The sequence below is a fragment of the Enterobacter sp. 03-F-07-AD-ECC genome, from assembly GCF_047530935.1.
GTDB lineage: Bacteria > Pseudomonadota > Gammaproteobacteria > Enterobacterales > Enterobacteriaceae > Enterobacter > Enterobacter cloacae.
The window spans coordinates 1-55,625 of the sequence record NZ_JBLKBZ010000005.1; the positions used below are offsets into that span (position 1 = coordinate 1).

At 54.2% G+C, this 55,625-nt stretch carries 60 protein-coding genes, 3 tRNA genes and 1 pseudogene; 34 read left to right on the top strand and 30 right to left on the bottom strand.

Annotated elements, in window-relative coordinates; translation table 11 throughout:
• Positions 1–279: 279 nt before the first annotated feature.
• The 4 genes from drpB (at position 280) to ACMWKA_RS09350 (ending at position 3,263) form a co-directional block, all read left to right on the top strand.
• A complete protein-coding gene (drpB, locus tag ACMWKA_RS09335; RefSeq protein ID WP_013097751.1) occupies positions 280–549 on the top strand; it encodes a cell division protein DrpB in 270 nt (89 codons plus the stop codon).
• A 51-nt stretch (positions 550–600) separates the two neighbouring features.
• Complete coding sequence (locus ACMWKA_RS09340; protein ID WP_013097750.1) at positions 601–1,302, top strand: phosphohydrolase; 702 nt, start codon at positions 601–603, stop codon at positions 1,300–1,302.
• A 61-nt stretch (positions 1,303–1,363) separates the two neighbouring features.
• Positions 1,364–2,779: a DNA cytosine methyltransferase gene (locus ACMWKA_RS09345; protein WP_038419988.1), complete on the top strand. Its 1,416-nt coding sequence runs from the start codon at positions 1,364–1,366 to the stop codon at positions 2,777–2,779.
• On the top strand, positions 2,760–3,263 hold the full coding sequence (locus ACMWKA_RS09350) for a very short patch repair endonuclease (RefSeq protein WP_023619809.1): 504 nt from the start codon (positions 2,760–2,762) through the stop codon (positions 3,261–3,263). Before ACMWKA_RS09345 ends, ACMWKA_RS09350 begins: the two co-directional genes overlap by 20 nt.
• Here the strand turns inward: ACMWKA_RS09350 and yedA are convergent.
• Positions 3,223–4,137, bottom strand: coding sequence for a drug/metabolite exporter YedA (gene yedA / locus ACMWKA_RS09355; protein ID WP_013097747.1), 915 nt, complete (start codon positions 4,135–4,137; stop codon positions 3,223–3,225). The two genes, ACMWKA_RS09350 and yedA, sit on opposite strands and share 41 nt — an antisense overlap.
• 169 nt (positions 4,138–4,306) lie before the next feature.
• Here yedA and ACMWKA_RS09360 point away from each other — a divergent pair, with 169 nt between their 5' ends.
• From ACMWKA_RS09360 to dgcQ, 3 genes are all read left to right on the top strand, one after another.
• The gene (locus ACMWKA_RS09360; protein WP_170942733.1) at positions 4,307–5,227 is read left to right on the top strand and encodes a DUF808 domain-containing protein; all 921 of its coding nucleotides are present in this window, start codon (positions 4,307–4,309) and stop codon (positions 5,225–5,227) included.
• Positions 5,228–5,305: 78 nt separating this feature from the next.
• Complete coding sequence (locus ACMWKA_RS09365; RefSeq protein WP_414760145.1) at positions 5,306–5,488, top strand: YodC family protein; 183 nt, start codon at positions 5,306–5,308, stop codon at positions 5,486–5,488.
• Between the two features lie 73 nt (positions 5,489–5,561).
• Positions 5,562–7,262: a cellulose biosynthesis regulator diguanylate cyclase DgcQ gene (gene dgcQ, locus ACMWKA_RS09370; RefSeq protein WP_414760146.1), complete on the top strand. Its 1,701-nt coding sequence runs from the start codon at positions 5,562–5,564 to the stop codon at positions 7,260–7,262.
• Here dgcQ and ACMWKA_RS09375 read toward each other — a convergent pair.
• The gene (locus ACMWKA_RS09375; protein WP_048972039.1) at positions 7,247–8,077 is read right to left on the bottom strand and encodes a mannosyl-3-phosphoglycerate phosphatase-related protein; all 831 of its coding nucleotides are present in this window, start codon (positions 8,075–8,077) and stop codon (positions 7,247–7,249) included. The genes dgcQ and ACMWKA_RS09375 overlap by 16 nt on opposite strands.
• Before the next feature lie 270 nt (positions 8,078–8,347).
• A complete protein-coding gene (yodD, locus tag ACMWKA_RS09380; protein WP_013097742.1) occupies positions 8,348–8,575 on the bottom strand; it encodes a YodD family peroxide/acid resistance protein in 228 nt (75 codons plus the stop codon).
• Between the two features lie 128 nt (positions 8,576–8,703).
• On the opposite strand from yodD, the gene dsrB reads away from it, so the two are divergent.
• Positions 8,704–8,892 carry a protein DsrB gene (dsrB, locus tag ACMWKA_RS09385; protein ID WP_013097741.1) on the top strand — a complete coding sequence of 63 codons (189 nt, stop codon included), beginning with the start codon at positions 8,704–8,706 and terminating at the stop codon, positions 8,890–8,892.
• Positions 8,893–8,980: 88 nt separating this feature from the next.
• On the opposite strand, the gene rcsA is transcribed toward dsrB, so the two are convergent.
• From rcsA to fliF, 14 genes and pseudogenes are all read right to left on the bottom strand, one after another.
• Positions 8,981–9,604 carry a transcriptional regulator RcsA gene (rcsA, locus tag ACMWKA_RS09390; RefSeq protein ID WP_013097740.1) on the bottom strand — a complete coding sequence of 208 codons (624 nt, stop codon included), beginning with the start codon at positions 9,602–9,604 and terminating at the stop codon, positions 8,981–8,983.
• 279 nt (positions 9,605–9,883) lie between these two features.
• A pseudogene (gene fliR, locus ACMWKA_RS09395) lies at positions 9,884–10,685 on the bottom strand (flagellar biosynthetic protein FliR).
• A gap of 7 nt (positions 10,686–10,692) precedes the next feature.
• Positions 10,693–10,962 carry a flagellar biosynthesis protein FliQ gene (fliQ, locus tag ACMWKA_RS09400; protein WP_008500315.1) on the bottom strand — a complete coding sequence of 90 codons (270 nt, stop codon included), beginning with the start codon at positions 10,960–10,962 and terminating at the stop codon, positions 10,693–10,695.
• 10 nt (positions 10,963–10,972) lie between these two features.
• Positions 10,973–11,710 carry a flagellar type III secretion system pore protein FliP gene (gene fliP / locus ACMWKA_RS09405; RefSeq protein WP_013097738.1) on the bottom strand — a complete coding sequence of 246 codons (738 nt, stop codon included), beginning with the start codon at positions 11,708–11,710 and terminating at the stop codon, positions 10,973–10,975.
• Complete coding sequence (fliO, locus tag ACMWKA_RS09410; RefSeq protein WP_038419977.1) at positions 11,710–12,084, bottom strand: flagellar biosynthetic protein FliO; 375 nt, start codon at positions 12,082–12,084, stop codon at positions 11,710–11,712. Before fliO ends, fliP begins: the two co-directional genes overlap by 1 nt.
• 2 nt (positions 12,085–12,086) lie before the next feature.
• Positions 12,087–12,500, bottom strand: coding sequence for a flagellar motor switch protein FliN (gene fliN / locus ACMWKA_RS09415; protein ID WP_414760147.1), 414 nt, complete (start codon positions 12,498–12,500; stop codon positions 12,087–12,089).
• A complete protein-coding gene (gene fliM / locus ACMWKA_RS09420) occupies positions 12,497–13,501 on the bottom strand; it encodes a flagellar motor switch protein FliM (protein ID WP_013097736.1) in 1,005 nt (334 codons plus the stop codon). The genes fliN and fliM overlap by 4 nt, the downstream gene beginning before the upstream one ends.
• 4 nt (positions 13,502–13,505) lie before the next feature.
• Positions 13,506–13,976, bottom strand: coding sequence for a flagellar basal body-associated protein FliL (gene fliL / locus ACMWKA_RS09425; protein ID WP_014832480.1), 471 nt, complete (start codon positions 13,974–13,976; stop codon positions 13,506–13,508).
• 106 nt (positions 13,977–14,082) lie between these two features.
• Positions 14,083–15,318, bottom strand: a complete 1,236-nt coding sequence (gene fliK / locus ACMWKA_RS09430) for a flagellar hook length control protein FliK (protein ID WP_414760148.1) — start codon at positions 15,316–15,318, stop codon at positions 14,083–14,085.
• Positions 15,315–15,758, bottom strand: coding sequence for a flagellar export protein FliJ (fliJ, locus tag ACMWKA_RS09435; protein WP_013097733.1), 444 nt, complete (start codon positions 15,756–15,758; stop codon positions 15,315–15,317). The genes fliK and fliJ overlap by 4 nt, the downstream gene beginning before the upstream one ends.
• Positions 15,759–15,779: 21 nt before the next feature.
• Positions 15,780–17,150 (bottom strand): flagellar protein export ATPase FliI, encoded by a 1,371-nt coding sequence (fliI, locus tag ACMWKA_RS09440; RefSeq protein WP_013097732.1) that lies wholly within the window; start codon positions 17,148–17,150, stop codon positions 15,780–15,782.
• Positions 17,150–17,860: a flagellar assembly protein FliH gene (fliH, locus tag ACMWKA_RS09445; RefSeq protein WP_013097731.1), complete on the bottom strand. Its 711-nt coding sequence runs from the start codon at positions 17,858–17,860 to the stop codon at positions 17,150–17,152. Before fliH ends, fliI begins: the two co-directional genes overlap by 1 nt.
• Entirely contained in the window at positions 17,853–18,842 is a 990-nt protein-coding gene (gene fliG / locus ACMWKA_RS09450) for a flagellar motor switch protein FliG (RefSeq protein ID WP_414760149.1), read from the bottom strand. The genes fliH and fliG overlap by 8 nt, the downstream gene beginning before the upstream one ends.
• Positions 18,835–20,514: a flagellar basal-body MS-ring/collar protein FliF gene (gene fliF / locus ACMWKA_RS09455; RefSeq protein WP_023619799.1), complete on the bottom strand. Its 1,680-nt coding sequence runs from the start codon at positions 20,512–20,514 to the stop codon at positions 18,835–18,837. Before fliF ends, fliG begins: the two co-directional genes overlap by 8 nt.
• A 228-nt stretch (positions 20,515–20,742) precedes the next feature.
• Between fliF and fliE the strand changes: the two genes are divergently transcribed.
• Together fliE and yedD are read left to right on the top strand one after the other, a co-directional pair.
• Positions 20,743–21,057 carry a flagellar hook-basal body complex protein FliE gene (gene fliE, locus ACMWKA_RS09460; RefSeq protein ID WP_013097729.1) on the top strand — a complete coding sequence of 105 codons (315 nt, stop codon included), beginning with the start codon at positions 20,743–20,745 and terminating at the stop codon, positions 21,055–21,057.
• A gap of 75 nt (positions 21,058–21,132) precedes the next feature.
• A complete protein-coding gene (yedD, locus tag ACMWKA_RS09465; RefSeq protein WP_013096004.1) occupies positions 21,133–21,546 on the top strand; it encodes a lipoprotein YedD in 414 nt (137 codons plus the stop codon).
• Positions 21,547–21,639: 93 nt separating this feature from the next.
• On the opposite strand, the gene amyA is transcribed toward yedD, so the two are convergent.
• From amyA to fliD, 4 genes are read right to left on the bottom strand one after another with little or no spacing between them, the layout of a single operon-like run.
• A complete protein-coding gene (gene amyA, locus ACMWKA_RS09470) occupies positions 21,640–23,127 on the bottom strand; it encodes an alpha-amylase (RefSeq protein ID WP_020687606.1) in 1,488 nt (495 codons plus the stop codon).
• 52 nt (positions 23,128–23,179) lie between these two features.
• Entirely contained in the window at positions 23,180–23,554 is a 375-nt protein-coding gene (gene fliT / locus ACMWKA_RS09475) for a flagella biosynthesis regulatory protein FliT (RefSeq protein ID WP_013096006.1), read from the bottom strand.
• Positions 23,554–23,964 (bottom strand): flagellar export chaperone FliS, encoded by a 411-nt coding sequence (fliS, locus tag ACMWKA_RS09480; protein WP_023622487.1) that lies wholly within the window; start codon positions 23,962–23,964, stop codon positions 23,554–23,556. The genes fliT and fliS overlap by 1 nt, the downstream gene beginning before the upstream one ends.
• Positions 23,965–23,979: 15 nt before the next feature.
• Entirely contained in the window at positions 23,980–25,431 is a 1,452-nt protein-coding gene (gene fliD, locus ACMWKA_RS09485; RefSeq protein WP_013096008.1) for a flagellar filament capping protein FliD, read from the bottom strand.
• Between the two features lie 380 nt (positions 25,432–25,811).
• On the opposite strand from fliD, the gene ACMWKA_RS09490 reads away from it, so the two are divergent.
• The 17 genes from ACMWKA_RS09490 to sdiA all read left to right on the top strand — a co-directional run bounded on the left by ACMWKA_RS09490 (position 25,812) and on the right by sdiA (position 42,403).
• Positions 25,812–26,648, top strand: coding sequence for a flagellin (locus ACMWKA_RS09490; protein WP_014832468.1), 837 nt, complete (start codon positions 25,812–25,814; stop codon positions 26,646–26,648).
• 164 nt (positions 26,649–26,812) lie between these two features.
• Entirely contained in the window at positions 26,813–28,231 is a 1,419-nt protein-coding gene (locus ACMWKA_RS09495; RefSeq protein ID WP_414760150.1) for a hypothetical protein, read from the top strand.
• 27 nt (positions 28,232–28,258) lie between these two features.
• A complete protein-coding gene (locus ACMWKA_RS09500) occupies positions 28,259–31,168 on the top strand; it encodes a methyltransferase domain-containing protein (RefSeq protein ID WP_414760151.1) in 2,910 nt (969 codons plus the stop codon).
• Entirely contained in the window at positions 31,150–31,590 is a 441-nt protein-coding gene (locus ACMWKA_RS09505; RefSeq protein ID WP_414760152.1) for a hypothetical protein, read from the top strand. The genes ACMWKA_RS09500 and ACMWKA_RS09505 overlap by 19 nt, the downstream gene beginning before the upstream one ends.
• Positions 31,591–31,593: 3 nt before the next feature.
• Complete coding sequence (locus ACMWKA_RS09510; RefSeq protein WP_013096012.1) at positions 31,594–32,748, top strand: DegT/DnrJ/EryC1/StrS family aminotransferase; 1,155 nt, start codon at positions 31,594–31,596, stop codon at positions 32,746–32,748.
• A 12-nt stretch (positions 32,749–32,760) separates the two neighbouring features.
• Complete coding sequence (locus tag ACMWKA_RS09515) at positions 32,761–33,459, top strand: WbqC family protein (RefSeq protein WP_013096013.1); 699 nt, start codon at positions 32,761–32,763, stop codon at positions 33,457–33,459.
• A 1-nt stretch (position 33,460) separates the two neighbouring features.
• A complete protein-coding gene (locus ACMWKA_RS09520; RefSeq protein WP_028028148.1) occupies positions 33,461–34,423 on the top strand; it encodes a glycosylase in 963 nt (320 codons plus the stop codon).
• Positions 34,417–35,382, top strand: coding sequence for a hypothetical protein (locus ACMWKA_RS09525; protein WP_148790604.1), 966 nt, complete (start codon positions 34,417–34,419; stop codon positions 35,380–35,382). The genes ACMWKA_RS09520 and ACMWKA_RS09525 overlap by 7 nt, the downstream gene beginning before the upstream one ends.
• Positions 35,379–35,831, top strand: coding sequence for a GNAT family N-acetyltransferase (locus tag ACMWKA_RS09530; RefSeq protein WP_316372511.1), 453 nt, complete (start codon positions 35,379–35,381; stop codon positions 35,829–35,831). Before ACMWKA_RS09525 ends, ACMWKA_RS09530 begins: the two co-directional genes overlap by 4 nt.
• Positions 35,828–36,565, top strand: a complete 738-nt coding sequence (locus tag ACMWKA_RS09535; RefSeq protein ID WP_023622419.1) for a class I SAM-dependent methyltransferase — start codon at positions 35,828–35,830, stop codon at positions 36,563–36,565. The genes ACMWKA_RS09530 and ACMWKA_RS09535 overlap by 4 nt, the downstream gene beginning before the upstream one ends.
• Positions 36,566–36,713: 148 nt before the next feature.
• On the top strand, positions 36,714–37,433 hold the full coding sequence (locus ACMWKA_RS09540; protein WP_013096018.1) for an RNA polymerase sigma factor FliA: 720 nt from the start codon (positions 36,714–36,716) through the stop codon (positions 37,431–37,433).
• 54 nt (positions 37,434–37,487) lie between these two features.
• Positions 37,488–38,039, top strand: coding sequence for a flagella biosynthesis regulatory protein FliZ (gene fliZ / locus ACMWKA_RS09545; protein WP_414760153.1), 552 nt, complete (start codon positions 37,488–37,490; stop codon positions 38,037–38,039).
• A gap of 86 nt (positions 38,040–38,125) precedes the next feature.
• On the top strand, positions 38,126–38,926 hold the full coding sequence (tcyJ, locus tag ACMWKA_RS09550; RefSeq protein ID WP_013096020.1) for a cystine ABC transporter substrate-binding protein: 801 nt from the start codon (positions 38,126–38,128) through the stop codon (positions 38,924–38,926).
• Between the two features lie 107 nt (positions 38,927–39,033).
• A complete protein-coding gene (gene dcyD / locus ACMWKA_RS09555) occupies positions 39,034–40,020 on the top strand; it encodes a D-cysteine desulfhydrase (protein ID WP_414760154.1) in 987 nt (328 codons plus the stop codon).
• Between the two features lie 21 nt (positions 40,021–40,041).
• On the top strand, positions 40,042–40,710 hold the full coding sequence (gene tcyL, locus ACMWKA_RS09560; RefSeq protein ID WP_013096022.1) for a cystine ABC transporter permease: 669 nt from the start codon (positions 40,042–40,044) through the stop codon (positions 40,708–40,710).
• Positions 40,707–41,459 carry an L-cystine ABC transporter ATP-binding protein TcyN gene (gene tcyN, locus ACMWKA_RS09565; RefSeq protein WP_414760155.1) on the top strand — a complete coding sequence of 251 codons (753 nt, stop codon included), beginning with the start codon at positions 40,707–40,709 and terminating at the stop codon, positions 41,457–41,459. The genes tcyL and tcyN overlap by 4 nt, the downstream gene beginning before the upstream one ends.
• Before the next feature lie 221 nt (positions 41,460–41,680).
• On the top strand, positions 41,681–42,403 hold the full coding sequence (gene sdiA / locus ACMWKA_RS09570; protein WP_058650820.1) for a transcriptional regulator SdiA: 723 nt from the start codon (positions 41,681–41,683) through the stop codon (positions 42,401–42,403).
• A 64-nt stretch (positions 42,404–42,467) separates the two neighbouring features.
• Here the strand turns inward: sdiA and ACMWKA_RS09575 are convergent, their stop codons facing one another.
• Positions 42,468–42,692, bottom strand: coding sequence for a DUF2594 family protein (locus ACMWKA_RS09575; protein ID WP_013096025.1), 225 nt, complete (start codon positions 42,690–42,692; stop codon positions 42,468–42,470).
• Between the two features lie 466 nt (positions 42,693–43,158).
• Here ACMWKA_RS09575 and uvrY point away from each other — a divergent pair, with 466 nt between their 5' ends.
• From uvrY to ACMWKA_RS09605, 6 genes are all read left to right on the top strand, one after another.
• Positions 43,159–43,815, top strand: coding sequence for a UvrY/SirA/GacA family response regulator transcription factor (gene uvrY / locus ACMWKA_RS09580; protein WP_013096026.1), 657 nt, complete (start codon positions 43,159–43,161; stop codon positions 43,813–43,815).
• Entirely contained in the window at positions 43,812–45,644 is a 1,833-nt protein-coding gene (gene uvrC, locus ACMWKA_RS09585; RefSeq protein ID WP_013096027.1) for an excinuclease ABC subunit UvrC, read from the top strand. Before uvrY ends, uvrC begins: the two co-directional genes overlap by 4 nt.
• Before the next feature lie 56 nt (positions 45,645–45,700).
• On the top strand, positions 45,701–46,249 hold the full coding sequence (gene pgsA / locus ACMWKA_RS09590; protein WP_013096028.1) for a CDP-diacylglycerol--glycerol-3-phosphate 3-phosphatidyltransferase: 549 nt from the start codon (positions 45,701–45,703) through the stop codon (positions 46,247–46,249).
• 152 nt (positions 46,250–46,401) lie between these two features.
• Positions 46,402–46,477, top strand: a tRNA-Gly gene (locus ACMWKA_RS09595).
• Between the two features lie 47 nt (positions 46,478–46,524).
• Positions 46,525–46,598, top strand: a tRNA-Cys gene (locus ACMWKA_RS09600).
• 12 nt (positions 46,599–46,610) lie between these two features.
• A tRNA-Leu gene (locus tag ACMWKA_RS09605) sits at positions 46,611–46,697 on the top strand.
• A gap of 329 nt (positions 46,698–47,026) precedes the next feature.
• Here ACMWKA_RS09605 and ACMWKA_RS09610 read toward each other — a convergent pair.
• From ACMWKA_RS09610 to ACMWKA_RS09640, 7 genes are all read right to left on the bottom strand, one after another.
• On the bottom strand, positions 47,027–47,506 hold the full coding sequence (locus tag ACMWKA_RS09610; RefSeq protein ID WP_414760156.1) for a DUF2778 domain-containing protein: 480 nt from the start codon (positions 47,504–47,506) through the stop codon (positions 47,027–47,029).
• On the bottom strand, positions 47,503–47,985 hold the full coding sequence (locus ACMWKA_RS09615) for an Hcp family type VI secretion system effector (RefSeq protein WP_013096029.1): 483 nt from the start codon (positions 47,983–47,985) through the stop codon (positions 47,503–47,505). The genes ACMWKA_RS09610 and ACMWKA_RS09615 overlap by 4 nt, the downstream gene beginning before the upstream one ends.
• 154 nt (positions 47,986–48,139) lie before the next feature.
• The gene (locus tag ACMWKA_RS09620) at positions 48,140–48,856 is read right to left on the bottom strand and encodes an ABC transporter ATP-binding protein (RefSeq protein ID WP_013096030.1); all 717 of its coding nucleotides are present in this window, start codon (positions 48,854–48,856) and stop codon (positions 48,140–48,142) included.
• Positions 48,853–49,728: an ABC transporter ATP-binding protein gene (locus ACMWKA_RS09625; RefSeq protein ID WP_029882584.1), complete on the bottom strand. Its 876-nt coding sequence runs from the start codon at positions 49,726–49,728 to the stop codon at positions 48,853–48,855. Before ACMWKA_RS09625 ends, ACMWKA_RS09620 begins: the two co-directional genes overlap by 4 nt.
• Positions 49,725–50,999, bottom strand: a complete 1,275-nt coding sequence (gene livM / locus ACMWKA_RS09630) for a high-affinity branched-chain amino acid ABC transporter permease LivM (protein WP_414760157.1) — start codon at positions 50,997–50,999, stop codon at positions 49,725–49,727. Before livM ends, ACMWKA_RS09625 begins: the two co-directional genes overlap by 4 nt.
• An 11-nt stretch (positions 51,000–51,010) precedes the next feature.
• Positions 51,011–51,925, bottom strand: coding sequence for an ABC transporter permease subunit (locus ACMWKA_RS09635; RefSeq protein WP_414760158.1), 915 nt, complete (start codon positions 51,923–51,925; stop codon positions 51,011–51,013).
• A gap of 99 nt (positions 51,926–52,024) precedes the next feature.
• The gene (locus ACMWKA_RS09640; RefSeq protein WP_029882586.1) at positions 52,025–53,146 is read right to left on the bottom strand and encodes a branched-chain amino acid ABC transporter substrate-binding protein; all 1,122 of its coding nucleotides are present in this window, start codon (positions 53,144–53,146) and stop codon (positions 52,025–52,027) included.
• Between the two features lie 422 nt (positions 53,147–53,568).
• Between ACMWKA_RS09640 and ACMWKA_RS09645 the strand changes: the two genes are divergently transcribed.
• Positions 53,569–54,237, top strand: coding sequence for a YecA family protein (locus ACMWKA_RS09645; protein ID WP_029882587.1), 669 nt, complete (start codon positions 53,569–53,571; stop codon positions 54,235–54,237).
• Positions 54,238–54,268: 31 nt separating this feature from the next.
• Here the strand turns inward: ACMWKA_RS09645 and tyrP are convergent, their stop codons facing one another.
• On the bottom strand, positions 54,269–55,480 hold the full coding sequence (gene tyrP / locus ACMWKA_RS09650) for a tyrosine transporter TyrP (protein WP_029882588.1): 1,212 nt from the start codon (positions 55,478–55,480) through the stop codon (positions 54,269–54,271).
• Positions 55,481–55,625: the final 145 nt, after the last annotated feature.

Below are 55,625 nucleotides of genomic sequence, written 5' to 3' on the forward strand. Positions count from 1 at the left end.
ATTTTTCTCGTGAATTATAATTTGAAATATATATTGGTTAATTATTGTTAAGTATTTTTCGTGGTTATTTTATAAATTCTATTATTAACCTAAATTATATTTCTCCGAATTAAACACTCACCAGTCGTCCTCTTCTGCAACCTTGCCCAGGATCAACTTAACGCAAACTGAGCGTCAGAAACCTTCACACAGTACAGGGTTTAATGCCAAAATGTGACGATTATCACAAAACCCGAGTAAGCATGTGCAAACGGTACGGCAGTGACCGTGGAGTGTAAGATGGAACGAAAAATCGAACGCAGCCTGGGAGGCAAACTGGCCCTGTGGGTGTTTTACGCTTTTTGCGGTTACTTTGTCTGGGCGATGGCCCGGTATGTTTGGGTCATCAGTAAAATACCGTCGCTGCCGAATGCGGCAGTGGAGGGGGATTTGGGGTCGACCAGCGGCAAATGGCTTGGGGCATTGCTGGGGTTTCTGGTGCTGGGCACGGTCGGCCTGATCCTGGGCGGGATTGCGTGGTACACCCGTCCCCGTCAGGACAACTCGTGATAGCGTCCGGGAAAGTTGCTATTGTAACCATTTTAACAACAGGACGTGATGATGGAACTTACGCAGTGGCAGCAACGTTTTGAGCGCTGGCTCGGGGAAAACCACACCACCGACGACACCGCGCATGATATTTCGCACTTTCGTCGCGTCTGGATGACGGCGCAAAAAATCCTGGCTAACCAGGCGGTCGAGCCGCTGGTGATCCTGACCGCCTGCTATTTCCACGATATTGTCAGCCTGCCGAAAAACCATCCTGAACGCGGCCAGTCATCCCAGCTGGCAGCGCGTAAAACGCGTGAGATCCTGCATCGCGACTTCCCGGACTTTCCCCCCGCGCATTATGACGCCGTGGCGCATGCTATTGAGGCGCACAGCTTCAGCGCCGGGATCGCGCCGCAGAGTCTGGAAGCGAAAATTGTGCAGGATGCTGACCGGCTGGAAGCGTTAGGGGCGATTGGCCTGGCGCGCGTGTTTGCCGTTTCGGGGGCGCTGGGCGTGCCGCTTTTTGACGCACGCGATCCCTTTGCTGATGCGCGAACCCTTGATGACCGGGCGTTTGCCCTCGACCATTTTCAGACCAAGCTGCTGCGCCTGCCTGATACAATGCAAACAGAAATGGGGCGCGAGCTGGCACGCCACAACGCCGATTTTCTCATCCAGTTTATGGCAAAACTGAGTGCCGAATTACAGGGTGACTGCCTGGGGCTGGATAGCCAGGTACTGAGCCGCTTCCGCCGCAGTTTGCACCGTTGAACTGTGGTAATCTGTTTCCAGTCTTTATTGTCCGGTTAAAAGAATGCAGGAAAATCGATCAGTGAGTGAGCCCGCACCTGAGCAGGCTGAGAAATCAACGGCAACGGTGCAGGCGCTGCTGCGCCAGCTGCTGGATATCTATGATGCCAAAACCCTCGCCAGCCAGCTCATGGCACACGGTGAGGGCCACTGGAGCCCGGCAATCATTAAGAGACTTATCACCAGCGAGCGGGCAGGGCATCGCCTGAGCGACGGCGAGTTTCGTTATCTGCAAACATTGCTTCCGCGTCCTTCCGCCGCCCATCCCCATTATGCCTTCCGCTTTATCGATCTGTTTGCCGGTATCGGGGGCATTCGACACGGATTTGAAGCCATCGGCGGACAGTGCGTCTTCACCAGTGAGTGGAACAAACACGCGGTCCGCACCTATAAAGCCAACTGGTATTGTGACCCGGATGCGCATCACTTCAACGCGGATATCCGCGATGTCACGCTGAGCCATAAAAGTGGCGTGAGCGATGAAGAGGCGGCCGAGCATATCCGCCAGAACATCCCGGCGCATGACGTACTGCTGGCGGGCTTCCCGTGTCAGCCATTCTCGCTTGCCGGGGTATCGAAGAAAAATGCCCTCGGACGTGCCCACGGTTTTGCCTGCGATACGCAGGGAACCCTGTTTTTTGATGTCGCCCGTATTATCGATGCCCGCCGTCCGGCCATTTTTGTGCTGGAAAACGTCAAGAATTTAAAGAGTCATGACGGCGGTAAAACCTTCCGCATTATTATGCAGACGCTGGATGAGCTGGGCTACGACGTGGCGGATTCCCAGGATATGGGTGCCGATGATCCGAAAATCATTGACGGGAAACACTTCCTGCCCCAGCACCGGGAACGTATTGTGTTGGTCGGGTTCCGCCGCGATCTCAACCTGAAAGGTGATTTTACCCTGCGGGATATCCCGTCGCTCTATCCGGCGCGCCGTCCGTCCGTCGCCGATCTTCTGGAGCCCGCCGTCGACGCGAAATTTATCCTCACCCCGGTGCTGTGGAAGTACCTCTATCGCTATGCCAAAAAGCATCAGGCAAAAGGCAACGGTTTTGGTTTTGGCCTGGTCAACCCGAACGATCCGCACTGTGTCACCCGCACCCTGTCCGCGCGCTATTACAAAGACGGCGCGGAGATCCTGATCGACCGTGGCTGGGACAAAGCGCTGGGCGAGAAAGACTTTGATAACCCTGAGAACCAGCGTCATCGTCCACGTCGCTTAACCCCACGCGAGTGCGCGCGGCTGATGGGGTTTGAGACGCCGCAGGGGTACAGCTTCCGCATTCCGGTCTCTGATACGCAGGCCTACCGACAGTTTGGCAACTCGGTGGTGGTGCCCGCCTTTGCGGCGGTGGCGAAACTGCTGTCCTCACGCATTAAACAGGCGGTTGCCCTGCGCCAGAGTGAGGCCGTCAATGACGGATGTGCACAATAAGGCGACGCGCAGTAAAAACATGCGTGCCATCGGCACGCGTGATACGGCAATTGAGAAACGCCTCGCCGGGCTACTGACCGAGGCAGGCTTTGACTTTCGGGTGCAGGATGCCGCACTTGCCGGGCGTCCTGATTTCGTCATTGATGCCTATGAGTGCATTATCTTTACCCACGGCTGCTTCTGGCACCGTCACGACTGCTATCTGTTTAAAGTCCCGGCGACGCGCACCGATTTCTGGCTGGAGAAGATTGGCAAAAACGTCCAGCGCGATCGGCGGGATATCGCCACGCTTGTCGAACAGGGATGGCGGGTGCTGGTGGTGTGGGAGTGTGCGCTACGCGGCAGACTGAAGCTGAACGATCGGGATCTGACCGAACGGCTGGAAGAGTGGATCTGCGGCGGCGGTCAGACCGCGCAGATCGACACTCAGGGCATTCATCCGTTTACGGTTTCTCCACCTGACACGGCACCACCTCAGGCTTAGCGGGCAGCAGGTATTTCCCCAGCGTGACCAGCACCACGGCAAACACAATCACGCCCAGCGCCAGCCATTCAACCGGCGACAGCGTTTCACCGCCGAGTCCCGTCCCCAGCAGCACGGCCACGACCGGGTTAACGTAGGCGTAGCTGGTGGCGACCGCCGGAGAGACGTTACGGATGAGGAACATGTACGCATTAATGGCAATGATGGAGCCAAACAGCGCCAGATAACCCACGGCGAGGAAGCCAGACAGATCCGGCATGGTTGTCAGCGTTTCGCCCGTCAGCATGGAGGCAATCAGCAGCACAATGCCTGCGGCAAGCATTTCAATGGCACCCGCCATCATGCCGGACGGCAGCTCAATACGCGAACCATAGACGGAGCCAAACGCCCAGCTCATGGATCCGATAAGGATAATGACGGCCCCCCACGGGTTACCGCTCAGGTTGCCGCCGCTGTTGAGCAGAATGATCCCGGCGAGCCCAATTCCAATCCCCAGCCATTCCAGCTTGCGGGTGCGAATGCCGAAAAGACGGCTAAAGCAGAGCGTGAACAGCGGGACAGTGGCGACCACTACCGCCGCGATACCGGAGGGCACGTTCTGATGTTCAGCGACGGTGACAAAGCCGTTGCCCACGGCCAGCAGCAGCAGGCCAATCAGCGCCGCATTCAGCATCGGGCGCAGCGGGGGGAGTTTATGTCCGCGCAGCAGCAGGAAGGCCATCAGCAGGACGCCAGCCGAGAGAAAACGGATACCCGCCATCATCAGCGGAGGCCAGCTTTCCACCCCAATGCGAATGACGAAGTAGGTTGACCCCCAGATGATATACAGCGAAAAGAGCGCCCCGATGAGCGGTAGTAAGTGCCGAAAACGCATAGTCCCTCACGACGAAATAAAAAGTTCGCTCATAGTAAACGTCAAAACTACCGGGCTGGCGAGCCCTTTAATTGTGTAGTTGCTGTGAAATTTTTGTTGACGCAATGTGCCTGTTTCCGGGTGTGCGGTTTTGTTCCATACTATTCACTTAATTAGCAAAAAAAGAAGGATAGTCATTTTGGCGGGAAGTAGCTTATTAACATTGCTGGACGATATTGCCACCTTGCTGGACGATATTTCCGTTATGGGAAAACTGGCGGCGAAGAAAACAGCAGGGGTTCTGGGGGATGATTTATCGCTAAATGCGCAACAGGTAAGCGGGGTGCGGGCTAACCGTGAGTTGCCGGTAGTATGGGGCGTGGCGAAAGGCTCATTCCTCAACAAGGTGATTCTGGTGCCGCTGGCGCTGCTGATCAGCGCCTTTATCCCCTGGGCGATTACGCCGCTGCTGATGATTGGCGGCGCATTTTTATGCTTTGAAGGGGTAGAGAAGGTGCTGCACTCCTTCGCCGCGAGGAAGAAGCACGACACGCCTGAAATGCGCCAGCAGCGTCTGGAAGCGCTGGCGGCGCAGGATCCAAAAACCTTCGAACGCGATAAAATCAAGGGCGCCGTTCGTACCGACTTTATTCTGTCGGCGGAGATTGTGGCCATTACCCTGGGTATCGTGTCTGAATCGCCGCTGCTGAATCAGGTGCTGATCCTCTCCGGGATCGCCATTCTGGTGACGGTGGGGGTTTACGGCCTGGTGGGGCTTATCGTTAAACTCGATGATATTGGCTTCTGGCTGGAAGCGAAATCGAGCGCGGTAGCTAAAGGGATTGGTAAAAGCCTGCTGGTGCTCGCCCCGTGGTTGATGAAGAGTCTTTCCGTGGTGGGGACGCTGGCGATGTTCCTTGTCGGCGGTGGGATTGTGGTACATGGTATTGCGCCGCTGCACCATGCGATAGAACATTTTGCTGCACAGCAGGGCGCCGTGGTGGCGGCCATTCTGCCTACGCTGCTTAATCTGGTGCTGGGCTTTATTGTGGGCAGTATCGTGGTCGCCGCAGTGAAGCTGGTTGAAAAGCTGCGCGGTACGGCGCACTAATTGTTACCCGCGCCAGGATGCAAAAAGGCCATTCCTCGTCTAAATTGAAAAAGTTTCACCCTGATACAGGAGGCAGGTATGGTCTTTTTGGTCAGTGATGAAGTTAAGCCTAAGAAGGGCGGCCCACGTATGATTGTCACCGGCTATTCCAGCGGAATGGTGGAGTGTCGGTGGCATGACGGTTACAGCATCAAGCGGGAAGCGTTTCGTGAAGATGAGCTTCAGCCGGGTGACGGGCGGCAAAAGCGTGACAAGATTTAATCACTTAACGCCCGGCCTTGCCGGGCGTTTTTATATCAAGTATCGGGTGTAAGGAAGCGATCAGGGAGTATGTGTGCAGCATGATACTTTTGTTGTAAGACGAACTTTTCTGCAATGGCTGCATAAGCGTAGCAATCCAGGTGCGATTGTTAATCTCTGTTTTCTGGTGGTACTGGTTTTTTCGACCCTCCTCACCTGGCGTGAAGTGGTGGTGCTGGAAGATGCCTATATCTCAAGCCAGCGCAACCATCTGGAAACGGTGGCCACGTCGCTGGACAGACAGCTTCAGTTCAGCGTGGACAAACTGCTTTTTTTTCGCCAGAGCATGCGCGATGCGCTCCAGACGCCGCTGGCGTTTGATGTCCTGCGTGCAGCGGTGACACGCTTCAATGCAGACCGGTCTCGTCCTTTCTGGCAGCTGGCTGTGGATACAAAACGTACGCTGCCCATCAACGGCGTATCGGATGCCTTTGTTGAAAAGACCACGCTGCTTAATCGCGACGATGAACTTCTCGATAATGAAGTGTCTGCTGCGCTTGAAGTGGGGTATTTGCTCAGGCTGGCCTCACCGGTCATGCGCAGCGAAGAACGGGTGGTCTATGTCTCCCGCGCCGGGTTTTACCTCTCCACGGATACACCGGCACAGAGCGCCGATATCATCCCGCGTTATTACCATCTGGTGACCCAGCCCTGGTTTACGCAGCAAACGGAACGTAACAACCGTGCGCGCGCGGTGCTGTGGTTTATCTCCACACCGTCAACCTGGACGGGTAACGAGCGCATGATCACCGCCAGCGTACCCATCTATTTTGACCATTACTGGTACGGCGTGGTGGCGATGGATTTTTCTCTCAATACCATGAAACGTCTGCTGGCCGACGCGACGGATGACCACGCCGAGGGCGAATATCAGCTGTATGATACCCGGCTCAATATGATTGCCTCTTCTGAAGCGTCCACAAGCGAGGCCAACCATTTTGATGAGCGTGAAACGGCACAGATTGCGCATGCTATTGAGAACAATACCGGCGGCGGGATCCGGCTCGGCAGCCGTTTTGTCAGCTGGGAGCGGCTCGACCATTTTGACGGGGTTATCCTGCGAGTGCATACCCTGCATGAAGGGGTAAAAGGCGACTTCGGCAGCATCAGTATCGTGCTGGCGCTCCTGTGGGCGCTCTTCACCGCCATGCTGCTGATCTCCTGGCTGGTGATCCGCCGGATGGTCAGCAACATGTACACGCTCCAGCACTCGTTGCAGTGGCAGGCCTGGCACGATCCGCTCACCCGCCTTCATAACCGTGGGGCGCTGTTTGAGCGGGCAAAAGCGCTGGCCGGGAAATGTCAGGCGCAGTCGCTGCCGTTCTCGGTGGTGCAGATCGATCTCGATTATTTTAAAAGCATTAACGACCGCTTCGGCCATCAGGCCGGAGATAAGGTGCTGTCCCATGCGGCGGGGCTGATTGCCAGCGCCCTGCGTAAGAACGACGTTGCCGGGCGCGTGGGCGGGGAAGAGTTTTGCGTGGTACTGCCGGGTATCGGGCTGGAGGAGGCGAGAGCGGTGGCGGAACGCATTCGCTCACGCATCGACAGCAAAGAGATCCTGGTGAAAAAGAGCACGACGTTGCGTATCAGCGCGTCGATGGGGGTCAGCTGCGCGCAGGAGAAGGGGAATTACGACTTCGAACAGCTGCAGTCGATAGCGGATGCCCGGCTGTATCTGGCAAAACAGCGCGGCCGCAACCAGGTGGCCTGGGACGATCACGACAAGAAGTGATCCAGCCCTTCATGCCAGCCCGCCGGTCCTGCTTGCTGCGTGTGATACACCCGGGCAGGGTTATCGTCGCGCAGCGTGATGCCCTGGCGGTTAATGCCCTTGATCACCACCGCGAAGTCGACGCTGTCGAGCAGGGGCGCATCATTCGGACCATCGCCCAGCCCGAGCGTCGTGGGCATGATGCCTTCCTGTTCGCGATACTGCGCAATCAGCCAGTTCACCGCCACGTCCTTACCGCAGCAGGCGTCCAGAATGTGCCAGAAGCGGGCACCCTGCAGGCATTTCAGACCGCGCTGCGCCAGCTCCTCTTCAAACTGCACCATTTTCTCATCGGTGTCGCGCCAGATGAGCGTAACAGAGGCTTCATGTTTACGCGCAAGCGTGGAACGATAGCGGCTCAGCCCCGTCCATTCGCCGATCACCCGGTCATCGACATCGTCAAAGGTGGTGAATTTATACCCTGCCTGCAGGCGGATTTGCTCAATGAACGGGCGAATGTCGCGGTGAAGCATTCCCATAGTATGGCGCTGCGCCTTTTCCCAACGGACATCGGGCTGGATGACCGCGCCGTTTTCGGCAATAAAAGGTAACCCCTCGAGGCCCAGATCCTGCTGAATATCCTGCATCTCCGCTGCGGTTTTGCTGCTGCACAGAATGAGCGGTACCTGAAAATCCTGCAGCTTATCCAGCCAGGGCATTGCCGGCTGCCAGGCGTAGGTATGAATATCCAGCAACGAACCATCCAGGTCGGAAAAAATCAGCAGGGTGTCCTGCAGGGAAGGCCGTGCAGCTCCCGATTGCGAATAGCGCTTCATCTAAGAATATTCCTAAAAAAATAGGACTGTCGGAAGGGAAACGTGCGGAACCGATCCCGCCAAACCCGCATTCGACGTACCTTGCTGCTCATAACAAAAATTCACGTTTAAAAAATATAATATTCGCCACGAGAATATATGCTTGTCAGGCAAAATCGTTGAGGATAGTGTTTCGACTACATCAGATTTCCTGGTGTAACGAATTTTCAAGTGCTTCTTGCATAAGCAAGTTTGATCCCGGCCATCCCCATGACCGGGATTTTTTTCGTCCTAACGATTCGCTTCAGACACGCTAAAGTCATGGATATCAAGCTCGAAGGCCTCGGCCAGTTCACGGTAGGTGTGATAATCCCTTCCGTTGACGATGACCCGGTCAGAGTTGTCATCCGTACGACGAACTTCTGACTCACTGATCTCATTGATGGCGGCCAACAGGGCATCGACATCCACTTCGACCTCGCGTTTGATGGTGTCGCTGTACTCTTTATCGGTCTTCATTTCGGGGTCCTCATTCAACCGTGTCCAACATTGATTATAGACTGAACACAAAAACGCCATTCGCGCGCCGTGGCGATGTGTGATTTTGCGTTTTGTTCTACACTGGCTCAAAACCACAGGAGGAACGTATGAAGGTTAACGATCGGGTTACTGTCAAAACGGACGGTGGACCGCGCCGCCCGGGGGTGGTACTGGCAATTGAAGAGTTTAGTGAAGGTACAATGTATCTGGTATCACTGGAAGACTACCCGCTCGGCATCTGGTTCTTTAACGAACTGGGGCATCCGGATGGCATCTTTGTGGAAAAAGCGGAGTAACACGGCATCGGGTGCCCGACAGCGCCCGTAAAAGCAAAAATCTCTGGCCAGGCCAGAGATCGTGTAGGGTACTCAAGGTCTTATGCAACTAACGCATGTTGACGAAAATCCCGTTCGTCACATTATCGGTCAGGCGGACAACGTGGTAGATCACTTGCTTATTATGGGTTTTAATCTTCCTTTTAATATTTCCTTTATGTGACGAAACGGTTTTCGCTTTAATATTCATCTGGTCTGAAATTTGAATCGTTCCTTGCCCGGCCATCCACATTCGCAGCATGCTTGATTCAGTTCTGCTTAATGATAGGGTGGGTAAGTTAACCGCTCCTACATTCTTAACTTCCTTATTCAAATAATCCCCCAGAATGTCATCCAGCGACTCTGGTTTTATCGATTTAGAACTGATCAATAAATTTTTACGGACTAACAAATACTCATCGAAATGGATATTTGCGATCGCCATAAAAACAATAAACAGGGTTTTAGGATGCTGATTAATGATTTGCTTAATGTGCTGACTGTTGGCTGGATCGTGAATGAAACAGTCCTCATTAATAAACACCACGCCTGGTTTGAGTTCATCACAAGCGGCTGCGAGCTCCTCAACGGTGTGTGCGTCGTTGATGTCTCTCTTTCTTACCCCTCTGCTTGCCAGATACCCGGTTAACCCTAGCCGGGTGTAGCTGCATAAATCCATAATGATCGTTGACATGGCATACCCTCACTCAATGCGTAACGATAATTCACCATCTGCCTGAGAGCTCATAAACAGCCATACGGGATGGAAAAAATTAATAAACCTGTGAGCATGACAAAGACTTTCAGGCGGACTCACTATCCCGTAAAGTTACGTATAATTTGCCAGGAATCATCTTAAAGTAAAGTAAATATTAAGTATTGTGAGGTGGTTAGAAACAATTAAACCGCGTCAGATATATCCTGGAAGATGTTTTTCGTGTTTTATTTTAGGAATATCCTCAGAAAGACAATATCAACTGTGAGGACTATTATTTACGTGGCAGCTCGCTGACAATATCCGCTAAGAGGTTGAATATCTCGCCGAATAAATGCTCACAGAAGGGGGCGATAAGTGGCATTAGCAATGACATTAATAAAATTCCCACCGTCAGCGTCAGCGGAAAACCAATGACGAACACCGACAGTTGCGGGGCCATGCGGTTGAGTAAACCCAACGCCAGGTTCACGGTCAGGAGCAGGGTGATGATCGGCAGCGCCAGCATCAATCCGTTGAGGAACACCAGCCCTGCGGAGCGGGTGAGTGCCAGGAACGCATTGCTGTTAACCGGGTTTTCCCCAATGGGCAGCGTGTGGAAGGTGTCCACCAGCATGGAGATGAGCCACAGATGGCCGTTAAACGACAGGAAAAGCAGCATCGCCAGCATATCGATAATGCGCGCCAGCACCGGCATGTTGAGGTGGCTGCCGGGGTCGACAAACGTGGCGAACGATAGCCCCATCTGCAGGCCGATCAGTTCCCCGGCGGTGCGCACGGCCGCAAAGGCCAGCTGCATGGTAAAACCAACCGCCACGCCAATCAGAATTTGCTGCAACGCCACCCATACCGCATTGGCCGAGAAGATCGGAACATTCACCGGAGGCAGGGAAGGGGCAACGATGATGGTGATGATGATGCCCAGCCCCACTTTGACCCGCTTCGGGATCGCTTTCTCGCTCAGAATCGGGGCGGTGGTGATCAGCGCCAGGATGCGCAGCATGGGCCAGAAATAGACCCCAAGCCACTGAATCCACTGGTCGCTGGTAAAATGGAGCATCGTCGCGTCAGCCGATGATGTACGGCAGATTGGTAAACAGGTTACGCATGTAGTCCAGCAGCAGATTGAGCATCCACGGCCCGGCAACAATGATTGCCACGAACACGGCGATGATTTTCGGAATGAACGAGAGCGTCATTTCGTTAATCTGCGTGGCGGCCTGCAGAATACTGATGATCAGACCGGTCACCAGGGCGACAAGCAGCAGCGGCGCGGCAACGGCAATCGCGATTTTCATCGCTTCCGTGCCCATCATCATGACCGATTCTGGCGTCATTGCGTGCTCCTCAACTGTAGAAACTCTGCGCCAGCGAACTGACCAGCAGCTGCCAGCCGTCGACCAGCACAAAGAGCATGATCTTAAAGGGCAGGGCAATGGTGGCTGGTGGAACCATCATCATACCGAGCGCCATCAGTACGCTGGCGATCACCAGGTCGATAATCAGGAACGGGATAAAGATGGTAAAGCCAATCTGGAAGGCGGTTTTCAGCTCGCTGGTGACGTACGCAGGCAGCAGTATGCGCATCGGCACGGCTTCCGGGCCCTGCAGCTCCCCGGTGTTGGAAAGGCGGGCAAAGAGGGCCAGATCCGCTTCGCGCGTCTGGCGCAGCATGAATTCACGCAGCGGCTGCGCGCCTTTCTCCAGCGCCTCCTGCATGGAGATTTTATCTTCACTGAACGGCTGGTAGGCGTCGGTATAAATCTTATCGATCACCGGCGACATAATAAAAAAGGTCAAAAACAGGGCCAGGCCCAGCAGCACCTGGTTTGGCGGCGCGGACGGGGTACCCAGCGCGTTTCGCAGCAGGCCAAAGACAATGATGATGCGGGTAAAGCTGGTCATCATCAGCAGGATCGCCGGAATAAAGGTCAGCGAGGTGATGAACACCAGCGTCTGAACCGGGAGCGACCAGCTTTGTCCGCCGCCCGCCAGAGGGGTTGAAACCAGACCGGGCAGTTGCGCATAAACCGCAGGAGCAAACAGGCCAACGCCCGCGAGCGTCAGGGATAACAAACGGCGCATCAGGATCTCCCGGAACGCTTAAGCAAACTCTTCATGACGGACTGGAAATCCGCAGGGGCTTCTGCACGCTCATCACTGACAGCAGGGGCGGGCGGCAGTTTATGTAAAACGTTGACGTTTGACGCGGTGACGCCCAGCACCAGCCGTGCGTCCTCAACGTCTACGATGACCACGCGCTCGCGTGGCCCCAGTGTTGTACTGGCGCTGACCTTCAGACCGCGCGTCCCGGCGGTTTTACCCGCCAGGCCAAAACGCTTCGCCAGCCAGGCGGCGATAAGAATAAAGGCAATAATACCGAGCAACGCGCCGCTCACCTGGAGCAGCGGTGAGCCGGGAACGGCGGAAGGTTGTGATACTGTTGCCTGGGTTTTCATTCTTAACAGCTCAGACGACGCATGCGCTCAGACGGGGTAATGATGTCGGTGATACGCACGCCGTATTTATCGGCCACGACCACCACTTCACCCTGAGCAATCAGATACCCGTTGATCAGGATATCCAGCGGCTCACCGGCCAGACCGTCGAGGGCCACGACGGAACCCTGCGTCAGACGCAGCAGCTCTTTAATGGTCATGCGGGTGCGGCCCAGCTCAACGGTCAGCTTAACCGGGATATCCATAATCAGGTCGATGTCCTGCAGCGTGCCGCTGACATCACCGCCGCCTAACTGCTGGAAGACGGCATCCGCTGCACTTTTGGCCGGGGTCGCTTTTTGCTCGTTTAACGCGTCAGCCCACAGATCGTCCAGTGCTCCGCTGTTTTCATCGGACGGATTGTTCATGTCACTCATTTGGGCTGTTCCTCATTCAGCGAATTCAAAATCGGGTTGATCAAGTGCTCAACGCGTAACGCATACTGGCCGTTAATTGTGCCGTACTGACTTGTCAGCACGGGGACACCATCCACATGGGCAATAATGCGGTCGGGTTTTTCTATCGGCAAAACGTCACCGGGTTGTAATTTCAGGATCTGGGATAACCGCAGCGGAATATCGGCAAAGCTCGCCACCAGCTCAAGCTGTGAATGCTGGACCTGGCGCACCAGGTTTTCACGCCAGTTCTGATCTTCATGACGTGAGTTCTCCAGCGGCGGGTTGACCAGCAGCTCGCGCAGCGGTTCGATCATGCTGAACGGCAGGCAGATGTTGAACTCGCCGGTCAGGTTACCGATCTCCACGTGGAATGGCGTGTTGACGACGATGTCGTTCGGAGAGGTGGTGATGTTGGTAAATTTCACCTGCATCTCAGAACGCACATACTCCACTTCCAGCGGGTTAATGGCCTTCCACGCGTCGCTGTATGACTCCAGCGCCAGCTTCAGCATGCGGTTAATGACGCGCTGTTCGGTGTGGGTGAATTCACGACCTTCTACTTTGGTCGGGAAGCGCCCGTCGCCGCCGAACAGGTTATCCACCGCAATAAACACCAGGCTTGGGGAAAACACCACCAGACCTGTGCCGCGCAGCGGTTTCAGATGGATCAGGTTAAGGTTGGTTGGCACCGGCAGGTTGCGGGCAAACTCATGATACGGCTGAATGCGGATCGCACCGACCGTGATATCCGGGCTACGACGCAGCAGGTTAAACAGCCCCATACGGAACTGACGTGCAAAACGTTCGTTAATGATCTCCAGCGCCTGCAGACGTTCACGTACCACGCGACGCTGGGTATTCGGGTCATAGGGACGAATATCGCTATCGCCGCCAATGCCCGGTTGCGGATCATCACTCTTATCGCTGTCGCCGTTGAGCAGCGCATCGATTTCTGCCTGAGAAAGAATACTGTCGCCCATGTCGTTACCGCAGAATAAAGGCTGTATACAGAACGTCAGTGACTTCCTGCTTAGGTTGGCCGTTCACCAGCGGGGTCGCCAGCGTTTGCTTAATAGCGTCGACCAGCTTTTGCTTACCTTCATCGGTGGCAAGCGTTGAAGCGTCCTGACGAGAGAACAGCAGCAGCAGACGGCTGCGCACTTCCGGAAGGTAATCGTTCAGTCGGGAACGGGTGGCTTCATCTTTCAGGCGCAGCGTGATGCCGACATACAGCACACGATCCGCATCACCGAGGTTGACGGTGAAGGTATCCAGCGGGAAGAACACCGGTGCCGGCGGAGGTGGCAGTTCGGCTTTGGCCGCAGCAGTAGAAGGTTTCTGCTGCATGCGCCAGTAACTATAGCCCGCGGTAGCGCAGGCGGCGAGCGTGATTAACACCAGCAGCGGGATCCAGATGGAACGCTTACTTTTTTTGGTGATCGCGGAGTCAGTCATCTGATACGAGCTTCCTGTTTCGGTACAGCTTAATATGGTGATTATCCCGTGTCCGGCTGACGTCAAAGCGTGGAAAAGACGGGGATAATCACGCTACCTCTGGCGTTTAGGCGAAGATGTCTACGGCGCGGTTGCCGCTCGCAGCGGATTGCAGGGCTGCCGGGGTCGGCAGCAACTCATCGCTCTCTTCAGTAAATCCGCCGTGTTGGCCGGAACGCGACGCCTGCTGTTGCTGCTGGGACGAAGACTGCTGCTGCCCGGCAAAGCTCTCGCTGCTGACGCTACTCTGTGTAAGCTGAATGCCGTTTTCCGCCAGTGAGGTACGCAGTACCGGCAGGGCGGCTTCCAGTGCAGCACGCACGTGGCCGTGCGCAGAGACCATCTGCAGCTGCGCCTGGTCATTATCCAGCTTCAGCGAAATGTGCACCTGGCCCAGATCTTCCGGGTTCAGGCGCAACTCTGCGGTTTGCTGTCCTTGCTTCGCAAACAGCGTGATGTGCTGGCTCAGGTTCTGTTGCCATTCGTGGGTGCCGAGCGGCTGACTCAGCACCGGAGCAGTGGCAACGGTTGCGGCAGGCTGCGCGGTGGCGTGGCTGGAGACAATTGGCGCCAGGGTGGCGGTTGGTGTTGAAGACGAAGACGCGCTGGCAAGATCCTGTTTCTCGGCCGCGACGGCGAGCGCTGGCGTCACCGGTGCGTTGGCCGGCAGGGACGGATCAACGTTATGCGCCTGCCCGGCGAAAGATGGCTGCGCGTTATCCTTGCCCGTCAGGGCGCTGCTCAACGCGTGTGCAGACGTGCCGTTTTGCGTAAGCGTCGTGGCGGCCAGGGCTGACGTTGCTTTGAGTCCCTCACTGCCCGCGCCTTTCGCCGTGACCGGCGTGGAGGTCTGCTGGTGCGGCAGCATGGCCATCAGCGCGCTTAAGCCCGCCAGCTCTTCTTCGCTCAGTTCGGTTTTGCTGTTATCGGCGCTATTCGCCGTGGTCAACGTCTTCAGGGCATCGCCCTTAGCGGCAGGCATCAGCCCGGAGACCAGCGTTTGCAGCGGCGTCGTCTGCGCCGTTTCATCGCCAGCCTGCGTGGATTGACGCGCGAGCAGATCGGCAATTTTCGCCTGCAGGGTGGACTCTCCCCCGGCGTCCTTCGCGACCTTTGACAGCTTGCTGCCAGCCGCCTTCAGGTCGGCCAGCGTCAGCGGCGCATCTTTGCCCTGACCGCTGGCGTCCGTTAACGCGCCCGCCAGCAGAGAAAGAAAATCTTGCGCACCGTCGGTGCCTTTCCCCGTTTGCATGCCGCCTGACAGGTCGCTGTCGGTCATCAGCAGTTGTTGCAGTGTTATCATTCCGGTTTCCTCATTGATGCGCGCTGGGCAAACTCATCCATTTTTTTCTGATCCTGGCGGTTTTCCGCCAGCGTCGCCGCGGCAATCTGCCGGTCCTGTAAGGTCTGCCAGGCCTGCAGTCGCTGCTTCTTCTCGCGCCAGAAATTCAGCGCGGTGTCGACTTTTTGGGTCCATTGCTGAAGCTGCTGGCGATGCTGTTCTATCGCCTTCTCCAGCGTCTGAATAAACTGCTGATAGTTAATCCAGCGCTGGCTTCCAATGCCCTGTGTCATATCGGTATTGAGGTTGGTGCGATACTCATGCTGATAGTCGATTAACATCTTCAACTGCTCTTCAGCCTGCTGGCACCCGCGTCGCATTGCGCCAAGCTGCAATGCGGCATCATCAACTTCTTTTTCAGCCAGATCTTTCAGCGTTGATAACGCGCTGTTTTGCGCCATGATCGTCGCCCTCCACCTGTGTTACACCTGCGGGAAAATCAGCTCCAGAGCCTGAATCGAATCTTCCCAGTCGGCACGTTCAAATATGCCTTGTTGCAAAAATGCCTCCAGCTGCGGCCACAGGCTAATCGCTTTGTCTAGCATGGGATCGCTACCTTTGGCATACGCCCCCACGCTCACCAGATCGCGGTTGCGCTGGAAGCTGGAGAGCAGTTGTTTGAAGTTACGCACGCGGGCGTAGTGCTTCTCGGTAATCAGCGCCGTCATTGCGCGGCTGATGGAAGCTTCAATATCAATGGCCGGATAGTGTCCGGCTTCGGCCAGGCGACGCGATAATACAATATGACCGTCGAGGATCGCCCGCGCGGAGTCGGCAATCGGGTCCTGCTGGTCGTCGCCTTCGGTCAGCACCGTATAAAACGCGGTAATGGAGCCACCGCCGCTAATGCCGTTCCCTGCGCGTTCAACCAGTGCCGGGAGTTTGGCAAAGACCGACGGCGGATAGCCTTTGGTGGCCGGTGGCTCACCGATGGCCAGCGCGATTTCACGCTGCGCCATCGCGTAACGGGTAAGAGAGTCCATGATCAGCAGCACGTGCTGGCCGCGGTCACGGAAATCTTCGGCGATGCGGGTGGCATATGCGGCACCCTGCATACGCAGCAACGGGGAGACATCCGCCGGGGCGGCGATGACCACCGAACGGGCGCGGCCTTCCGCACCCAGAATGTTTTCAATGAAGTCTTTAACTTCGCGGCCACGTTCACCGATCAGCCCCACGACGATCACATCGGCCTGGGTGTAACGGGCCATCATGCCGAGCAGGACCGATTTACCCACCCCTGAACCGGCGAACAGACCCATACGCTGGCCGCGACCGACGGTCAGCAGGGCGTTGATCGGGCGCACACCGGTATCAAGAACATGTTCGATCGGGGTACGCTGCAGGGGGTTAAACGGTTGGGTGATCAGCGCGCCGGTTTCGGTGGTGTCCGGGGCGGGAAGGCCGTCGAGCGGTTTACCGCTGCCGTCCAGCACGCGGCCCAGCAGGGCAGGGCCGAGCGGGAGCTGCTTACCGCTTTGCAGACCATCGCCGATGATGTTTTTCGCATAGACGCGCGCGCCGGGCAGAATGCCTTCCACCTCTTCAAGCGGCATCAGGAAAAGACGCTGGCCGTTAAAGCCCACCACTTCGCTTTCCACTTCTCGCGTTTCCTGCCCATCCTGACGCTCGATCACGCAGGTGGCCCCCAGAGGCAACTGCAGGCCGGTGGCTTCCAGCACCAGACCGGTGGCGCGGGTCAGGCGCCCATAACGACGAACAGATGGCAGTTGCGCCATCTTCGTTTCAAAGTTATCGAGCGTGTTGAGCCAGCGAGTGAGGCGTGCGGTCATCAGACGACTCCCGGAGCCGCAAGGCGGCACAGTTCCTGCCAGCGGGTGGCGACGCTGGCATCCAGATCGCCTTCATCGGCGGAGACTTTGCATCCGCCGTGATGTAACGACGGGTCACCGCGCAGACGCCAGCCGTGCAGGCTCAGCGTGGCACCGAGACTCTCTTCCACGCGCTGGAGATCGTCCGGATGAACGCGCAGCTGCGGTTTCCCGCTGAACAACGGCTCTTGCTGCAGCAGGCCCTGAATTTGTTTGATCAGCGCTGAATTATCGACCGCCGGGGTCTGGCCAATTACCTGACGGGCCGCTTCCAGCGCCATCTGCATCAACCGGGAAGCAATCACGCTGTCCAGCGCATCCAGGGTGTGCTGGAACTCGCTGACCAGCTGCTGCATACGGGCATGGAGAGGCGCCTGCTGCTGGCGCGCCTGCTCAATACCCTGTTCTAACCCTTTCGCCAGACCTTCCTGATAACCCTGGTCATGGCCTTTCTGTCGGCCTTCATTCAGACCTGCATTAAAACCCTGCTCATGCGCCTGCATTTGTAACTGCGCCAGCATCTGCGTGCGCTGTTCTTCTTCGCTCAGTTCAGGCGCCTCGACGTCGGTGTCGCCCTCCTCGGGCGACGCTACGACAGCCGGGGTGAATTCAGAGAGGGCAGGGGCCAGATCGTCAGGCGTCCAGCGCTTCCACGGCAGCTCATTAGACATAGGTATCGTCTCCGCTGCCAATTACCATCTCGCCGGTTTCTGCCAGACGACGAACGATGAGCAGGATCGCTTTCTGTTCGTTTTCCACCTGAGACAGACGCACCGGGCCACGGTTGGCAAGGTCGTCGCGCAGGATATCTGCCGCACGCTGGGACATGTTGCGCAGGAACTTCTCGCGCAGCGGCTGTTCGGCACCTTTGAGGGCGATAAGCAGCGACTCGGAGTCCACTTCCTGGAGCAGACGCTGGATGCTGCGGTCGTCCACTTCGACCAGGTTTTCGAACAGGAACATCTCGTCGATAATTTTCTGCGCCAGCTCGCCGTCGAATTCGCGAACCGCCGTAATAACGGCTTCTTCCTGCTGCGTTTTCATCAGGTTGATGATTTCCGCCGCCGTTCTCACGCCGCCCATTTTGCTGCGCTTGAGGTTCTGGCCGTCGAGCAGGTTGTTCAGCACTTCGGTCAGCTCCGCTGGCTGGACACCGCCGAAGGTGGCGATACGCAGCATCACATCGTGACGCAGGCGCTCTTCGAACAGCGCCAGAATATCGGCCGCCTGACCACGTTTGAGGTGAACCAGGATGGTGGCGATAATCTGCGGGTGCTCGTCGCGAATAAGGTCGGCGGCACTCTGCGGCTCCATAAAGTTGAGCGTTTCGATCCCGCTGGCGGTATCGCGCGTTTCGAGAATATCCTCCAGCAGGCTGGCGGCACGCTCTTCGCCCAGCGCCTTGACCAGCACGGAGCGCAGATAGTCGTTGGCGTTGACGTTGAGCGCTGCAAACTGTTCGGCTTCCTGCTCAAACTCCGACAACACTTCGGTCAGCTGTTTGTTGGAGATCTGACGCACGTTGGCCATGGCCGCACTCAGAATTTGTACTTCTCGCTGGGAGAGGTGTTTAAACACCTCTGCCGCTCGATCTTCGCCAATGGTCATCAGCAGGATGACGCTTTTATCGGTGCCCGTAAGCGTATTACTCATGTTCGTTACCCATCCACTGGCGGATGACCAGCGCCACGACGCGCGGATCGTTATCTGACATTTCGCGAATGCGCTGGCTCATGACCTCAGCACCCATGCGCTGGTTAGCACGACGCTGCTGCATCTGTTCGTCTTTGCTGAGGCGGACTTCCACCGCTTCTTCCACTTCCTGACGCGCATTCATCTGTTCGCGAGCTGCTTTCTCGGCTTCTGCACGACGCTGCAACTGAGGACGAACGCCCTTACGCCACAGCAGCCAGGCGACAATCAGCACCAGCAGCCAGCGTCCTGCAGACATCAGCTGATCGATAAACGCCTGCTGTTGCCAGAACGGCAGCTCACCGCCGGTCTCATCTACCGGGTTAAACGGTGAATTCACCACGTTGAGGCTATCGCCACGCTTCTCGGAGTAACCCATCGCTTCACGGGTCAGGTCTTCGATCTGCTTCATCTGCTCTGCCGTCAGCGGCAGCGGTTTGCCATTCGGCAGCGTTTTGTAGTTCACAACGACGGCCACCGACAGACGCTGAATATCACCCACGTTCAGTTTTGTGTGGCGGATAGTCCTATCCACTTCGTAGTTGGTGGTTTCGTTACGGCTGCTGGTACGTGGACCGGCATTGCTGGCCGTCGAGGTTGTAGTCTGCTGATTTTGCTGACCGTTCTGCTGATTAGCCGGCGGCGTAGAAATAGGGGCCGCGTTAGCCGGGGCAGGCTGGTTAGAGAGTGCGCCCGGCACGCCGCCTGGGTATGCACCGCCAACCTGTTCGTTTTCGTTAACCTGGCGAGAGCGCATCACTGCCTGAGCCGGATCGCCGTTCGGGCGGTACTGCTCTTCGGTCTGTTCTTTATTAGAGAAGTCGATCTGCGCGGTAACCTGGGCATGGACGTTGCTGTTACCCACAACCGGGCCGAGGATCGCTTCGATGCGGCGCTGGAGGCGCGCTTCCACATCGGCGGCATATTTCAGCTGCGCGTCATTCAGATCGCGCCCGGCGGTATTGCTTTGGGTCAGCAGGTGACCACTCTGGTCAACCAGCGTGACGTTACCCGGCGGTAAACCGGCGACGGCGCTGGAAACTAAATGTGTAACCGCGCTGATTTGCCCTTCATCCAGCGCCCGGCCGGGTTCAAGGTTGACGGTGACGGAAGCCGACGGGGATTTCTGTTCGCGGACAAACAGGGACGGTTTAGGCATGGCAAGGTGCACGCGGGCGCTCTTCACCGGGCCTAATGTTTCAATCGTGCGGGCCAGTTCACCTTCCAGCGCACGCTGGTAGTTCACCTGCTCGCTGAACTGGCTGATACCGAACTTTTCCTGATCCAGCAGTTCAAAACCCACCGCGCCGCCCTTCGGCAGGCCCTGCTGCGCCAGACGCAGACGGAGTTCATGGACTTTATCTGCCGGTACCTCAAGCGCACCCCCGTTATCGGCGAAGCGATAAGGGATGTTCATTTGAGTCAGTTGGGTGACGATGGCGCCGCCATCCTGATCGGAAAGGTTGCTGTAAAGCGTGCGGTAATCAGGACTTTTCGCCCACAACACCATCGCTACAAGGATCGCAATTGCGGCAGCGCCTGCCACGATCAACGGGATTTTAGGATTCGCGCGAAGGCGGTTCATCCACTCGAGTGATTTATTCTGCGGCGCTGTCGATGCTGCTGCACTCATTGCGCACCTCTTAAATCCTGGTGGTTTACGTTATTCGTGTAGAGAAACAAAACTGACTCCCGGGTCGGCAAACACGACAAAAGTTCCATATTGATGGCCCAGCCATTATTTGATGATTCGTGATTTTCTATGGGCCAAATAACCTGGTTTTTTATCGCTATTTACCGCCATTATCTTATTGACAAGCTGTTAGTCTTGACCGCGTAAAAAACCATCCAGGGGAGAGTCATGGCTATACAGGGTATTGAAGGGGTTATCAGTCAGCTGCAGGCAACCGCGATGACGGCCCGTAATCAGAATGTGGCAGAACAGCAGCCGACCATCAGCTTTGCCGGGCAACTGCATGCTGCGCTCGACCGTATCAGCGATACCCAGACCGCCGCGCGTACCCAGGCCGAGAAGTTCACCCTCGGTGAACCTGGCGTGGCGCTGAACGATGTGATGACCGATTTGCAAAAAGCCTCGGTCTCTCTGCAGATGGGGATCCAGGTGCGTAATAAGCTGGTGTCTGCGTATCAGGAAGTGATGGGGATGCAGGTCTAAGACCTGGACGATCTTCGCTGGCAGCCTTAGCGCTTTAATGCCACAATATTTTTTTCTTCGAATGCAGGAAAGATGATGAAAAAAATAGCAATTGCTGGCGCGCTGCTGGCACTCACCGGGTGCGTACAGGTAGATAGCTACAAGGATGTGATTAAACATCCTGTTCCGGCACATCTGGCGGGATACTGGCAGTCAAAAGGGCCGCAGAGCAAAATGGTCAGCCCGGAGGCGATTGCCACGCTGGTGGTGACGGAGGAGGGCGATACGCTGGACTGCCGTCAATGGCAGCGCGTGATTGCCGTGCCGGGTAAAATCATGCTGCGTTCAGACAGCTATTACAACGTGACCAGCAAGCTGGATATCTACCCGCTGGAGCGTGATGGCTCGGTGCTGGAGTATGATGGCATGGAGCTGCAGAAGGTCGATCGCCCAACGGTGGAGTGTGCCGATTACCTGAGCAAAAATCCGCTGGAAAGTAAGCTACCGTAGCTGTTAGTTGCCGGGTGGCGCTGACGCTTACCCGGCCTACGGGACGGGGCTTTTGTAGGCCGGGTAAGGCGAAGCCGCCACCCGGCATTGTTTCTACAATGCATCCTCAATTACCCACACGCTCACGCTTCCGCCTTTGCAGGTAAATGTCCCTTCGCCATCCGCTGCGGTGGTGACCGTTTCTTCACGATTGCCGAGAAAATCACGCCAGGTTTTGTTCCCGTAGTTTTCCCCAAGGCAGATTACCTTCTCGCCATCATCCCCATTGGACATCACCACCACGCAACCGGGATCCTCTTCCGTGCCACTGCGGCTGAATGCGATGCAGTTAGGGTGGTCAAAAAACAGCGTCTGCACGCCGTGGGCAAAGCGCTGACGGGCGAGGATCAGCTCGTGCAGTTGCTCAATCACCGGCATATCAATGTGGTAAGTTTCACCGTCTCCCCCGGTATCGTCATAGCTGGCGCCAAAGAGATCGGGATAAAACACGCTCGGCACGCCATTTTCCCGCAGCAGGATCAGAGCGTAAGCCAGCGGTTTAAACCAGGCTTCCACCGGGGCTTCAAGCGCCTGCAACGGCTGGGTGTCATGGTTGGCAACCAGCGTCACCGCATGGAACGGATCGGCCTCCACCAGCGTGCCGGTGAAAATCTGGCTCATGTCGTAGTCCCGCCCCTGACGCGAGGCCTCGTGGAATTTCATCTGCAGGGGGGCATCAAACAGCATTGTTTTACCCTCGACCTGATTAATATAGGCCTGCAGTTTATCCACCTCGTGCGACCAGTATTCCGCGACGATAAACAGCGGCTGCGTCGCCACTTCCTGGACGTGTTCAATCCACTCCTTATAGAACCAGGCGGGGATGTGTTTGACCGCATCCAGGCGGAATCCGTCGCAGCCGGTTTGTTCCATGACCCAGCGCGCCCAGTACTTGATCTCCTCCGTCACGGCATGGTTACGGAAATCGATATTTTCGCCCATCAGATAGTCGAAATTACCCATTTCGTCATCGACCTGATCGTTCCAGCCTTCGCCGGTGTAGTCATTGACGATTTTGAAGATGCCATCCTCATCGGGGTTTTCGATGTGGTCGATGCCGCTAAAGCATTTGTAATCCCAGACGAACTGCGAATACTGTCCGGCGCGGGCAGGGAAGGTGTAGCGGGTCCAGGCTTCGCACTCGATGATCTCATCATCGATTTGTGTGCGATCCTGTTCGTTCACACGCTGAACGCGAACGTGCTCTTTCTCATCGGCGCCCATTTTGTGGTTAACCACCACGTCCAGCAGCACCGCGATGTTATTACTTTTGAGCGCATCAATGGCTTCCAGAAGCTGGGCTTTATCACCGTATTTGGTGGCAACACTGCCTTTCTGGTCAAACTCGCCGAGATCAAACAGATCGTAAGAATCATACCCGACCGAGTAACCGCCCGATGCGCCTTTATAGGCTGGCGGCAGCCAGATCATATTGATGCCGATTTCGTTAAGATTGGGGGCTAATGCCGTGACCTCTCGCCACAATTCACCGCCTGCAGGGTAATACCAGTGAAAGCATTGTAACAGGGTGGGGTTTTTCATCGTCCGTGCTCCAGAAGCCGTTTGGCTGACTTCTGGAGTATGGATGAAGAAATCATAATTGTGTGTCGCGGGTCAAACTTTCTGGATAAAGAATATTCCCTGACAGCTTTCCATAGGTTGATGTGATGGATTGCTGTTTACCGGTTTGATCAATGAGGCTGCGCAGTTCGTCCATGCGTGTGGCAAGCAGCATTTTGAGCTCGGTCTCGTTTTGCAGAACCTTTTCGAGTAGAAAACGTGCCTGCTCAATCTGGGACGGATGTGCCTCCGAAATAGGGTTTTTGGAGATATTCTCTACCAGCTGAACATAAGATATCTCAAGGGTAATGAGCTCGTCCCAGAGACCGGAACGAGCATGTTTTAACATGGTAAGGCTGAGGTTATAGAGGGCCTGCCAGTTATCAAGAGCGGACGCTGGATTATTCATCAATAGATATCCTGAGAAGAAGGACCATTGGGACCAATTTGTTTCCACGCATCCGCAATGTTATTGAGCAGCGCTTCGACCTCTACAATCGCCTCCACGTCGTTACGCAGATTTGCATGCAACAAACGTCTGACCATGTACTCGTACAGCGCGGCAAGGTTGCCCGGCAGTTCACTGTCGATCTCCATATTCAGACCGGCTTTTAACCCGTTATCGATAATATTGATCGCCTTCGATAAGGCTTCGCCTTTTTCGGTGATTTTTCCTTCGTCCAGGAAAAGACGGGCGCGGACAAGGGCACTCAGTGCCCCGTCAAACAGCATTACGACAAGTTGATGCGGACTGGCACTCAGCACCGCGCTTTCCAGCCCGACCTGCTGATAAGCTCGGGCGCCATTTTGTGCATACATATACGTTCCTTACGACTAAGAACTGAACTGCTGTTTCAGGTAGGTGGCCGTGTTATTCAGTTTACTCATCATGGTATCAAGACTGTTGAACTGTGCTTTATAACGGGCCATCGTGGCTTCGATGCTCGCTTCCATTGCGTCGTAGCGCTTATCCAGGGTTTTCAACGTGCTGTTGATACCGTCAGTCGCGCTTTTGATGATCCCTTCTTTACCGGTGGTTGTGCTCAGCATGGCGGTCAGGGTATTGCCCATCTGCGTGGCCAGACCGGTTGTTTTGCCATCGCCAATAAAGTAGGCCTGCACCGCTTCCGGGCTGTCGGTGAGTGCTTTTGTCAGTTTGGCATCGTCGATTTTCAGGTTACCCATTGAGCCGTCAGCGCCCACGGTAGGATCCTGGGTGATACCGAGCTGGGCCATGATCGCGTAGGAGCCAGACTGGACCACGGTCAACATATCGCGCAGCTGTGACTGCACAGAGCGCACGGTGTTGTCACCCAGCAGCGCACCGTTGCTGGCGGACTGATCGGCACCGGCTTCCACTTTCACATACTTGGTGATGCTGGCGATGGTCGACTGCAGGGAGTTGTAGGCGGTAACCCAATCCGTGACGGCTTTTTTGGTGGCATCGGTAGAGCGGGTAACATCTAAATTTTCGCTCTTGGTGCTTTCTGCCTTCAGGGTGAGGGTTACGCCCGGCAGCGCGTCATTAATTGTGTTGGTCGAACGCTCAATGTCGATGTCGTTGATGGTAACCAACGCATTTTGTGACGCGGTTTGCTGATTCATCGCGCCGGTATTCGTGGATGAGTCGTAGCTGATAATGCCTTTTAAGGTGTCGTCACCGGTCACCGTCACCGTCATGTCATTGGCCGTGCCGGTGGTTTTCGAGGACAGCATCAGGGTGTACTCGTTGTCCTTCGACTTCACTACCGTTGCCGTGACGTTGCCGTTAGCCTTGTTAATCGCGCTGGCAATACCGTTCAGGCTGGTGTCGCCGTCAGCAAGATCGACGGTCAGCGGTTTGGTGGTGCCTGGCTGGCTGATGGTGATGGTGCGCGTGGTACCGGTAGTCGCTCCCAGCTGCGCGGTGGCACTGGTCTGGACGGCAGAGGTTAATACCTGAGCTTTCGCCAGCGATTTAACCTGTACGCTATAGGAACCAACCGCTGCACCGGCCGTGGTGGTGGCGCTGAAGGCGGTGTTGGTTGAGCCAATAGACGCCGCGTTCCAGGTGTCCGTTTTTCCCAGGGCTGCAGTGGCGGTATTCAGCGACGTCATTGCACTTTGCAGCTTACTGAACGCGCTCAGCTGGGCATTATAGGATGTCTGCTGATTGGTGATGGTGTTCAGCTTGGTTTTTTCAGCCGTTTCGAGGTTGTTATACAGTGTTGCCAGATCCAGACCTGAACCTACGCCCAGACTCGTAATAGTCGCGCCTGAAGAGAGAGTGATTGAGCTACTCGCCATTTTTTTATTTCCTTTAGCCAATGGTAGTTTCAGGTAGTTATCGGCGACTTATGCAGATAGTTTACGTTTCAGGTAAAAAAATTATCGGCTGAATAGCGCTCAACCTTACGGCCATATAGCACTATTGGCGCGTGAGAGACATATATAAAAGAAAAACGCGGGAAGAATAAAATGTGAAAACGTTTCTTGAAAAATAGCGTTTCTGATGGCGTTCTGAATAGACTTTAATAACTATAAATTCATTAAAATCAATGTATTAATAATTTTTTGACGAAATTTCTAAAGTCTTATTCAGACCCGTCGATAACTTTCATTACGGTGAGAGACGCCGTGAGTGTTAAGGCACCGACCCTAGAAACCATTTTTGAAGGAATTAAATTATGGCAGTTATCAATACTAACCTGTTGTCCCTGACCACTCAGAACAACCTGAACAAATCTCAGTCTTCTCTGGGCACTGCTATCGAGCGTCTGTCCTCTGGTCTGCGTATCAACAGCGCGAAAGATGACGCTGCTGGCCAGGCGATTGCTAACCGCATGACCTCCCAGGTTAAAGGTATGACCCAGGCGGCGCGTAACGCCAACGACGGTATCTCCCTGGTTCAGACTGCTGAAGGTAACCTGAACGAAATCAACACCAACTTACAGCGTATTCGTGAGCTGTCTGTTCAGGCTGCTACCGACACTAACGGTTCTTCTGACCTGACTTCTATCAACACTGAAATCACCCAGCGTCTGGCTGAAATCGACCGTATCGCGGGCGCAGCTAACTTCAACGGTAAGAAACTGCTGGACGGTTCCGTATCTACCGCGCTGAAAATTCAGGTTGGTGCAGGTACTTCTTCTAACGACACCATCTCCATCGACAGCAACGCGCTGATCAACGCCACCTCTGGTACCCTGAGCGCTGGCCTGAGCACTGCAATCTCCGATAACGCCTCTGCACAGGCTGTTATCTCTGCTGCTGACGCTGCAATCGCGAAAATCGATACTGCGCGTTCTAACATGGGTGCGATTCAGAACCGTTTCGAATCTACCATCAACAACCTGAACAACTCTATCAACAACCTGTCTGCTGCTCAGTCCCGTATCCAGGACGCTGACTACGCTACCGAAGTTTCCAACATGTCTCGCGCGCAGATCCTGCAGCAGGCTGGTACTTCTGTACTGTCTCAGGCAAACCAGGTTCCACAGGCAATGCTGTCTCTGCTGCGTTAATCGCCGCGCCTGTTTCACAAAAGGTTGCTGGAAACAGCAACCTTTTTTTTTGCCCGTCAGACAATCTCCGAAATAAGCCATTATTCCCGGGGGTGTTCCTTCCATTATCCCGGATATTCCCTTGTACGATGGGTAAGAATCGCAATCTTACTAAGAGAATCGGGATGAATAAGTTCGAGCGTACACGATCGCTGCATCAGTTTTACCGTGACGAATTTTCACGGTTAATTTTCCTGCCGGAAACGGATGCATTGCCTGCGCATATCGTTACCGAAATCCTGCATTATAAAAACTCCGATATTGCCACGCTCGAACCCCAGATCATGGAAGCCATGACAGATCTGGATGCAGACAAAGAACTCGCCGTGAAGCGCATGCTGTGCGCGATTGCTGCTGCAAACGCCGCGTTTGATTTTAAAAATGAAGGGAAGCCCACGCCATTTTCAAAAGAGATGAGCGACACCATTACCGGCTGGGTGGTAGAGGCGCTTCAACACGACAACAGCATTAATCTTCTGGTGGCGGGTATTCAGGTTTTTTTCCGCATTAACGAAATTGACGCTGCCTTATTCCTGATTTCAAACTACTACGCGGTGGTGAGTCCATCCCCAACCGTGATGAAAATATTGTTGTTGGTTTGTCTGATGGAAGATGATTTTAATCAGATGCAGACGCTTATCCAGCAGCTGACCGCCAATCCGGAACATATTGGTGAAGACGCGTTAACGATGCTGATGATCGTCACGGCGATTCATAAGCTGGGTGGCTGTCCCGAATCGTTCATCGATTTTTCCGCCCTGAAAATGCCTGATTATGAGCCTGATTTTTCGCACTACGAGTGGCTTCTTCCGGCGGAAGAAAACGGAAAAACCACGGTTCTGGTGGCGTGCGACAAACGTTATTACTTCGATCATGCCCTGACGCTGTTAGGGTCTGTCTACCACACCAACGGCGATGGGCTTAACGTTCACCTGCATCTTTATAACCCGGATGATGAGACAAAGGCGCACGTTAATGCCCTGCACCAGCGTTTTCCGGGCATGGTGATATCCGCGACGGCCGAAACCATTACGCCTGTTTTTGGTATCAACGTCTGGTACGCCTCAAGACGCTTTGTCTTCCTTAGCTATGCGCTGAGCGTATTCACGTCACCGATCATGGTGCTTGATGCGGATTGTCTGGTGCGTAAGAACTGGTCGGATATTGAGCCACATCTCCCGAAGAGTGAGATTGTCCTCTCTTACAGCAACGGCGCGCCGCCGTGGGAGCAGGTGCCTGCGGGCTTTGTTTATACGGTCCCTGGCACGCTTTCGCGTAAATACCTTTCGCTTGTCGCCACCTTTATTGACTGGAACTTACGCCGCGGTAATGCGGAGTGGTTCCTTGATCAGGTCGCGCTGTCGGTCTCACTGGATGCCCTTCCGGCGATAGAACAGATGGCCATTCATCGCGAGCCGCTGGAGAAACTGATCGACATTCGTTACACCAACGACACGTTCAGCTGGACCGTGACCACGCAAAAATCAGGCGGCGAAGCGTACCAGAACTATAAAGCTGCGATGCAACAAACCTATTTTGGCTAACCACTGAACTCATGGAACTTTCTCTGTATGTTGTATCCAGATAATCGATTCACGCTATCCAGTCTGCAGGCTGCCGCTGCTCTGTATCAGTTTCCTGCCGGGGCGCCTGAGAATGCGCGCGTCCTGGATTTAGGCTGCGGACAGGGAGATGTGTTGTTATCCGCTGCGCTGGCCTGGCCGGATTGTGTCGGGATAGGGATTGATAGTAACGAAGAGGCTGTTTCAGCGGGGCAGAGGCAGGCGCAGCGTCTGGGTATCGCCAATATCGAACTGGTTGCGGCGGGTCTTAACGATGTGTTGAGCGTGTCGCCGGGTGAGTTCGATTACATTCTGATCCGCGGGGACTTTATTCCTGCTGGCATGCCAGAGCGTGACGCGCTGTTGCAGTGGTGTCGTCGTCATTTGGCGGCGCGCGGCATGATTGCCATTCATCAAACCTTTTCCCCGCCTGAGTCCGCGGCGCAATATGTCCAGGATGCGCTGGCTTTCCATGCACGTCTGGCGGGCCGGCCAGAAGAGCAGGTGGCGTTTGCTCGCGGCATGCTCAGCTATCTGGCCATGACTCAGCCGGAAGGTGAGATCAAACACCATGTGCTCGCGATGGAGCACATTGACGACGCCACTTTTAGTGAGATGCTGGCAAGCGCCACCCATACCTCCGGTCAGTTTATTCACTTCAACGATAGCCTTTCCGCCTGCGGGTTACGCTACGTGGGAGATGCGCTGCCGCAGTACGAAACGGGTGAAAGCGTTAGCGAGCAAATTCATCAGCTGCACGCTCTGGTCTCATCCGGACAGACGTCGATTGCCGCGCAGCAATATCTCGATTTTGCCGTCAACCGTCGCGAGCGCGTCAGCCTGCTTTCCCGTGATGATGCCGTCAACGCGGCGGCGCTGGATTTTACCCGCTTAAACGCGCTGCACTGGGCCGGTGATTTCAGGCGTTACCGCAACGAACGGGGTGAGATTGTTAATGCTCACACCAACGCGGAAGGGAAGTTTTTCTCAACGCTTAATACCACGACCCTGCACATTCTTGATCTGCTTGGCGGCGCATGGCCGCTGAGCCTGTCGTTTGAACAACTGGTGTTCAACACCCGTCTTCCTGAAAAGGAGGAGGATGTCGCCCAGCAGGTGCTTGAGTCACTGAAAGATCTGTTTCTCAATCAAATTCCGGGACTCTACTGGGCCGGTTCACCAGGGCCATACAATGTTCAACCGGAACGTGAACTTGCCTTCATTTCACCTCTTCAGGCAGGCGATGACGCCGACGTCACGTTTAATCTGTGGGGCGCGCGCGTCACTCTTAGTCAGGAAGAGCGTGAATTTGCACTTGCAGGCATGGATGTCAATCAGGCCAAAAGCAGCGAACTTTTTTCGGCACTGAAAGCGAAAGGTCTGTTGAAAGGCTCCCCTGAAGCGTGGCGCAGAGCACAGCAGCATTATTTACGCCCGGGGGATGTCGACTATCTCAAACGTAGCATCGATACGCTGTTGCTGCTTAACGTCGGGTCGCAGCAGGGTGGTTTACTGGCTGACGGACAGGTAATGGCAGGGGAGAAGGATGAACAGGATCCTGCTATCGATCTCATCTACAAAAACGTCAACGCCCTGATTGCTGCGGGGCTGGCTAAAGACGCGCGCGATTATATCCGCGGACAGATTGAAAACGATCCCCATAACCTGCATACGCTTCGCTGCTATTCCCGCGCCAGCCTGCTGATGGGGGACTGGGATGAGGCCTTGTCGGCACTCGGTCAACTGATGAGCCACTACTCTGCCGGGCAGGATATCTGGTTCGACCTGGCCACGGTGCTGCAGAAAAAGGGTGAGTTGCATTATTCAGCCCGCATCCTCCAGGCGCTGCTGCGGTTGAATAAAAATAACGCGTCATTCTGGAATACGCTGGCGGTGGTGTATCACTCGCGCCGCAACATGGCCATGGCTGAACGCTGTGCCAGAGAGTCTTTGCGCTATAACGCCACGAACCCGCTGCATCTCGCGATGATGGGCATCATTCTGAGTGATAACCAGAAACTGACGGAAGCACGCTATTTCCTTGAGAAATCGCTCGAGTTTGCGCCGGGTGATTTTGACTGTTTCACCAGCCTGCTGTTTGTTCTGACCCACGATTTTTCCGTCTCGCCGGAGGTGCTCTTCGAGCGCCATCTTGCTTATGGCGAGCTGGTGAGCGCATGGGCGAAAAAATTCGACCTGGCGCTGCCGTGGCAGGGTAGCAAGGATCCTGAGCGGCCGCTGCGCGTCGGCTTTGTCTCTGGCGATTTCCGCAACCACCCGGTAAGCCGCTTCCTGCGGCCGTTCTGGGATGGTATGGACCGGGAACAGTTCTCCCTCTACGGCTATAGCACGCTCGATAAAGATGATGCCGTCACGGAGCACTTCCGTAACACCTCGACGAAGTGGTTATCCGTTACCGATCTCAATAACGTTGAGCTGGCAAAACAGATCCACAGTGACGGGATCGATATTCTTTTTGACCTTTCGGGCCATACCACCGGAACGCGGTTACCTGCGTTTGCCTTTAAGCCTGCGCCAGTGCAAATCACCTGGCTGGGCTACCCGGGCACAACCGGGATGACGCAGATGGATTACCGCATTATCAGTACCGGGTTTGTCAGAAATGCGGCGATAGACGCGCAGTTCACGGAGAAGCTGATTGCGATCCCGCTTGATAATTTCTTCGAGCCGGATGCGTCCAGTCCTGACGTCAATACGCTGCCAGCCCTGACGAACGGCTGGTTTACCTACGGTAGCTTTAACCGTCCTAAAAAATTGAACGATCGGGTCTTCGCGCTGTGGGCGCGCATTCTGCAGCATAACGCCACGTCAAGGCTGCTGATTGGATTTATGGATGATGACGGATCGCCCGCTACCGCAAGAAGCTCAATGCGCTGGGCGTGGCGGATGAACAGCTGATCTTCCGTAAAACTACGGGAATGGAGGCCTACCTGCAGATGCATCACGAGGTGGACATGCTCCTTGACTCCTTCCCATACAACGGAGGCACCACCACCAGCCATGGCATCTGGATGGGCGTCCCGACGCTCACCCTGGCAGGGGCGACCTATCCTGCCCGTCAGGGGCTCGAGATTATGCATATCTACGGGCTGGATGAATTTGTTGCGGAAAGTCAGCAGGACTATTTCGATAAAGCCGTGCGCTGGCAAACCCAACTGGAAACCCTTAACGCCTTGCGCCAGAGCATGCGGAGCACGATCCCGACGCAGGGGCAGAGCAATGTGGCGATTCCTTTCCAGCAGGCCATACGTCAGGCCTGGCGTAAATGGTGTGCTGACGAAGCACCTCACAGTTTCCGGGTAACAGGTACTGAGGATTAACTTATGAAAAATGTCTACGTTACCAGTCCACTTCTTCCGCCACTTGAGGAGTTCATCCCTTACCTGGAGACCTTGTGGGAAAGTAAAATTTTGACCAACAGCGGGCAATTCCATCAGCAACTGGAAGAGGCGCTGGCGGCCTATCTGGGCGTAAAGCATGTCTGCCTGTTCTCTAACGGCACGCTCGCGCTGCTGACGGCGCTGCAGACATTGCGTATTACGGGCGAAGTGATCACCACGCCATACTCCTTTGTCGCCACCTCTCACAGCCTGCTGTGGAATGATTTAACGCCGGTGTTTGCCGATATTGACCCTGTCACGTTTAATATCGATCCGGATCGCATTGAAGAACTGATTACGCCTAAAACAACGGCCATCATGCCGGTCCACTGCTACGGTATTCCGTGCGATATGGAACGCATCCAGAAGATTGCCGATACCTATGGGCTGAAGGTGATTTACGATGCGGCCCACTGTTTCGGCGTCAAACAGGATAACGCCAGCATTCTCAATTATGGCGATCTCTCCGTGCTGAGCTTCCACGCCACGAAGGTATTTAATACCTTCGAAGGGGGCGCCATTATTTGCCACGACGCCAAAACCAAACAGCGCATCGATTATCTTAAAAACTTTGGCTTTGCCGATGAAACCATCGTGATGGCGCCGGGTATTAACGCCAAGATGAATGAAGTGCAGGCGGCCATGGGACTGCTGCAATTAAAGTATATTGACGGTGCGCTGCAGGAACGTGCGGTGATTTATCAGCGTTACGTTGAACTGCTCGATGCCGCGCTTCCGGCGCTGGAATACATTAAACCGGCCAGTAATATTGAATGGAATTACTCTTACTTCCCGGTACTTATTCGTGCAGATTCGGCGGTCAGCCGGGATGCGATTTATGCGGAATTACGTAAGCATAATATCTATGCCCGCCGTTATTTCTATCCGCTTATCAGCGCCTTCCCGATGTATCGCCACTTCCCGACGGCGAATGTACAACATCTCCCGGTTGCCGATGAAATTTCTCATGCGGTGCTTTGCCTGCCTATCTATCCCGGACTGCCGGTGGCCGATCAGCGTCGTATTATTGAGATTATTCAGGGCTTGTTTATCGATGCTGCTCATGCGGCTGAGCCTGCGCTGGTGGTCAATGGATAGGAAAGGAAACCGATGAAGCTGGCGATCATGCAACCCTATTTTTTCCCGTATTGCGGCTATTTTCAGCTCATGGCGGCCGTTGATGCTTTCGTGGTGTATGACAACATCAAATACACGAAAAAAGGGTGGATTAACCGTAACCGTATTCAGGTTCGCGGTGCGGAGTCGTTAATCTCGCTGCCGCTAAAAAAAGACTCGGACTTTCTGGATATCAGGGAGCGGCAGCTCTCAGCCACATTTGACCGCAACAAGCTGTGCAATCAGATAATCGGGGCGTATCGCCACGCCCCCTCATTTTCTGCGGTAATGCCGGTGGTTGAGGAGATTATTCAGAACCCGGACGAAAACCTGTTTAATTATCTGTGGCAGGGGCTGAACCGGCTGCGGGACTATTTTGGCTTCTCCTGCGAGCTGATTGTCTCGTCCTCATTACCGGCGAATCACGCGTTAAAGTCTCAGGATCGCGTCATCGATATTTGTCAGGTGATGAACGCCCGTACGTATATTAATCCCCCGGGGGGCATGGCGCTCTATTCCCGGGAGGATTTTGTCGACCGCGGGCTTGAGCTGAAATTTATCCAGCCGCAGCCGTGGCACTACCCGCATTCTGACGCGGCGTTTATTCCGTGGCTGTCGATTATTGACGTCATGATGTTTAACCCTCGCAATGAGGTGGTTCGTCGCCTCCAGCATGGTTATGAGTTAATTTAATATGTTTACATGGAAAAAATTGGGTAAGGTCTTTACCCCGCAGGAAGTGACCCATCTCCCCTGGCTTAAAGAGTTTGCGCAGGCCCCTGCGACGCTGATCTTTGATGATTTCGTACGCGTCTATTTCTCCTGCCGTCCACCCGCCGATGAACAGGGAAAATATGTCAGCTACTCCGCCTGGGTCGATTTGGCACGTGACGATCTCTTCCACGTGTTGCGCGTCGCCCGCGAACCGATTCTCCCGTTGGGCGGATACGGAGAGTTCGACGAATTTGGAACCTATCCCGTCTCCGTAATGCGCGATAACGATGTGGTAAAAGCCTGGTATGCAGGCTGGACCCGCTGCGAATCGGTGCCGTTTAACGTGGCAATTGGCATGGCGGTGAGCCATGACCAGGGGGAAACCTTTGTTAAAGCGGGCCCGGGACCGGCAATTGGCTACTCACCGGATGAGCCGTTTGTGATGAGTGGGCCAAAAATTCGCAGATTCAATAACCAGTGGCAGCTTTTTTATATCGCCGGGCGCAAATGGAAGTGGGTGGATGGCCGCGCAGAGCCGGTCTACAAGATCCGCATGGCGACCTCTGACGATGGCATCAACTGGACGAAGCTGAATAAAGATCTGATCCCCAGCCGTATCGAAGAGGACGAGGCGCAGGCCAGCCCGGATGTCTTTTACGCCAATGGCAAATACCATATGTTCTTTTGCTACCGCTACAGCGCCCATTATCGCGGAAAGCAGAACGGTTACCGCATCGGCTACGCGTGGAGTCTGGATATGATCACGTGGCATCGGGATGACAGTAAAGCTGGCATTGATGTGTCTGCCTCCGGGTGGGATGCCGAGATGATCAGCTACCCACACGTATTTGAACTAGATGGCACTATTTACATGGCTTATCTGGGGGATCAGGTGGGCCGCTATGGCTTTGGCCTGGCACAACTGGAGGGCAAATTATGCTAACCCTGAACTGGCGTAAGCACGGACTTATCTATTCGCCGGCACAGTTTCCTCCTCTGGCAAATGGGGTAGGGTTTGCCCAGTCTCCGCAAGCGCTGGTGTTTGATGACTTTGTCCGTATCTACTTCTCAACGCGTGAGCAAGAAAAGCACTCAGCAAAGTTCATCAGCCGCGTCTGCTATGTGGATATGGATAAATCTCTGCGAGAGGTGCTTCGCATCAGTCCCGAGCCGGTGCTTGCTCCTGCTGAACTGGGCACATTCGACGAGCACGGTATTTTCCCCTGCAACGTTTTGCGTCACGACGGCAAAATCATGGCCTGGACAACCGGGTGGAACCGTCGCGTTTCGGTCTCGGTTGATACGGCCATTGGTCTGGCAGTAAGCACAGACAATGGCGAACACTTCACCCGTGTCGGTACCGGGCCGGTGATGGGCCCCTCATTGCACGAGCCGCACTTAGTGGGTGATGCCTTTGTCATCCATACCCGTCAACGTTTCCACATGTGGTACATCTTTGGCACGGGCTGGAAAAAGCGCACGCCGGAATCGGTGCCGGACCGCATTTATAAAATTGCCCATGCGGAATCAGACGATGGCATCAACTGGCAGCGTGACAGCCAGCAAATCATTCCTTCGGTGCTGGGGGAAGACGAATGCCAGGCACTGCCGACGGTGATTGAAATCAATGGCCGGTATCATATGGTCTTTTGCTTCCGGGAGTGTTTCGACTTCCGTACTGGGCAGGGGCGCGGTTATCGTCTGGGCTATGCCTGGTCTGATGATTTACACCATTGGCATCGTGATGATAGCCAGATGGCGTCGCTCGCGTCCGTGGATGACTGGGACAGCGAAATGCAGTGCTATCCCCATCTTTTCCGCTGCGATGAAAAAGTCTACTTGCTTTATAACGGTAATGCGTTTGGCAAAGCGGGCTTCGGCCTTGCGGAACTGGTGTTATGAATCGCTGGGTGTTTTGTCAAAACCGCGCCTCTCGTGAGGAGATAGTCGAACATTTTAACCGGTGTGACCCGCTATTTATTGCGTCAATCAGCGAAAGAATAGCGTTACAGGACTATGCCCAAAAAATAGTGGCGCGGGCATGGCGAAGCGAAGCCTGGCAAAACAACACGCTCACCGGACTGGTGGCTGCCTATTATAACGCGCAGCGTCAGCAGGGATTTATTACGAATGTTTCCGTTTTGCCGGACGCTCAGCATTGCGGCATGGGTAGTCAGCTGTTAATTCAAAGCATTGCACATTTACACTCCCAGGGTGTGACTGAAATTAATCTTGAAGTCGATAAGAATAACGTGTCGGCACAACGTTTATATCTAAAGCATGGTTTTACCTTTGGAATAGCAAACGGTTCAAAGATAACCATGACTTTACAGAGAGAGATAACAACATGACCCTTCGTGATTACAATCTGGAAATCAAGGATACTGCCGATCATCAGTACGCCTATAACTTTGATTTTGATGTGATGCACCCTTTTATGATTCGTGCGTTCACACCGTTCTTTAAGCCGGGTAATTTACTTGAACTGGGTAGTTTTAAAGGTGATTTCACCGCACGCCTGGCTGAAAAATTTAACGCCATCACCTGCGTGGAAGCTTCCGAAGAGGCGATGACCATCGCCCGTGAGCGCCTGGGAAAAAATGTCTCGTTTGTCCATTCCCGCTTTGAGGATGTTCAACTTCCTGAGCGTTATGACAATATTGTTCTCACCCATGTGCTGGAGCATATTGACGATCCCGTTAACCTCTTAAAACGCATTAATGATGAATGGCTAACGGATGACGGACACCTTTTTCTGGTGTGTCCCAATGCGCATGCCGCTTCCCGACAGATTGCGGTCAAAATGGGATTAATCTCGCATAATAGTGCGGTGACGGAGGCCGAGTTTCTCCATGGCCATCGTTGCACTTATTCTCTGGATACGCTTGAGAGAGATGCCCGTCTTGCCGGACTGAATGTGGTTTATCGCACAGGTATTTTTTTCAAAGCGCTGGCTAATTTCCAGTGGGATAAACTTTTACAGACGGATATCATCTCGACGCAATATCTTGAGGGCTGCTACGAGTTAGGCCATCAATACCCTGATTTATGTTCAAGCATATTCTTGCTGTGTAAAAAAGGCTGACGTTATTCCTGCTGCAGGATGCATGTTATCCCGACATGCATCGGTAACCCCCAAATAACCCCTTATTTTACCCACTATTCATCCAATTGAACGCCCTGCAGAATCGGATAATCATGCCGATAACTCAACTAACGCAGGGCTGTTTATCGTGAATTCACTCTATACCGCTGAAGGTGTAATGGATAAACACTCGCTGTGGCAGCGTTATGTCCCGCTGGTGCGTCACGAAGCATTGCGCCTCCAGGTGCGTTTGCCGGCGAGCGTGGAACTGGACGATCTGCTACAGGCGGGCGGTATCGGGTTATTGAATGCAGTTGACCGATACGACGCTCTGCAAGGAACGGCATTTACCACTTACGCAGTTCAGCGTATTCGTGGTGCGATGCTGGACGAGCTGCGCAGCCGGGACTGGGTGCCGCGCAGTGTTCGCCGCAACGCGCGCGAAGTGGCGCATGCGATGGGGCAGCTGGAACAGGAACTGGGACGCAACGCGACGGAAACGGAAGTGGCGGAACGGCTTGGTATTCCTGTTGAAGAGTATCGTCAGATGTTGCTCGATACCAATAATAGCCAACTCTTCTCTTATGACGAGTGGCGCGAAGAGCATGGCGATAGCATCGAGCTGGTGACGGATGAGCATCAGCAAGAAAACCCGTTACACCATTTAATGGAAGGTAATTTACGCCAGCGCGTGATGGAAGCCATTGAAGCTTTGCCAGAGCGCGAACAGCTGGTGTTAACCCTCTATTATCAGGAAGAGCTTAATCTCAAAGAGATTGGCGCTGTTCTGGAAGTGGGAGAGTCGCGGGTAAGCCAGTTGCACAGCCAGGCCATTAAACGCTTACGAACCAAGCTGGGTAAGTTATAGGTGATTGATTCACCTGAAAAATGCCGCACAACGTATTGACAACCAGGAGTTATCATGACGGTGCAGCAATCTAAAAAACGGCCTTTAAGCCGCTACCTGAAAGACTTTAAACACAGCCAGACGCATTGCGCCCACTGTAACAAGTTACTCGATCGTATCACGCTGGTTCGTCGTGGCGAAATCGTCAATAAAATTGCGATTTCTCGTCTCGACACGTTGATGGACGAAGCCGCGTGGCTCGAAGAGCAGAAAGAGTGGGTGGCGCTTTGCCGTTTCTGTGGCGATCTCCACTGCAAAGAGCAAAGCGACTTCTTCGATATTATCGGTTTCAAACAGTTCCTGTTTGAACAGACCGAGATGAGTCACGGGACCGTTCGCGAATACGTAGTTCGCCTGCGTCGCCTCGGGCAACATCTGACCGTGAATAACATTTCCCGCGATCTGCTCAAGACCGGCTATCTGGATGAAAACCTGGAGCCGTGGCTGCCTGCGACCAGTACCAATAACTACCGTATTGCGCTGCGCAAGTACGCACAATATAAGGTCCAAATGCCGGCGGCGGTAAAGCAGAAAGCCCACGCCGGGACAACTTCTGATATATATTAAAAAAGAATAAGATGTAGCGCAGTCGCCTTTGACCTTGCAGGCGATTTCTCTACACTACACAAAAATTCCACTATATCGGGGTACTTATGAAATTAGCACTTCTGGGTCGTCAGGCGCTGATGGGCGTTATGGCCGTTGCGCTGGTCGCGGGAATGAGCGTGAAAACCTTCGCCGCAGAGAACCTGCTTAACAAAGTGAAAGAGCGCGGTACGCTGTTGGTCGGGCTGGAAGGAACCTATCCTCCGTTCAGCTTCCAGGGTGATGACGGTAAACTGACCGGTTTCGAAGTGGAATTTGCAGAAGAACTGGCGAAACACCTTGGCGTGAAAGCGTCCCTGAAACCGACCAAATGGGACGGTATGCTGGCGTCGCTGGATTCCAAACGTATTGATGTGGTGATTAACCAGGTGACCATTTCTGACGAGCGTAAGAAGAAGTATGACTTCTCCACGCCGTACACCGTGTCCGGTATCCAGGCGCTGGTGAAGAAAGGCAACGAAGGCTCAATCAAAACGGCCGCGGATCTGAAAGGTAAAAAAGTCGGTGTCGGTCTGGGAACCAACTACGAAGAGTGGCTGCGCCAGAACGTTCAGGGTGTGGATATCCGCACCTATGATGATGACCCGACAAAATACCAGGATCTCCGCGTTGGCCGTATCGATGCCATCCTGGTTGACCGTCTGGCGGCACTGGATCTGGTGAAGAAAACCAACAACACCCTGGCGGTCGCCGGTGATGCGTTCTCTCGTCAGGAATCCGGGGTTGCTGTCCGTAAAGGTAATGAAGACCTGGTCAAGGCGATCGACTCCGCCATTGCGGATATGCAAAAAGACGGCAGCCTGAAAGCGCTTTCTGAGAAGTGGTTTGGGGCAGACGTCACCAAATAAGTCTTTGACGTTAAAAAAAGGCGCTTTTAAAAGCGCCTTTTTTATTTCTTACGCGTCTGCGTGCATAATGAAAAATATCACATTTTGTCTGAGTTACCGGAGAACCCATGTCACTACAGAATTTAACGCGCTTTCCCCGCCTGGAGTTTATCGGCGCGCCGACGCCGCTGGAGTATCTGCCGCGATTTTCTGACTATTTAGGACGCGATATTTTTATTAAGCGTGATGACGTGACGCCAATGGCGATGGGGGGCAATAAGCTGCGCAAACTGGAGTTTCTGGCGGCTGACGCGCTGCGTGAAGGGGCGGATACGCTCGTCACCGCAGGGGCGATTCAGTCCAACCACGTTCGCCAGACGGCGGCGGTGGCGGCAAAACTTGGGCTGCACTGCGTGGCGTTGCTGGAAAACCCAATCGGTACACGGGCAGAGAACTACCTGACCAACGGCAACCGTTTGCTGCTAGATCTCTTTAACGTGCAGGTTGAAATGGTCGATGCGTTGACCGACCCGACCGCACAGCTCGATGAGCTGGCCACACGCCTTGAAGCACAGGGCTTTCGTCCGTATGTCATTCCGGTGGGCGGCTCGAATGCGCTGGGTGCGATGGGGTATGTGGAAAGCGCGCTGGAGATTGCTCAGCAGTGCGAAGGGGCGGTGAGCCTCTCGTCAGTGGTGGTTGTCTCTGGCAGTGCAGGTACGCACGCGGGGCTGGCCGTCGGGCTGGAGCACCTGCTGCCGGACGTTGAGCTGATTGGTGTGACGGTATCGCGCAGCGTTGCAGATCAGAAACCCAAAGTGCTGAGCTTGCAGCAGGCGGTGGCAGAGCAGCTGGAGCTGAAGGCAAAGGCCGATATTCTGCTCTGGGACGACTATTTTGCGCCGGGTTACGGCACACCGAACGAAGAGGGAATGGAAGCGGTTAAACTGCTGGCGCGCCTTGAAGGCATACTGCTGGATCCGGTCTATACGGGCAAAGCGATGGCCGGGCTTATTGATGGCATTGCGCAGAAACGCTTTAAGGATGAAGGCCCGATTTTATTTGTGCACACCGGCGGCGCGCCCGCGCTGTTTGCCTATCATCCTCATGTCTAAAAATCAGGTCGAAAAATAATAATGCAAGAAAGTATTCAACTGGTTATCGATTCGCTGCCGTTCCTGCTGAAAGGCGCGGTGTTCACCTTACAGCTCAGTATTGGTGGCATGTTCTTCGGCCTGGTACTCGGGTTTGTGCTGGCCTTAATGCGTATGTCGCCCGTCTGGCCGGTGCGCTGGCTGGCTCGCTTTTATATCTCTGTGTTTCGCGGTACGCCGCTTATCGCGCAGCTCTTTATGATCTACTACGGTTTACCGCAGTTCGGGATTGAACTGGACCCGATCCCGGCAGCGATGATTGGTCTGTCGCTTAATACGGCGGCGTATACCTCGGAAACCCTGCGTGCGGCAATTTCGTCGATTGATAAAGGGCAGTGGGAAGCCGCAGCCAGTATCGGTATGACACCGTGGCAAACCTTGCGCCGGGCCATTCTGCCGCAGGCGGCGCGGGTGGCGTTGCCGCCGCTCAGCAACAGCTTTATCAGCCTGGTGAAAGACACCTCGCTGGCGGCGACGATTCAGGTGCCGGAGCTGTTCCGTCAGGCGCAGCTTATCACCTCGCGCACGCTTGAAGTGTTTACCATGTATCTCGCTGCCTCGCTGATCTACTGGGTGATGGCAACGGTGCTGTCTGCCCTGCAAAACTATTTTGAAAACCAGCTTAACCGCCAGGAGCGTGATCCAAAATGAGTGCTATCGACGTTAAAAACCTGGTGAAGAAATTCCACGGGCAAACGGTGCTCCACGGGATCGATCTGGAGGTGGAGCAGGGTGAAGTGGTGGCGATTATCGGCCCGAGCGGCTCAGGAAAAACCACGCTGCTGCGCAGCATTAACCTGCTTGAACAGCCGGAGGGAGGCACCATTCGGGTTGGGGAGATCACCATTGATACCGGTAAATCCATCAGCCAGCAAAAAGGCCTGATCCGCCAGCTGCGCCAGCACGTGGGGTTTGTTTTCCAGAGCTTCAATCTGTTCCCGCACCGGACGGTGCTGGAGAACATTATTGAAGGTCCGGTGATTGTGAAAGGTGAACCAAAAGAGGAAGCCACGGCACGCGCGCGTGAACTGCTTGCCAAAGTGGGGCTGGCAGGGAAAGAGACCAGCTACCCGCGTCGTCTTTCGGGCGGGCAACAGCAGCGTGTGGCGATAGCCCGCGCGCTGGCAATGCGCCCGGATGTGATCCTCTTTGACGAACCCACTTCTGCGCTCGATCCTGAGCTGGTGGGCGAGGTGCTTAACACTATTCGTCAGCTGGCACAGGAAAAACGCACCATGGTCATTGTGACTCACGAAATGAGCTTTGCCCGTGACGTCGCCGACCGGGCTATTTTCATGGATCAAGGGCGGATTGTGGAGCAGGGGCCGGCAAAAAATTTATTTGCCAACCCGCAGCAGCCGCGAACCCGTCAATTCCTTGAAAAATTCCTTATGCAGTAGCATTTTTGCACGCATTTGCTCCAGATTTTTCTTCTGGAGCAAATTATTCTCTCGCGGTTTCGTCTGCTATGTTTTTTTATTCCGCTCAGTACAGATAAACCTTATCAAAACTAAAGTTAATTGTGCTATTGCCGATATTTTGTGGTTAGAAATAAGTTTTATGTGTTAGGTTATATTCACCTTAATAATGAATATCATTTCAGAGGCTTCATTTAGTAAGTATGAAGGATTCAGACTTTTTCACCTGGCGACGGGATTGCTTCCTCCGGTTTCAGGCACTGACCAGTGCCAGTGAGGTATATCAGGAACTACAGCGACAAACTCAGGCGCTCGAATTTGATTATTACGCACTCTGTGTACGCCATCCTGTGCCATTTACGCGCCCCAGGATATCTGTACACGCCACGTATCCACAACGGTGGATGGCGCAATATCAGTCAGAGAATTATTTCGCCATTGATCCGGTGCTCAAACCGGAGAATTTCATTCAGGGCCATTTACCCTGGACGGATGAATTATTCGCGGATGCTGAGGCATTATGGAATGGCGCACGCGACCATGGCTTGCGTAAGGGAATAACACAGTGCCTGATGCTGCCAAATCACGCGCTCGGTTTCCTGTCCGTTTCGTGTACCAGCGTTCAGGCGGGCGCGGTCACCAGCGAAGAATTAGAGCTGCGGTTGCAGATGCTGCTGCAAATGGCGTTAACCAGCCTGCTGCGTTTTGAAGATGAGATGGTGATGCCACCCGAAATGAAATTCAGCAAACGTGAGCGGGAAATTCTGAAATGGACTGCGGAAGGGAAGACATCAGCGGAAATAGCGATCATTCTCTCTATCTCGGAGAATACCGTTAACTTCCATCAGAAGAATATGCAGAAGAAATTCAACGCGCCAAACAAGACGCAGATTGCGTGTTACGCGGCGGCGACAGGGTTAATCTGAGCAGAGAGAACGTTCTGCGTGCCAGACGAGATAACGGCTGAATGCAACACATTCAGCCGTTTTTTTACTGACGGTAGGCTTGTTTAATTTGCTTAACGGTATTGGCAAATACCGCTGACTCAGCCTGGTTTTCCATCTGCGCGATTTGCTTTTCCATTTTAATGATCACACGTCCGGCGTCAGCCTGACCCATTGCCTGTAACATCAGCGTCAGCAGGGCTTTCAGGCAGTTGACTTCCTGGGCCAGTTCCTGGCTATTCTCCGCAGTTGCAAATTCAGGTGTGCTCATTTATTTTCCTCGTTATAAAACAGCGCTCGCGCGCGATGATGCAAGTCAAGGCGGCGGAGTATACCACAAGCTGTTCCAAAAAATGCAGCGGTTGTTTTTCATACTTTTCCGCAGGGTGTTTATTTGCATAAACACCGCGTGCCAGTAAACTGTACAGGGTCGAAGATTATTAATTGTTTATGGCCGGTTCGCTTGCCGTTAATTATTGTTACAAAAATTTGAGAACTGTTTTTTTGACCGTGACGGGGCAGCGATTTTTGTAACCTTTTGAATACAGATGCTTAAAAAAAGCCGTACAAGCGCTCACCGCGCGGGCTTTCTTTCCAGCATCTGTACAGGCTAATTTCCAAAAACGCGAGCGAAATCGAATAGCCGGTTTTTTAACGTTTTAATCTTGTGAGGAAAAACGTTAATATAAAGCCAATTATCACTCAGTAGCGTTATCCCTATTCTGGAGACATTCCCTTTGATCAACGTCCTTCTTGTTGATGACCACGAACTGGTGCGCGCAGGGATACGACGCATTCTTGAAGATATAAAAGGTATTAAAGTTGCCGGTGAGGCGTGCTGTGGCGAAGATGCCGTTAAATGGTGCCGCACCAATTCAGCCGATGTGGTGCTGATGGATATGAACATGCCCGGTATCGGTGGGCTTGAAGCAACACGCAAAATCGCGCGTACCTTTGTTGACACAAAAGTCATCATGCTGACCGTACATACCGAAAACCCGCTTCCTGCGAAGGTGATGCAGGCAGGGGCGGCAGGTTACCTCAGTAAAGGCGCCGCGCCGCAGGAAGTGGTGAATGCGATTCGTTCCGTCTTTGCCGGCCAGCGTTACATTGCTTCCGACATTGCGCAACAAATGGCGCTGAGCCAGATTGAGCCGGAGAAAACCGAATCTCCGTTTGCCAGTTTGTCTGAGCGTGAATTGCAGATTATGCTGATGATCACCAAAGGCCAGAAGGTAAATGAGATCTCGGAGCAACTGAATCTCAGCCCGAAAACGGTGAACAGCTATCGTTATCGGATGTTCAGTAAACTGAACATCCACGGTGATGTTGAACTGACTCATCTTGCCATCCGTCATGGTCTGTGTAATGCGGAGACGTTATTAAGTCAGTGAGTGATGTATTTGATTCAAAAGCATTTCTGAAAACCGTGACCAGCCAGCCTGGCGTTTATCGCATGTATGACGCTGGCGGTACGGTTATCTACGTGGGGAAGGCGAAAGATCTCAAGAAACGCCTCTCCAGCTATTTTCGCAGCAACCTTGCCTCCCGTAAGACTGAAGCGCTGGTCGCGCTCATCCAGAATATTGATGTCACCGTCACCCATACGGAGACAGAAGCACTCCTGCTTGAGCACAACTATATTAAGCTCTATCAGCCGCGCTATAACGTTCTGCTGCGGGATGATAAATCCTACCCGTTTATTTTTCTGAGCGGTGATACCCATCCCCGGCTCGCGATGCACCGTGGTGCGAAACATGCGAAGGGTGAATACTTTGGGCCGTTTCCTAACGGCTATGCCGTGCGTGAGACGCTGGCGCTGCTGCAAAAAATCTTTCCTGTTCGTCAGTGCGAAAACAGTGTCTACCGTAACCGCTCGCGCCCGTGCCTGCAGTACCAGATTGGCCGCTGTCTGGGGCCCTGCGTCGCCGGGCTGGTGAGTGAAGAAGAGTACGCGCAGCAGGTTGAGTACGTGCGCCTGTTTTTAGCCGGTAAAGACGATCAGGTCCTTACCCAACTGATTGCCCGTATGGAGAAAGCCAGCGCCGCGCTGGAGTTTGAAGAGGCCGCGCGCATACGTGACCAGATTCAGGCGGTGCGCCGGGTGACGGAGAAACAGTTTGTTTCGAACACCGGTGACGATCTCGACGTGATCGGCGTTGCCTTTGATGCCGGTCTGGCTTGTGTGCATGTGCTGTTTATTCGTCAGGGCAAAGTGCTCGGCAGCCGCAGCTATTTCCCGAAAGTGCCAGGCGGTACGGAGCTGGGTGAAGTGGTTGAAACTTTTGTCGGCCAGTTTTATCTGCAGGGGAGCCAGATGCGCACGCTGCCGTCGGAGATCCTGCTTGATTTTAACCTTGCCGATAAAACCCTGCTGGCCGATTCTTTATCCGAGCTGGCGGGACGCCGGGTGAATGTCCAGACCAAACCGCGCGGCGACCGTGCGCGTTATCTGAAGCTGGCGCGTACCAATGCCGCGACAGCGCTCAGCACCAAACTTTCCCAGCAGTCGACGGTGAGCCAGCGTTTAACGGCCCTGGCGACGCTGCTGAAATTGCCGGAAGTGAAACGCATGGAGTGTTTCGACATCAGCCATACCATGGGGGAGCAGACCGTTGCCTCCTGCGTGGTGTTCGATGCGAACGGTCCGCTGCGTGCTGAGTATCGTCGCTACAACATCACCGGCATCACCCCGGGGGATGACTATGCGGCAATGAATCAGGTGCTGCGCCGTCGCTATGGTAAAGCCATTGAAGAGAGCAAGATCCCGGATGTGATCCTTATTGACGGCGGGAAAGGGCAGCTCGGGCAGGCGAAGGCGGTCTTTGAATCCCTGGATGTAAGCTGGGATAAAAACCATCCCCTGCTGTTGGGGGTGGCAAAAGGGGCCGATCGTAAAGCCGGGCTGGAGACGCTGTTCTTCGAGCCGGAAGGTGAGGGCTTTAGCCTGCCGCCGGATTCCCCGGCGCTGCATGTTATTCAGCATATTCGCGATGAGTCACACGATCACGCCATTAGCGGTCACCGAAAAAAACGGGCGAAGGTGAAAAACACCAGCACGCTGGAGACCATTGAAGGCGTTGGGCCAAAACGTCGCCAGATGCTGCTGAAGTATATGGGCGGATTGCAAGGATTACTCAACGCCAGCATGGAGGAAATTGCAAAAGTGCCGGGTATTTCGCAAGGGCTGGCAGAAAAGATCTACTACTCGTTGAAACATTGAGGGCTCTGTAGCAACATAGAGCTAAATTTTACTGACAACAAATAGTTACCGTCATTATGCAATATAACATCCCTACGTTGCTCACTCTCTTTCGCGTCGTGCTTATCCCGTTCTTTGTACTCGCGTTTTATCTGCCGTTTGTCTGGGCCCCTTTTGCCTGCGCGCTGATTTTCCTTGTTGCCGCGGTCACCGACTGGTTTGATGGTTATCTGGCGCGCCGCTGGAACCAAAGCACCCGTTTTGGTGCTTTCCTCGATCCGGTGGCCGATAAAGTGATGGTGGCTATTGCCATGGTGCTGGTGGCTGAACATTACCACACCTGGTGGGTGACACTGCCAGCCGCCACCATGATTGGACGCGAGATCATCATCTCTGCACTGCGTGAATGGATGGCTGAACTGGGTAAACGCAGCAGCGTGGCGGTATCCTGGATCGGTAAAGTGAAAACCACCGCGCAAATGGCGGCGCTGGTCTGGATGCTGTGGCGTCCGAACGCCTGGGTAGAGTGGGCGGGAATCGGCCTACTGTGGGTTGCCGCGGTGCTGACCCTGTGGTCAATGCTGCAATATTTGAACGCGGCGCGCGGAGATTTGCTTGAACAGTGATCGTTTCGCCGTAATTTTCAGCAAACGATCCGGGGATGCAAAAAATAACGTTGACTCATCACGTCATATCAGTAGAATGCAACGCATCGAACGGCGGCACAGTTAGCCGGACGATAATGAAATCAAGTGGTTAGCAGTTAACTTGATGACATGCGGGAATAGCTCAGTTGGTAGAGCACGACCTTGCCAAGGTCGGGGTCGCGAGTTCGAGTCTCGTTTCCCGCTCCAGATTAAAGACATGCGCGATAGCGGGTGTCAGTTTGAAAAAGTTTTACGGCGCGTTAGCAAAGCGGTTATGTAGCGGATTGCAAATCCGTCTAGTCCGGTTCGACTCCGGAACGCGCCTCCACTTTCTTCCCGAGCCCGGATGGTGGAATCGGTAGACACAAGGGATTTAAAATCCCTCGGCGTTCGCGCTGTGTGGGTTCAAGTCCCACTCCGGGTACCATGGGAAACAAAGAATAATCAAAGCAATAAGCAGTGTCGTGAAACCGCCCCTTAAGGCGGTTTTTTTATTTCTTTCACAATGCGCTAATCAATATCTCTTTGTTCGTATGATGGCGATCAGCCATATACATGCAGTAGTTACTGCAATCGCTATCAAATAGAGAATTAATGTGTAGTAATCCAGAAAATCCTCTTCGATAACAAACCCATACTTTTCTACATACCAGTCATATAGCTCCAAATCAGGCGTGAAGTAACAGAATATACAGTAAAGAATGCTTAAGAAGCTCAATTCGGCAAGCCAGATAAGCACTGAGTGAACGGGTTTCATCAGTAGACCTGTATAGTGCCAAATGCACGTAGTTGAGGGGTGATCATCGTTGATGGGGTTCTGACAAGCGCTCTCCAAAGCACCATATAATCATTGAGAGAGACAAGCGTTATACACCCATCACTGTTGCCACTGCTTCCTGCCGGGTGTAGACGAAATGATCCTCGCTCAACTTTATTTATAAAAGTAGTGTCATCAATCCGTTCATCTTCACGCAAGAGTGCAAACCATAAGTCACGGTCCGATCCGCTTCGAATTGATTTCATCCAATTTCTGGTACGGTTTTTAAGATTACCCCGAGATCTTACAACAATGTAATAATTACCCGGAGGAAGAGGCCCCCTTTTGGCGATTGCTATAGAATCTGGGTTGTTTCTGTGCTTCCCTTTATTGCCTGAATAGGCGGCGAAAAAACCCACACCAGGACAACTTAGTGACGATAGCTGCCCATTATTCATATGAAAATAGCAACGGATCATCTGTCTGCCCAAGAATCAGTAAAAATAATATTGCCGTCGCAGTGCTTCCAGGTTATGCGTTCATAACGCAAAGATATGCTTTCAAGATGGTTGTGCTTTTCAGTCGTAGGATCTTTCACATCGTGCATGACGGGGCATACAGACACTACCTTTACCCCTTCAAGATACATATTGAAGTATTCAACTTCCTGCCCAGCGTCGTTAATTCTGTACCACTTAAATTCCGCTGATTGTAACGTTTGCCCATGCGCCACAGCTTTATAAAGATATGGGCTTGATGAATCGAATTCTTTTTCAAAATTTAATGCGGAGTGAACTCGTGTACCTGTGATTTTTCCGGTTGCGCTATCAGTAGGAAGGTGCAAACCATGTCCAAATCCAAGAACTTCAATACTACCTTCACGGTGCTGAACATCTACAGAACCTGTAATGTTTGCACCGCCGTCATCTTTAAGCCAAAGATATGCGGGTATAGCCATTCTGAAAGCTCCTTTTCAGTGAGTTTGACGTGATTGTCAGAGACTAATAAATCAACAAACTCAGGCCGTCTCAAGGCATTGCGTGCTATACCTGTCGTGAATATCTCATTGTTATTTATATGAAATTACTTTTAATGATTCCTTTCATATCAAATCACACCCCGCCCAAATACGCCTTCCTCACCTCCTGATTCCCCAGTAACTCTTCTCCGCTGCCGCTCAGGCGGATCTGCCCGTTAACCATCACGTAGCCGCGGTCAGAAAGCTTCAGCGCGTGGTGCGCATTCTGCTCCACCAGAAAAATGGTCATCCCGTTGCGGGCCAGTTCGCGCAGCGTCTGAAAGATCTGTTTCACCACAATCGGCGCCAGGCCGAGGCTGGGTTCATCCAGAAGCAGGAGTTTAGGGCGGCTCATCAGCGCCCGGGCGATAGCCAGCATCTGCTGTTCCCCGCCGGACATGGTCATCGCGCGCTGTTTACGCCGCTCTTTGAGGCGAGGGAAGAGGTCAAACATGGTGTGCATATCTTCCGTTGCAAACTGGCTGCCAATGGGGATGGTCCCCATCAGCAGGTTCTCCTCCACGGTCATATCGGGAAAAATGCGTCGTCCTTCCGGCGCCTGGGCAATGCCTTCGGAGGCGACATAGTGGGTCGATTTATGGCTAATGTCCTCTCCGCAAAACACGATCTGCCCGCTGCGAATACGCGGCTGGCCGAAGATAGACATCAGTAATGTCGATTTACCCGCGCCGTTAGCGCCTATCAGCGCCACGGTTTCCCCTTTGTTTACTTCAAGTGTTACCTGTTTCAGCGCCTGGATCACGCCGTAAAACACGTCCACCTCGCGAAAGGCCAGCATCGGTTCGCTCATAGATTGACCTCGCTTTCATCGGTGCCCAGATATGCGGCGATCACTTTTTCATCATGCTGGATCTGCTCGGGTTTTCCCCTCGCGATGACGTCTCCATGGTCGAGCACAATGATGTCGTCCGAAATCTCCATCACCATTCCCATATCGTGTTCAATCAACAGTACCGTAATGCCGTGGTGGTCGCGCAGAAAACGGATGATGTTGCTCAGCTTGTGCGTTTCAACCGGGTTGAGCCCGGCGGCGGGTTCATCCAGACAGATCATCTCTGGTCCGGTGCACATGGCGCGCGCGATTTCCAGACGCCGCTGCTGGCCGTAGGACATCTCGCCCGCCAGGCGATTGGCACACTCCACAAGATCCACCACCTCAAGCCAGTAGAAGGCCCTGTCCAGGGCGTCGCTCTCTGCCCGTCGGTAAGCGGGGGTATTGAGGATCCCGGCGAGCAAATTACGGTTAACGCGCATATGCTGTGCGACCAGCAGGTTTTCCACGACCGACATCTCGCGGAACAGACGAATGTTCTGGAAGGTGCGTGCCAGCCCGGCGCGGTTAACCAGATGCGTCCCGCCAAACATCTTATAGAAAAGGCGCTGCCCCAACTGTGCAGGGTGAATCCAGTCGTCCGGCTGGAATTTTTGCCCGAGTACCTGAATGACGTTGGTCGTTCTGTTGCGTGCATTAAACAGAATGTTCCCGCCGGACGCTTTATAGAAGCCGGTCAGGCAGTTAAAGACGGTGGTTTTGCCAGCGCCGTTTGGGCCGATAAGGGCGGTAATCGAACCGCGCTGCACGTCGAGATTGACGTCATTAAGCGCCTTGATCCCGCCAAAATGCATCATCAGGTGCTCTACGCTTAAAATCGTTCCGTTCATGGCGCCACGCCCTTACGCACGGCAAACCCGCTGCGGTTAATGCGGATCAACCCGCGCGGACGCCAGATCATCATCACCACCATCAGCATGCCAAACAGCAGGACGCGATACTCAGCAAAGCTGCGCAACAGCTCGGGTGTCACGGTGAGCACAAAGGCTGCCAGTACGACTCCGAGCGTAGAGCCCATGCCGCCCAGTACCACGATGGCGAGGATCAGCGCAGATTCAAAAAAGGTGAATGAGGTTGGATTCACAAAACCCTGATAGGTGGCAAAGAACACGCCCGCAATCCCGGCCGTTGACGCGCCCAGCGTAAAGGCCGAAAGCTTAACCAGCACATGGTTGAGGCCCATGGAGCGGCAGGCGATTTCATCTTCCCGCAGGGCTTCCCATGCCCGGCCAATTGGCATTCGTGTCAGGCGATGCTTGATATAAAGCACCAGCAGCACCACCAGAAACAGCACCGCGTAAATAAAGATAAACTTCATATTCGGGTTGTACGTCAGATGGAAAAATTCATGAAATGGCACGCCACCTTCTTTGGCGCGTCGACCAAACTCCAGTCCGAAAAACGTAGGCGGCGGCGCTGACACGCCATTAGGCCCGCCGGTGAAGGTTAGCCAGTTGTTCAGCACCAGACGGATAATTTCCCCGAACCCGAGCGTCACAATCGCCAGGTAGTCGCCGTGCATGCGCAGCACCGGGAAGCCGAGCAGGGCACCGGCAGCCGCAGCCATAATTGCCGCCAGCGGCAGCATGCTCCAGAATCCGAGTCCCAGATATTGATACCCCAACGCCAGCCCGTAAGCGCCGATGGCGTAGAAGGCGACATACCCCAGATCCAGCAGTCCGGCCAGACCCACGACGATATTCAGGCCGAGGCCGAGCAGGACGTAAATCAGACCGAGGATAGCAACCGTCAGCAGGTATTTGGTGGCGACGAACGGGAAGCAGATCGCAAGGGCGATCGCCAGAGGAATAACCCAGCGCAGACGGCTTTTGTATTCCGGCGGGCGAACATATACCCCCGCGCTGTCGGCTTCGAACCGCGCCTGAAAACGGGCCCCGGCAGCGGTACTTAAAAAAACGCTCAGCAGAAAACGCCCAACCATCACTGTGCCGACCATCCAGGCCAGGCGCTGTCCGGCAAAGTTAAAGCTATATCCGTCCAGCACCACGCCCGCAATCGGGCCAAAAATAATCAATGCGATCAGCCCGGAAAACATCGCGTCCAGCAGGCAGCGCTTGAGGGAGAAACCGTTTGATGTCATCGTTTTCTCCTTCACACTTTGGCCACGACAGGGCGGCCGAGCAGCCCCTGAGGGCGGAAAATCAGGATCATGACCAGCAGCCCAAACGAGAACACATCTTTGTAGTCCGAGTTCACCATGCCGGAAAATTGACCTTCGGCCACCCCCAGAATCAGCCCGCCGAGCATCGCGCCGGGCAAAGAGCCGATCCCTCCTAGCACCGCAGCGGTAAAGGCTTTGATACCAATCACAAACCCGACGTAGAAATCAAAGGTGCCGTAATTCATGGTAATGAGCACCCCCGCCAGACCGGCCATTGCCGCGCCGATGACAAATACCAGAGAAATAATCCTGTCGGTATTTATCCCCAGAATGGAGGCCATTTTTCGATCCTGTTGTACCGCACGACACATGCGTCCCAGCCGGGTATGGCTGATAATCCAGGTGAGCAATAACATCCCGGCGAAGGAGGCGACCAGAATGAATACTTTGGTATAGGTAATCTGCACGAACCCCTCTCCCAGATGCAGACGAATCACGCCGTCCAGCATGGTGGGAACCCCTTGCTGACGCGGCCCCTGGCTCAGTTGCGCGTAATTTTGCAGGATAAGCGACATGCCGATGGCGGAGATCAGCGGCGCCAGACGGGTGGAGTTGCGTAGCGGTTTATAGGCAATGCGCTCGATGGTCCAGCCATACACTCCGGTGACCACGATGGTGAATACCAGCGTGCCGAGGATCAGTAGAGGGAACGACTGCAGGCCGAAGAAGGAGAGCAGCGCCAGGCCAATCGCGCAGAGATAGGCAGAGATCATATACACTTCGCCGTGGGCGAAGTTAATCATGCCGATGATGCCGTACACCATCGTATAACCGATGGCGATGAGTCCGTAGACGGAGCCCAGCGTTAAGCCATTAATTAACTGTTGCAGGAAGAATGTACTCATCTTAGCGCGCTCTTTATAACGGCCGCGCAAACCGCGCAGCCTGATGTGTTGTTTGCGTCGGCAGGCGGCCCTGCCGACGTTGAGCGTGACTCCGTCCCGTTACGGCACTTCCTTATACTTTCCTTTGTCGTCCCACTGATACACCACGTAGTCAGAGACTTTCAGATCGCCTTTGCTGTCCCAGGCTTTTTTGCCCATCACCGTATCGACGGAATTAGCCTTCAGCCATTCGCTGGCTTTGGCTGAGTCCTTGCCGCCCGTCGCCTTGAATGCCGCGGCGATAGCCTGCACGGAGGCATAGGAGTAGAGGGTGTATCCTTCCGGTTCGAATTTACCGGCGCGGAATTTCTCAATTACCGCTTTACCGTCCGGGATCAGGCGCGGATCTTTACCGAAGGTCATATAAATGCCGTTGGTATATTGGGGGCCTCCCGCCGCGGTCACCATCTCTTCGTTGACAATACAGTCGCCGGAGAAGAATTTTGCCTGCACGCCCTGTTCACGCATCTGGCGAACCAGCGGGCCGGCTTCAGGGTGACAGCCCCCGAAGAAGACGACATCCGGTTTTTGCGCCCCAATTTTGGTGACCAGGGCGTTAAAGTCTTTTTCACCGCGGGATAACCCTTCGTACATTACGTCCTGCACGCCGCGTTTTGCCAGTGCGGCTTTGGTGGCGTCCGCCAGCCCCTGACCGTAGGTGTCTTTGTCATGAATGATCACCACCCGTTTGGCTTTCAGCTTGTCGATAATGAAATCGCTGGCGACCTGACCCTGCTGGTCATCGCGGCCGCACATGCGGAACATATCGCTCATGCCGCGCTCGGTAATCTGCGGGTTGGTGGAGCCAGGCGTGATGGCGATGATCCCCGCGTCGCTGTACACCTCAGAGGCGGGCATGGTGGACGAGGAGCAGAAATGACCGACCACCGCGTTGACCTTATCCTGGTCGACTAAACGGTTGGCGACGGCAACGGCCTGCTTGGGCTCGCAGGCATCATCTCCCTGAACCAGCTTAATTTTTTCACCGTTGATCCCGCCTGCGGCGTTAATGTCCTCTGCTGCCTGTGTTGCGCCATGCCAGTACTGATCGCCGTAGGTGGCATTGGGGCCTGTAAATGGCCCGGCCACGCCAATGACAATATCTGCCCGGGCGGAAAATGCCGTCACCAGACAACCGGCCAACACAAGAGAAAGAGGAGTTCTGATTAATTTCAGCGACATTATTGTGTTCCTTAGCAATGAGGTTTTTGCACCACGGTGTAAACCCGAACGCCCGACGGCGCAGCCAATCAAAAACACGAGCGAGAAAAATGATTTTACGAACAAGATACGGTCAGCATCCTGCTTAATACGGCGAGGTTTCCATGCGCAGTGTCGCGTGCTGAAGATTAAGCAAAATCGTTGCCAGAATGGTTAACCTGTTGACGGCGTTGCGACATGTTGAGTATAGAGCGCCGTTGTACGCAGCCTTGCGGGACGCACTGAAATTACAGCGGAGATCACATCTCGTTAACAATAAAGCCCATAAGTTGTGCAAGGGTCACGATTTGCACGTTTTTGCAGCAATAATTCCCGTAACTTCCGCCGGGAAAGGCGTACGATATGTGCTAGGATCCTTTCCTTTTTGATCAGGAGTGTCAGCAATGACTGAAGGCCCATTAAATGAAAGCGAAATGGCGTGGCTGGAAGAGACGTTAATGTCTTACGGTCATGACGATGCGTCCGTGATTGACGTGTCCGAACTGGACGGCATGCTTACGGCAGTGCTTTCCGGCCCCGTGGTTGTCGAGCCAGACACCTGGCTGGTGGCGGTATGGGGCGGCGAGAAATATATCCCGCGCTGGAAAAACGATCGAGAAATGAACCGTTTTATCGATCTCTGCTTTAAGCATATGAACGACATTGCTGAGCGCCTGAGCGAATACCCGGATCAGTTTGAGCCGATGTTTGGTTATAACGACGTGGACGGCCAGAGCTACACCGTGGTGGAAGAGTGGTGTTATGGCTATATGCGCGGCGTGTCGTTGACCGACTGGTCTGCACTGCCAGAAGAGCTGAAAGCGGATCTGGATGTCATCGCGCTTCACGGCGCAGAAGAGAACAGCGAGAAGCTGGACGCGTTGAGCGAAGAGGAGTACATCGCCAGCATTGAGCGTATCCAGCCAGCGGCGCTGCGTTTGTACGACTACTGGTCTGCTAACCCACAGCAACCGGAAGCGAAGAAACCGATTGTTAACGGCACAAAAGTCGGGCGTAACGATCCGTGTCCGTGCGGCAGCGGGAAGAAGTTTAAGAGCTGTTGCTTACACTGATAAAAAAGGGGCTGTTGATAGCCCCTCTTTTTTACCCCACTTCCGGCAGCATTCCCGCCGCAATCAAAAATTGCACCAGAATAATGACGACCCCGCAGGCAAACACAATGCACAGCAGCGGCTTTCCACCTGCCACCCTGTATCCTTGCCGGGCATGCTGTTGGCGGCTCTTCCACGCCAGCAGAGAAGGGAGCAGCAGGGCAAGGATGGATAGAGCCACCCCCGCATACCCCAGCGCCATGACAAACCCGCGCGGGTAGAAGAGGGCAAAGGCCAGCGGAGGCAGAAAGGTGATCGCCCCTGTCTGTAAGCGGCCGGTGACGGAATTGCGACGCTGGAACAGATCTGCCAGATAATCGAACAGACCGAGCGCCACGCCCAGGAAGGAGGTGGCCAGCGCCAGATCGGCAAACAGATGCACCGCCAGCTCAACGTGTGGAGAAGTTACCACTTCACGCAGCGCCAGCAAGAAACCGTTCAGACCGGCGTGTTCCGCCATCAAGCCAATAAAGGTGGAAGAGTCGATACTGCCCAGCGTCACCAGTTGCCAGAAAATGTAGGCAATCAGCGGGATGGCGCTACCGATAACAAACACGCGGCGAAGCTTGCGAATATCACCGTTCATGTAGCTGACAATGCTTGGCACACTGCCGTGGAAGCCAAATGAGGTAAAAATGACCGGGATCGCGGAAAGCGCCAGGCCTTTTTCCAGCGGCAGCGTCAGCAGGTTAACCTTATGAACATGCGGTGCCAGCAGAACCAGCATCACAATCAGAAAAAGAATTTTGGCGCTGAATAAAAAACGGTTAAACAGATCGACCAGCGAGGTGCCCACACAGACTACGCCGCCGCCGATGAGCGTAAAGAAGATGGCCCCCGTCGCTGGCGTAATGTCAGCACCGAACCCGTCGTTGACGCTGGAAGCGATCAATTCCCCGGCACCGCTGATATACGCAGCGGTCAGGGCGTACATCAGAAACATCATGCTAAAGCCGGTCACCCACTGTCCGTAACGGCCCAGATAGCGTGCCGCAAGCGAACCCAGCCCGGTATCGGCGGGGACGTGCTGATAAACCTCAAGCAGCAACAGCGCGGTGTAACACATTAATGCCCAGAGCGTACCCAGCAGCAGTAATGTCATGCCAAATCCGACGCCCGCGGCGGCCAGCGGCATCGCCAGCATTCCTGCGCCAATCGTCGTTCCGGCGACGATAAAAATACTTCCCAGGGTTCTGTTTTTCACGCTTTCCTCTACAACGCTTCACGATCGCGACAAAATCTGCGGCGCAGAGTAAGTGAAAAGCCGTATTTCGTCAAATCACCGTTACAAGGGGTGTAACTATAACTTTACGATTCTGGCCGGGCGAGGCACTTCAGGTAACTCTCTG

Coding starts and splice junctions, on each gene's coding strand:
- ACMWKA_RS09635 (WP_414760158.1), bottom strand. CDS start 51,925: ATGAGTACATTCTTCCTGCAACAGTTAATTAATGGCTTAACGCTGGGC.
- ACMWKA_RS09525 (WP_148790604.1), top strand. CDS start 34,417: ATGCTAACCCTGAACTGGCGTAAGCACGGACTTATCTATTCGCCGGCA.
- fliG (WP_414760149.1), bottom strand. CDS start 18,842: ATGAGTAATACGCTTACGGGCACCGATAAAAGCGTCATCCTGCTGATG.
- fliO (WP_038419977.1), bottom strand. CDS start 12,084: ATGAAAACCCAGGCAACAGTATCACAACCTTCCGCCGTTCCCGGCTCA.
- ACMWKA_RS09365 (WP_414760145.1), top strand. CDS start 5,306: ATGGTCTTTTTGGTCAGTGATGAAGTTAAGCCTAAGAAGGGCGGCCCA.
- fliE (WP_013097729.1), top strand. CDS start 20,743: ATGGCTATACAGGGTATTGAAGGGGTTATCAGTCAGCTGCAGGCAACC.
- rcsA (WP_013097740.1), bottom strand. CDS start 9,604: ATGTCAACGATCATTATGGATTTATGCAGCTACACCCGGCTAGGGTTA.
- ACMWKA_RS09510 (WP_013096012.1), top strand. CDS start 31,594: ATGAAAAATGTCTACGTTACCAGTCCACTTCTTCCGCCACTTGAGGAG.
- fliS (WP_023622487.1), bottom strand. CDS start 23,964: ATGTATGCACAAAATGGCGCCCGAGCTTATCAGCAGGTCGGGCTGGAA.
- ACMWKA_RS09575 (WP_013096025.1), bottom strand. CDS start 42,692: ATGAGCACACCTGAATTTGCAACTGCGGAGAATAGCCAGGAACTGGCC.
- yedD (WP_013096004.1), top strand. CDS start 21,133: ATGAAAAAAATAGCAATTGCTGGCGCGCTGCTGGCACTCACCGGGTGC.
- ACMWKA_RS09520 (WP_028028148.1), top strand. CDS start 33,461: ATGTTTACATGGAAAAAATTGGGTAAGGTCTTTACCCCGCAGGAAGTG.
- ACMWKA_RS09495 (WP_414760150.1), top strand. CDS start 26,813: ATGAATAAGTTCGAGCGTACACGATCGCTGCATCAGTTTTACCGTGAC.
- fliJ (WP_013097733.1), bottom strand. CDS start 15,758: ATGGCGCAAAACAGCGCGTTATCAACGCTGAAAGATCTGGCTGAAAAA.
- dsrB (WP_013097741.1), top strand. CDS start 8,704: ATGAAGGTTAACGATCGGGTTACTGTCAAAACGGACGGTGGACCGCGC.
- tcyN (WP_414760155.1), top strand. CDS start 40,707: ATGAGTGCTATCGACGTTAAAAACCTGGTGAAGAAATTCCACGGGCAA.
- livM (WP_414760157.1), bottom strand. CDS start 50,999: ATGACATCAAACGGTTTCTCCCTCAAGCGCTGCCTGCTGGACGCGATG.
- fliI (WP_013097732.1), bottom strand. CDS start 17,150: ATGACCGCACGCCTCACTCGCTGGCTCAACACGCTCGATAACTTTGAA.
- fliD (WP_013096008.1), bottom strand. CDS start 25,431: ATGGCGAGTAGCTCAATCACTCTCTCTTCAGGCGCGACTATTACGAGT.
- fliZ (WP_414760153.1), top strand. CDS start 37,488: ATGACGGTGCAGCAATCTAAAAAACGGCCTTTAAGCCGCTACCTGAAA.
- sdiA (WP_058650820.1), top strand. CDS start 41,681: ATGAAGGATTCAGACTTTTTCACCTGGCGACGGGATTGCTTCCTCCGG.
- fliF (WP_023619799.1), bottom strand. CDS start 20,514: ATGAGTGCAGCAGCATCGACAGCGCCGCAGAATAAATCACTCGAGTGG.
- tcyJ (WP_013096020.1), top strand. CDS start 38,126: ATGAAATTAGCACTTCTGGGTCGTCAGGCGCTGATGGGCGTTATGGCC.
- fliK (WP_414760148.1), bottom strand. CDS start 15,318: ATGATAACACTGCAACAACTGCTGATGACCGACAGCGACCTGTCAGGC.
- ACMWKA_RS09340 (WP_013097750.1), top strand. CDS start 601: ATGGAACTTACGCAGTGGCAGCAACGTTTTGAGCGCTGGCTCGGGGAA.
- ACMWKA_RS09625 (WP_029882584.1), bottom strand. CDS start 49,728: ATGAACGGAACGATTTTAAGCGTAGAGCACCTGATGATGCATTTTGGC.
- yodD (WP_013097742.1), bottom strand. CDS start 8,575: ATGAAGACCGATAAAGAGTACAGCGACACCATCAAACGCGAGGTCGAA.
- ACMWKA_RS09640 (WP_029882586.1), bottom strand. CDS start 53,146: ATGTCGCTGAAATTAATCAGAACTCCTCTTTCTCTTGTGTTGGCCGGT.
- yedA (WP_013097747.1), bottom strand. CDS start 4,137: ATGCGTTTTCGGCACTTACTACCGCTCATCGGGGCGCTCTTTTCGCTG.
- amyA (WP_020687606.1), bottom strand. CDS start 23,127: ATGAAAAACCCCACCCTGTTACAATGCTTTCACTGGTATTACCCTGCA.
- ACMWKA_RS09350 (WP_023619809.1), top strand. CDS start 2,760: ATGACGGATGTGCACAATAAGGCGACGCGCAGTAAAAACATGCGTGCC.
- ACMWKA_RS09375 (WP_048972039.1), bottom strand. CDS start 8,077: ATGAAGCGCTATTCGCAATCGGGAGCTGCACGGCCTTCCCTGCAGGAC.
- ACMWKA_RS09645 (WP_029882587.1), top strand. CDS start 53,569: ATGACTGAAGGCCCATTAAATGAAAGCGAAATGGCGTGGCTGGAAGAG.
- ACMWKA_RS09615 (WP_013096029.1), bottom strand. CDS start 47,985: ATGGCTATACCCGCATATCTTTGGCTTAAAGATGACGGCGGTGCAAAC.
- fliH (WP_013097731.1), bottom strand. CDS start 17,860: ATGTCTAATGAGCTGCCGTGGAAGCGCTGGACGCCTGACGATCTGGCC.
- fliQ (WP_008500315.1), bottom strand. CDS start 10,962: ATGACGCCAGAATCGGTCATGATGATGGGCACGGAAGCGATGAAAATC.
- ACMWKA_RS09490 (WP_014832468.1), top strand. CDS start 25,812: ATGGCAGTTATCAATACTAACCTGTTGTCCCTGACCACTCAGAACAAC.
- pgsA (WP_013096028.1), top strand. CDS start 45,701: ATGCAATATAACATCCCTACGTTGCTCACTCTCTTTCGCGTCGTGCTT.
- fliP (WP_013097738.1), bottom strand. CDS start 11,710: ATGCGCCGTTTGTTATCCCTGACGCTCGCGGGCGTTGGCCTGTTTGCT.
- ACMWKA_RS09530 (WP_316372511.1), top strand. CDS start 35,379: ATGAATCGCTGGGTGTTTTGTCAAAACCGCGCCTCTCGTGAGGAGATA.
- tcyL (WP_013096022.1), top strand. CDS start 40,042: ATGCAAGAAAGTATTCAACTGGTTATCGATTCGCTGCCGTTCCTGCTG.
- ACMWKA_RS09620 (WP_013096030.1), bottom strand. CDS start 48,856: ATGAGCGAACCGATGCTGGCCTTTCGCGAGGTGGACGTGTTTTACGGC.
- ACMWKA_RS09610 (WP_414760156.1), bottom strand. CDS start 47,506: ATGATCCGTTGCTATTTTCATATGAATAATGGGCAGCTATCGTCACTA.
- fliL (WP_014832480.1), bottom strand. CDS start 13,976: ATGACTGACTCCGCGATCACCAAAAAAAGTAAGCGTTCCATCTGGATC.
- ACMWKA_RS09535 (WP_023622419.1), top strand. CDS start 35,828: ATGACCCTTCGTGATTACAATCTGGAAATCAAGGATACTGCCGATCAT.
- drpB (WP_013097751.1), top strand. CDS start 280: ATGGAACGAAAAATCGAACGCAGCCTGGGAGGCAAACTGGCCCTGTGG.
- dcyD (WP_414760154.1), top strand. CDS start 39,034: ATGTCACTACAGAATTTAACGCGCTTTCCCCGCCTGGAGTTTATCGGC.
- ACMWKA_RS09515 (WP_013096013.1), top strand. CDS start 32,761: ATGAAGCTGGCGATCATGCAACCCTATTTTTTCCCGTATTGCGGCTAT.
- ACMWKA_RS09500 (WP_414760151.1), top strand. CDS start 28,259: ATGTTGTATCCAGATAATCGATTCACGCTATCCAGTCTGCAGGCTGCC.
- fliN (WP_414760147.1), bottom strand. CDS start 12,500: ATGAGTGACATGAACAATCCGTCCGATGAAAACAGCGGAGCACTGGAC.
- fliM (WP_013097736.1), bottom strand. CDS start 13,501: ATGGGCGACAGTATTCTTTCTCAGGCAGAAATCGATGCGCTGCTCAAC.
- fliT (WP_013096006.1), bottom strand. CDS start 23,554: ATGAATAATCCAGCGTCCGCTCTTGATAACTGGCAGGCCCTCTATAAC.